53 protein-coding genes (2 of these 53 cut by a window edge) are annotated in these 57252 nt (G+C 64.2%); 20 read left to right on the top strand and 33 right to left on the bottom strand.

The window, feature by feature from the left end; translation table 11 throughout:
* The 16 genes from hisG to HD842_RS13135 form a co-directional block, all read right to left on the bottom strand.
* A protein-coding gene (gene hisG, locus HD842_RS13210; RefSeq protein ID WP_183555113.1) for an ATP phosphoribosyltransferase crosses the window boundary here: on the bottom strand, positions 1 to 621 show its 5' portion. The gene continues 54 nt to the left of window position 1, outside the view; only the first 621 of its 675 coding nucleotides appear in the window; its start codon is at positions 619 to 621; its stop codon lies beyond the left edge, outside the window.
* Between the two features lie 15 nt (positions 622 to 636).
* On the bottom strand, positions 637 to 1887 hold the full coding sequence (gene murA, locus HD842_RS13205) for a UDP-N-acetylglucosamine 1-carboxyvinyltransferase (RefSeq protein ID WP_183555111.1): 1251 nt from the start codon (positions 1885 to 1887) through the stop codon (positions 637 to 639).
* 2 nt (positions 1888 to 1889) lie between these two features.
* Complete coding sequence (locus HD842_RS13200; RefSeq protein ID WP_183555109.1) at positions 1890 to 2126, bottom strand: BolA family protein; 237 nt, start codon at positions 2124 to 2126, stop codon at positions 1890 to 1892.
* 17 nt (positions 2127 to 2143) lie between these two features.
* Positions 2144 to 2911 (bottom strand): ABC transporter permease, encoded by a 768-nt coding sequence (locus tag HD842_RS13195; RefSeq protein WP_183555107.1) that lies wholly within the window; start codon positions 2909 to 2911, stop codon positions 2144 to 2146.
* Positions 2908 to 3825, bottom strand: a complete 918-nt coding sequence (locus tag HD842_RS13190) for an ABC transporter ATP-binding protein (RefSeq protein WP_183555105.1) — start codon at positions 3823 to 3825, stop codon at positions 2908 to 2910. The genes HD842_RS13195 and HD842_RS13190 overlap by 4 nt, the downstream gene beginning before the upstream one ends.
* A gap of 200 nt (positions 3826 to 4025) precedes the next feature.
* Entirely contained in the window at positions 4026 to 4283 is a 258-nt protein-coding gene (locus HD842_RS13185) for an STAS domain-containing protein (RefSeq protein ID WP_229424746.1), read from the bottom strand.
* A 10-nt stretch (positions 4284 to 4293) separates the two neighbouring features.
* Entirely contained in the window at positions 4294 to 4950 is a 657-nt protein-coding gene (locus HD842_RS13180; protein ID WP_183555101.1) for an MlaC/ttg2D family ABC transporter substrate-binding protein, read from the bottom strand.
* A 15-nt stretch (positions 4951 to 4965) separates the two neighbouring features.
* On the bottom strand, positions 4966 to 5712 hold the full coding sequence (locus HD842_RS13175; protein ID WP_183555099.1) for an MlaA family lipoprotein: 747 nt from the start codon (positions 5710 to 5712) through the stop codon (positions 4966 to 4968).
* Positions 5709 to 6182 carry an outer membrane lipid asymmetry maintenance protein MlaD gene (gene mlaD, locus HD842_RS13170; RefSeq protein ID WP_183555097.1) on the bottom strand — a complete coding sequence of 158 codons (474 nt, stop codon included), beginning with the start codon at positions 6180 to 6182 and terminating at the stop codon, positions 5709 to 5711. The genes HD842_RS13175 and mlaD overlap by 4 nt, the downstream gene beginning before the upstream one ends.
* 24 nt (positions 6183 to 6206) lie before the next feature.
* Positions 6207 to 6989 carry a lipid asymmetry maintenance ABC transporter permease subunit MlaE gene (gene mlaE, locus HD842_RS13165; RefSeq protein ID WP_183555096.1) on the bottom strand — a complete coding sequence of 261 codons (783 nt, stop codon included), beginning with the start codon at positions 6987 to 6989 and terminating at the stop codon, positions 6207 to 6209.
* The gene (locus HD842_RS13160; protein ID WP_183555094.1) at positions 6986 to 7789 is read right to left on the bottom strand and encodes an ABC transporter ATP-binding protein; all 804 of its coding nucleotides are present in this window, start codon (positions 7787 to 7789) and stop codon (positions 6986 to 6988) included. The genes mlaE and HD842_RS13160 overlap by 4 nt, the downstream gene beginning before the upstream one ends.
* 413 nt (positions 7790 to 8202) lie before the next feature.
* Positions 8203 to 9666 (bottom strand): glutamate synthase subunit beta, encoded by a 1464-nt coding sequence (locus HD842_RS13155; RefSeq protein ID WP_183555092.1) that lies wholly within the window; start codon positions 9664 to 9666, stop codon positions 8203 to 8205.
* 89 nt (positions 9667 to 9755) lie between these two features.
* A complete protein-coding gene (locus tag HD842_RS13150) occupies positions 9756 to 14471 on the bottom strand; it encodes a glutamate synthase-related protein (protein WP_183555090.1) in 4716 nt (1571 codons plus the stop codon).
* Positions 14472 to 14722: 251 nt separating this feature from the next.
* Positions 14723 to 15433 (bottom strand): transposase, encoded by a 711-nt coding sequence (locus HD842_RS13145; protein WP_183555087.1) that lies wholly within the window; start codon positions 15431 to 15433, stop codon positions 14723 to 14725.
* 277 nt (positions 15434 to 15710) lie between these two features.
* On the bottom strand, positions 15711 to 16391 hold the full coding sequence (locus tag HD842_RS13140) for a response regulator transcription factor (protein WP_183555085.1): 681 nt from the start codon (positions 16389 to 16391) through the stop codon (positions 15711 to 15713).
* Between the two features lie 123 nt (positions 16392 to 16514).
* Complete coding sequence (locus HD842_RS13135; protein ID WP_183555082.1) at positions 16515 to 17612, bottom strand: sensor histidine kinase; 1098 nt, start codon at positions 17610 to 17612, stop codon at positions 16515 to 16517.
* 205 nt (positions 17613 to 17817) lie between these two features.
* On the opposite strand from HD842_RS13135, the gene HD842_RS13130 reads away from it, so the two are divergent.
* Positions 17818 to 18066: a DUF3297 family protein gene (locus tag HD842_RS13130; protein ID WP_183555080.1), complete on the top strand. Its 249-nt coding sequence runs from the start codon at positions 17818 to 17820 to the stop codon at positions 18064 to 18066.
* A gap of 99 nt (positions 18067 to 18165) precedes the next feature.
* Here HD842_RS13130 and HD842_RS13125 read toward each other — a convergent pair whose 3' ends face one another.
* The gene (locus HD842_RS13125; RefSeq protein ID WP_183555079.1) at positions 18166 to 21279 is read right to left on the bottom strand and encodes a DEAD/DEAH box helicase; all 3114 of its coding nucleotides are present in this window, start codon (positions 21277 to 21279) and stop codon (positions 18166 to 18168) included.
* Between the two features lie 234 nt (positions 21280 to 21513).
* Here HD842_RS13125 and HD842_RS13120 point away from each other — a divergent pair, with 234 nt between their 5' ends.
* Together HD842_RS13120 and HD842_RS13115 are read left to right on the top strand one after the other, a co-directional pair.
* The gene (locus HD842_RS13120) at positions 21514 to 23865 is read left to right on the top strand and encodes a Tex family protein (protein WP_183555078.1); all 2352 of its coding nucleotides are present in this window, start codon (positions 21514 to 21516) and stop codon (positions 23863 to 23865) included.
* Between the two features lie 10 nt (positions 23866 to 23875).
* Positions 23876 to 24325: a GNAT family N-acetyltransferase gene (locus tag HD842_RS13115; RefSeq protein ID WP_183555077.1), complete on the top strand. Its 450-nt coding sequence runs from the start codon at positions 23876 to 23878 to the stop codon at positions 24323 to 24325.
* A 10-nt stretch (positions 24326 to 24335) separates the two neighbouring features.
* On the opposite strand, the gene HD842_RS13110 is transcribed toward HD842_RS13115, so the two are convergent.
* Positions 24336 to 24620 carry a hypothetical protein gene (locus HD842_RS13110; protein WP_183555076.1) on the bottom strand — a complete coding sequence of 95 codons (285 nt, stop codon included), beginning with the start codon at positions 24618 to 24620 and terminating at the stop codon, positions 24336 to 24338.
* An 80-nt stretch (positions 24621 to 24700) separates the two neighbouring features.
* Positions 24701 to 25006, bottom strand: a complete 306-nt coding sequence (locus tag HD842_RS13105) for a hypothetical protein (RefSeq protein ID WP_183555075.1) — start codon at positions 25004 to 25006, stop codon at positions 24701 to 24703.
* 126 nt (positions 25007 to 25132) lie between these two features.
* Between HD842_RS13105 and grxD the strand changes: the two genes are divergently transcribed.
* Together grxD and HD842_RS13095 are read left to right on the top strand one after the other, a co-directional pair.
* Positions 25133 to 25447 (top strand): Grx4 family monothiol glutaredoxin, encoded by a 315-nt coding sequence (grxD, locus tag HD842_RS13100; protein ID WP_183555074.1) that lies wholly within the window; start codon positions 25133 to 25135, stop codon positions 25445 to 25447.
* A gap of 4 nt (positions 25448 to 25451) precedes the next feature.
* Entirely contained in the window at positions 25452 to 26054 is a 603-nt protein-coding gene (locus tag HD842_RS13095) for a UbiX family flavin prenyltransferase (protein WP_183555072.1), read from the top strand.
* A gap of 34 nt (positions 26055 to 26088) precedes the next feature.
* Here the strand turns inward: HD842_RS13095 and HD842_RS13090 are convergent, their stop codons facing one another.
* The 3 genes from HD842_RS13090 to HD842_RS13080 form a co-directional block, all read right to left on the bottom strand.
* Entirely contained in the window at positions 26089 to 26262 is a 174-nt protein-coding gene (locus HD842_RS13090; protein ID WP_183555071.1) for a hypothetical protein, read from the bottom strand.
* Between the two features lie 139 nt (positions 26263 to 26401).
* Positions 26402 to 26815, bottom strand: coding sequence for a hypothetical protein (locus HD842_RS13085; protein WP_183555070.1), 414 nt, complete (start codon positions 26813 to 26815; stop codon positions 26402 to 26404).
* Between the two features lie 263 nt (positions 26816 to 27078).
* Positions 27079 to 28143 (bottom strand): MBL fold metallo-hydrolase, encoded by a 1065-nt coding sequence (locus tag HD842_RS13080; protein WP_183555069.1) that lies wholly within the window; start codon positions 28141 to 28143, stop codon positions 27079 to 27081.
* A gap of 132 nt (positions 28144 to 28275) precedes the next feature.
* Here HD842_RS13080 and HD842_RS13075 point away from each other — a divergent pair, with 132 nt between their 5' ends.
* The 6 genes from HD842_RS13075 to HD842_RS13050 all read left to right on the top strand — a co-directional run bounded on the left by HD842_RS13075 (position 28276) and on the right by HD842_RS13050 (position 33697).
* Entirely contained in the window at positions 28276 to 28692 is a 417-nt protein-coding gene (locus HD842_RS13075; protein ID WP_183555068.1) for a MerR family transcriptional regulator, read from the top strand.
* Between the two features lie 136 nt (positions 28693 to 28828).
* Positions 28829 to 30013 (top strand): isovaleryl-CoA dehydrogenase, encoded by a 1185-nt coding sequence (locus tag HD842_RS13070; RefSeq protein WP_183555067.1) that lies wholly within the window; start codon positions 28829 to 28831, stop codon positions 30011 to 30013.
* Between the two features lie 26 nt (positions 30014 to 30039).
* A complete protein-coding gene (locus HD842_RS13065) occupies positions 30040 to 31239 on the top strand; it encodes an acetyl-CoA C-acyltransferase (protein ID WP_183555065.1) in 1200 nt (399 codons plus the stop codon).
* Positions 31240 to 31324: 85 nt separating this feature from the next.
* Positions 31325 to 31993 (top strand): SDR family oxidoreductase, encoded by a 669-nt coding sequence (locus HD842_RS13060; RefSeq protein WP_183555063.1) that lies wholly within the window; start codon positions 31325 to 31327, stop codon positions 31991 to 31993.
* Positions 31994 to 32012: 19 nt separating this feature from the next.
* Positions 32013 to 33140 carry an acyl-CoA dehydrogenase family protein gene (locus tag HD842_RS13055; protein WP_183555061.1) on the top strand — a complete coding sequence of 376 codons (1128 nt, stop codon included), beginning with the start codon at positions 32013 to 32015 and terminating at the stop codon, positions 33138 to 33140.
* The gene (locus tag HD842_RS13050) at positions 33137 to 33697 is read left to right on the top strand and encodes a GNAT family N-acetyltransferase (RefSeq protein WP_183555058.1); all 561 of its coding nucleotides are present in this window, start codon (positions 33137 to 33139) and stop codon (positions 33695 to 33697) included. The genes HD842_RS13055 and HD842_RS13050 overlap by 4 nt, the downstream gene beginning before the upstream one ends.
* Positions 33698 to 33772: 75 nt before the next feature.
* Here HD842_RS13050 and HD842_RS13045 read toward each other — a convergent pair whose 3' ends face one another.
* The 3 genes from HD842_RS13045 to HD842_RS13035 all read right to left on the bottom strand — a co-directional run bounded on the left by HD842_RS13045 (position 33773) and on the right by HD842_RS13035 (position 39835).
* Positions 33773 to 34822 (bottom strand): S66 peptidase family protein, encoded by a 1050-nt coding sequence (locus HD842_RS13045; RefSeq protein ID WP_183555056.1) that lies wholly within the window; start codon positions 34820 to 34822, stop codon positions 33773 to 33775.
* 166 nt (positions 34823 to 34988) lie between these two features.
* Positions 34989 to 37844, bottom strand: a complete 2856-nt coding sequence (locus tag HD842_RS13040; protein ID WP_183555054.1) for a TonB-dependent receptor domain-containing protein — start codon at positions 37842 to 37844, stop codon at positions 34989 to 34991.
* A 212-nt stretch (positions 37845 to 38056) separates the two neighbouring features.
* Positions 38057 to 39835, bottom strand: a complete 1779-nt coding sequence (locus HD842_RS13035; RefSeq protein WP_183555052.1) for an ABC transporter substrate-binding protein — start codon at positions 39833 to 39835, stop codon at positions 38057 to 38059.
* A 215-nt stretch (positions 39836 to 40050) separates the two neighbouring features.
* Between HD842_RS13035 and HD842_RS13030 the strand changes: the two genes are divergently transcribed.
* The 3 genes from HD842_RS13030 (at position 40051) to HD842_RS13020 (ending at position 44152) form a co-directional block, all read left to right on the top strand.
* On the top strand, positions 40051 to 41289 hold the full coding sequence (locus HD842_RS13030) for a nucleoside recognition domain-containing protein (protein ID WP_183555050.1): 1239 nt from the start codon (positions 40051 to 40053) through the stop codon (positions 41287 to 41289).
* Between the two features lie 10 nt (positions 41290 to 41299).
* Complete coding sequence (gene dacB, locus HD842_RS13025) at positions 41300 to 42775, top strand: D-alanyl-D-alanine carboxypeptidase/D-alanyl-D-alanine endopeptidase (protein WP_183555048.1); 1476 nt, start codon at positions 41300 to 41302, stop codon at positions 42773 to 42775.
* A 237-nt stretch (positions 42776 to 43012) separates the two neighbouring features.
* Entirely contained in the window at positions 43013 to 44152 is a 1140-nt protein-coding gene (locus HD842_RS13020; RefSeq protein WP_183555046.1) for a GGDEF domain-containing protein, read from the top strand.
* A 3-nt stretch (positions 44153 to 44155) separates the two neighbouring features.
* Here HD842_RS13020 and HD842_RS13015 read toward each other — a convergent pair whose 3' ends face one another.
* From HD842_RS13015 to HD842_RS12980, 8 genes are all read right to left on the bottom strand, one after another.
* Positions 44156 to 44767 carry a M15 family metallopeptidase gene (locus tag HD842_RS13015; RefSeq protein ID WP_183555044.1) on the bottom strand — a complete coding sequence of 204 codons (612 nt, stop codon included), beginning with the start codon at positions 44765 to 44767 and terminating at the stop codon, positions 44156 to 44158.
* A 14-nt stretch (positions 44768 to 44781) separates the two neighbouring features.
* The gene (locus HD842_RS13010; protein WP_183555042.1) at positions 44782 to 45681 is read right to left on the bottom strand and encodes a LysR family transcriptional regulator; all 900 of its coding nucleotides are present in this window, start codon (positions 45679 to 45681) and stop codon (positions 44782 to 44784) included.
* A 23-nt stretch (positions 45682 to 45704) separates the two neighbouring features.
* Positions 45705 to 46706 (bottom strand): N-acetylmuramoyl-L-alanine amidase, encoded by a 1002-nt coding sequence (locus HD842_RS13005; RefSeq protein WP_183555040.1) that lies wholly within the window; start codon positions 46704 to 46706, stop codon positions 45705 to 45707.
* Entirely contained in the window at positions 46703 to 47671 is a 969-nt protein-coding gene (locus HD842_RS13000; protein ID WP_229424744.1) for an N-acetylglucosamine kinase, read from the bottom strand. The genes HD842_RS13005 and HD842_RS13000 overlap by 4 nt, the downstream gene beginning before the upstream one ends.
* Positions 47672 to 47707: 36 nt before the next feature.
* Positions 47708 to 49297, bottom strand: a complete 1590-nt coding sequence (locus HD842_RS12995; protein WP_229424743.1) for a glycoside hydrolase family 10 protein — start codon at positions 49295 to 49297, stop codon at positions 47708 to 47710.
* 90 nt (positions 49298 to 49387) lie between these two features.
* Positions 49388 to 50653 (bottom strand): AmpG family muropeptide MFS transporter, encoded by a 1266-nt coding sequence (locus HD842_RS12990; RefSeq protein WP_183555038.1) that lies wholly within the window; start codon positions 50651 to 50653, stop codon positions 49388 to 49390.
* Positions 50654 to 50701: 48 nt separating this feature from the next.
* Positions 50702 to 51601 (bottom strand): N-acetylmuramic acid 6-phosphate etherase, encoded by a 900-nt coding sequence (gene murQ, locus HD842_RS12985; protein ID WP_267875177.1) that lies wholly within the window; start codon positions 51599 to 51601, stop codon positions 50702 to 50704.
* An 82-nt stretch (positions 51602 to 51683) separates the two neighbouring features.
* The gene (locus tag HD842_RS12980; RefSeq protein ID WP_183555034.1) at positions 51684 to 52424 is read right to left on the bottom strand and encodes a GntR family transcriptional regulator; all 741 of its coding nucleotides are present in this window, start codon (positions 52422 to 52424) and stop codon (positions 51684 to 51686) included.
* Between the two features lie 158 nt (positions 52425 to 52582).
* Here HD842_RS12980 and HD842_RS12975 point away from each other — a divergent pair, with 158 nt between their 5' ends.
* From HD842_RS12975 to HD842_RS12950, 6 genes are all read left to right on the top strand, one after another.
* Positions 52583 to 53920 (top strand): serine hydrolase domain-containing protein, encoded by a 1338-nt coding sequence (locus tag HD842_RS12975; protein ID WP_183555032.1) that lies wholly within the window; start codon positions 52583 to 52585, stop codon positions 53918 to 53920.
* 115 nt (positions 53921 to 54035) lie between these two features.
* A complete protein-coding gene (locus HD842_RS12970) occupies positions 54036 to 55271 on the top strand; it encodes a D-amino acid dehydrogenase (RefSeq protein ID WP_183555030.1) in 1236 nt (411 codons plus the stop codon).
* Positions 55272 to 55335: 64 nt separating this feature from the next.
* On the top strand, positions 55336 to 55608 hold the full coding sequence (locus tag HD842_RS12965) for a type II toxin-antitoxin system Phd/YefM family antitoxin (protein ID WP_183555028.1): 273 nt from the start codon (positions 55336 to 55338) through the stop codon (positions 55606 to 55608).
* A gap of 6 nt (positions 55609 to 55614) precedes the next feature.
* Positions 55615 to 55938, top strand: a complete 324-nt coding sequence (locus tag HD842_RS12960) for a type II toxin-antitoxin system RelE/ParE family toxin (RefSeq protein ID WP_183555026.1) — start codon at positions 55615 to 55617, stop codon at positions 55936 to 55938.
* 73 nt (positions 55939 to 56011) lie between these two features.
* Positions 56012 to 56470: a YchJ family protein gene (locus HD842_RS12955; RefSeq protein WP_183555024.1), complete on the top strand. Its 459-nt coding sequence runs from the start codon at positions 56012 to 56014 to the stop codon at positions 56468 to 56470.
* Between the two features lie 45 nt (positions 56471 to 56515).
* A protein-coding gene (locus HD842_RS12950) for a carboxyl transferase domain-containing protein (RefSeq protein ID WP_183555022.1) crosses the window boundary here: on the top strand, positions 56516 to 57252 show its 5' portion. The gene runs 871 nt beyond the window's last position; only the first 737 of its 1608 coding nucleotides appear in the window; its start codon is at positions 56516 to 56518; its stop codon lies beyond the right edge, outside the window.

Here is a 57252-nt window from a genome sequence, read left to right as displayed (position 1 = left end):
CTCGCGCTTGAGCTTGAGCGCAGCCTGGTTGACCACCAGGCGCGAGGAGATGTCCATGATTTTTTCGACTTCGACCAGGTTGTTGGCGCGCAGCGTGCCGCCGGTCGAGACCACGTCGACGATGGCGTCGGACAGGCCCACCAGCGGCGCCAGTTCCATCGAGCCATACAGCTTGATCAGGTCGACGTGCACACCCTTGCGGGCAAAGTGCTCGCGCGCCGTGTTGACGAACTTGGTCGCCACGCGCAGTCGCGCGCCCTGGCGCACGGCGCTTTCGTAGTCGAAGCCCGCGTTGACGGCGACCGACATGCGGCATTCGGCGATGCGCAGGTCGATCGGCTGGTACAACCCTTCGCCGCCATGCTCGAGCAGCACGTCCTTGCCGGCCACGCCGAAATCGGCGGCGCCGTACTGGACGTAGGTCGGCACGTCGGAGGCGCGCACGATCAGCACGCGCACGCCCGGGTCATTGGTCGGCAAGATCAGCTTGCGCGAGGTTTCCGGGTTTTCCAGCACCTCGATCCCGGCGGCCGACAGCAGCGGCAGGGTGTCTTCGAAGATGCGGCCCTTGGACAGCGCCAGGATCAGCTGGGTCTCGTCCGTATTGCTGGTAAAAGTCATGGTGATTCGATGTGATTACTTGATGCGGACGATGTCGGCGCCCACCGCCGACAGCTTCACTTCCATGCGGTCGTAGCCGCGATCGAGGTGGTAGATGCGATCGATCAGCGTCGTGCCTTCGGCGGCCATGCCGGCAATGACGAGCGAAGCCGAGGCGCGCAGGTCGGTTGCCATGACCGGTGCACCGATCAGGCGCGTGACGCCGTCGATGAACGCGGTATTGCCGTCGGTCGTGATCTGCGCGCCCAGGCGGTTCATCTCTTGCACGTGCATGAAGCGGTTTTCAAAAATCGTTTCGGTCACGCGCGAGGCGCCGCCGGCGATGGTATTGACGGCCATGAACTGCGCCTGCATGTCGGTCGGGAAGCCCGGATACTCGGTCGTGCGGAACGACACCGGCTGCGGGCGGCCGTCCATCTTGGCGCGGATGGTGTCCGCGCCGACGGTCAGCTGCAGGCCGATTTCGCGCAGTTTGTCGAGCGCGACGTCGAAGATGTCGGTGCGGGTATTGGTCAGCTGGATGTCGCCGCCGGTGGCCGCAACGGCGCACAGGAAGGTCGCCGCTTCGATGCGGTCCGAGATCACCGCGTGGCTGGCGCCGTGCAGTTCCGGCACACCCTGGATCACCAGGCGGTCGGTGCCGATGCCGTCGATCTTGGCGCCCATGGCCACCAGCAGATTGGCCAGGTCGGTCACTTCCGGCTCGCGCGCGGCGTTTTCGAGGACCGTCTCGCCGTCGGCCAGCGTTGCGGCCATGAGCAGGTTCTCGGTGCCGGTCACGGTGATCATGTCGGTGCGGATGCGCGCGCCCTTGAGCTTCGTGGCCTTGGCGTGGATGTAGCCGCCTTCGATCGTGATCTCGGCGCCCATCGCGCGCAGGCCCTGGATGTGCTGGTCGACCGGACGCGAGCCGATGGCGCAGCCACCCGGCAGCGAGACCTTGGCTTCGCCGAAGCGCGCCAGCAGAGGGCCCAGCACCAGGATCGAGGCGCGCATGGTTTTCACCAGTTCGTACGGCGCGACCAGGTTGTTGATCGCGCTGCCGTTCATGGTGACGTGTTCGTCGTCCAGATCGATTTTCAGGCCGGTGGTTTCCAGCAGCTTGAGCATCGTGCGCACGTCATGCAGGCGCGGCACGTTGGACAGGTGCAGGTCACCTGCGGTGAGCAGGCCCGCGCACAGGATGGGCAGCGCCGCATTCTTGGCGCCGGAAATCGCGATGTCACCTTGCAGGCGCTTGCCGCCAACGATCTGGAGCTTGTCCATGATTAGCCTTTGAATTCTTCAGGGGTCAGGGTTTTCATCGACAGCGCGTGGATTTCCTCGCGCATGCGGTCGCCCAGCGCGGCGTACACGATCTGGTGGCGCTGGATCGAGCGCTTGCCGACGAACGCCGGCGAGACGATCACCGCCTCGAAGTGCTGGCCGTCGCCATTGACGGTCAGGTGGGTGCATTCCAGGCCGGCGCTGAGATAGCCGTGTATCAGTTCGGGTGTGGTGGCCACGATAACTCCAAAAATTTTTAGTGGCGCAGCTTGTAGCCGCGCTTGAGCAGGTTGATCGCCATGGCCGTCAGCACCGCGAAGAACACGGACACGATGGCCAGGCTGGTCCACGGCGACACGTCGGACTGGCCGAAGAACCCGTAACGGAACCCGTCAATCATATAAAAGAACGGGTTGAAATGCGAGACGGCCAGCCAGAATGGCGGCAGTTTTTGTACCGAATAGAACACCCCGGCCAGGAACGTGGCCGGCATGATCAAAAAGTTCTGGAACGCGGCCAGCTGGTCGAATTTTTCGGCCCAGATGCCGGCGATGACGCCCATCGTGCCGAGAATCGCGGCGCCCAGGATCGCGAACACGACGATCCACACGGGCGCGACAAAGGTCAGGTGCGCAAACCAGGCGGTAATCGCGAACACGCCGGCACCGACCGCGATCCCGCGCAGCACCGCCGCGCCGACATACGCCGCCAGGATCTCGGCGTGCGACAGGGGCGCGAGCAGGATGAACACCAGGTTGCCGCTGATCTTGGACTGGATCAGCGACGAGGACGAATTGGCGAACGCGTTTTGCAGCACGCTCATCATGACCAGGCCAGGAATCAGGAATGACGTGTAGGCCACGCCCTCGAGCATCTCGACCCGGCCGTCGAGTACATGGCCGAAGATGACGAGGTACAGCATGGCGGTGACGACCGGCGCGGCGACGGTTTGCGTGGCCACCTTCCAGAAGCGCAGCGACTCTTTATAGAACAGGGTACGGAACCCGATGGAGAACAGATTCATTGCTTACCCTCTTCCATGATCTGGATGAAGATGTCTTCCAGGTCGGCCTGCTGCAGCTGCATCTCGTCGATGACGGCGCCGGCTTCGCGCAGGCGCGCCAGGATCGGTTCGACGTCGGCGTAGTCGTTCACGCGCAGCGTGTATTTGTTGTTGCCGTTATTGGGTTCGTCGTGCGACACGAGCGGACGCAGTTCAGCCGGCAGTGCGCCGGACTTCAGGTGCACGACCAGCTGGGAGCCCGAGACGCGGCGCAGCAGGGTGCTCATCGTGTCGAGCGCCACCACATTGCCCTGCTTGAGCATCGCCACGCGCTGGCACATGGCCTGCGCTTCTTCGAGATAGTGGGTGGTGAGCACCACCGTGTGGCCGCCTTCACGGTTCAGGCGCGCGATGAACTTCCACAGCGTCTGGCGCAGTTCGACGTCGACGCCGGCGGTCGGTTCATCCAGCACGATGACGGGCGGACGGTGCACGAGGGCCTGCGCCACCAGCACGCGCCGCTTCATGCCGCCCGACAGCGCGCGCATGTTCACGTCTGCCTTGTCGGTCAGATCGAGGTTGTGCATCACTTCGTCGATCCAGCCATCGTTGTTGCGGATGTCAAAGTAGCCCGATTGCAGGCGCAGTGTTTCGCGCACCGTGAAGAACGGATCGAACACCAGCTCCTGCGGCACGACGCCCAGGCGCTTGCGCGCTTCGCGAAAATCGGTCACGACGTCGTGGCCGTGGATTTTCACGCTGCCGGCGTCGGGCCGGATCAGGCCCGCGATGGTGGAAATGAGGGTGGTCTTGCCGGCGCCATTCGGGCCAAGCAGGCCAAAGAACTCGCCCTCTTCGATGGAAAGGGACACGCCCTTGAGTGCCTTGAAGCCTTTGTAGCTCTTCTCGACACGGTCAATCTGGATTGCAGTCATGCGAAATGGGAGGCGCGACGCGCGATAGTCAAAACAAAACGGAGGCCGGCTGGGGAACGCACCAGGACCGTGCAGGGAAACAGTCCATTATAGGTGAAATCGCCATGTCAAGCGGGCCAGGCGGAGAAACCCGGCGGGACGCCGTGCGGGCACCGATGGTGAAACGCGCAAAAAAAACGGGCAGCCTAAGCTGCCCGTATTCATGCTGGTGCGACCAGCGTGTCGACCCCGTACAGGGCCGCGAGCTTGCGCACGTTGTCCGGCACGTTGATGAACGTGAGCTGGTGCCCGGCGCTCAGTGCGCGGCGCTGCCAGGCCAGCAGCAGGGCCACGCCCGACGAATCGGCCGACTTCACGCCGGCCAGATCGAACACGGTCTCGCCAGCGCTGATCGCTGCCTCACCCTGCGTCAACGCCAGGCTGGCGCTGTCGAAGGTCATGGCGTCGATCGTCAGCATGGGATTTGCCTCAGCCATTCGTTGCCGGTGCAGCCAGCGGCTTGGATGCCAGTTGCGCATTGCGGTCAGCCAAGCGCTTGATCAGGCCATCGACGCCGGTCTTGCTGATTTCGCTGTTGAAGGTGCTCTTGTAGGTCTCGACCAGCCAGGCGCCCAGGATGTTCACGTCATAGATCTTCCAGCCGTTGCCGTTCTTGGCCAGGCGATAGTTCAGCGTGATCGGCTCGCCGCGCGCGACGTTGACCTGCGAGCGCACTTCGACATCGGTATCGGTGGCGGCAGCGCGCATTGGCTTGAACTCGACGGTTTCGTTCTTGATGGTCGACAGCGCACCGGAATACGTATAGACCAGCAGGTTACGGAACTCGGTGGTCAGGCGCTTTTGCTGGTCCGGCGTGGCGGTGCGCCAGTGGCGGCCAGCGGCTTGCTGCGTCATTTTTTCGGCATCGACGTACGGCAGGATCTTGGTATTGACCAGACCCATGATCTTGCTGCGATCGCCCGACTGGATGGCCTTGTCGTTCTTGACGCTGTCGATCACTTCGGCGCTGATGCGCTTGACCAGCACGTCCGGCGCTTCGGCGCTGGCGGCAGGCTGGGCGATCACGCTCGTGGAAAAGGCAGCGGTGACTGCGGCGGCGGCGATCAGGTGCATGAATGGTTTCATCGTATTCCTTTCAACTTACTTCGTTTCGGAAGGTGCTGGCTCGGCGACGTCATCAGCCTGGCGCGGCACATTGCCGTCGTAGACCTGGCTCTGGCGGCGCTGCAGATAGCCGTCGCGCAGGAATTCGTAGCGGTCCAGTGCGGCGTCTTCCATCAGGCCCGAGGCGTCGAGCAGCGTGGCGCGTTTGTCGATGATGCGAACACCGGTACCCACATTGCGCCAGTTGACCGGCGTCTTGTAGGTCCAGATGTCGCCCGCGAAATCGGCTGGCAATGCTGCGGTATCACGTACCGTAGATGGGCCCAGAAGCGGCAAGATCAAGTACGGACCGCTCGGTACGCCCCATTTGCCCAGCGTTTGACCGAAATCTTCGTTGTGCTTCTGCATGCCGGCTTCGGACGCGATGTCCAGCAGGCCGAAGATGCCGAAGGTCGAGTTGACCGCCACACGGCCGAAGTCGGTCGCGCCGGCTTCGCCCTTGCCTTGCAGGAAGTTATTGATCGAGCTCCAGGCATCCGACAGGTTGCCAAAGAAATTGTTGACGCCCGTCTGGGCGAAGCCCGGTACGACCTTTTTATAGGCGGTGGCGGTCGGCTTGAGCACGGTGCGGTCAACAGCATCGTTGAATGAGTAGACGGCGCGGTTATACCCTTCGAGCGGATCCTGTGGATTGTTCGCGGTTGTCGCGCAACCGGTCAGGACCAGGACAGCAGCGGCGGCGGCACAGAGACGCACGTGCGAAAGCATGTTGGTGTAGTTCATTGACTACCTTCCTTTCCATCAGCAGCCTTGCTGTAGATAAATTGATTGATCAAGTCTTCGAGGACTGTCGCCGACTGGGTGCGGATGATTCGATCGCCCTCGGCCAGGTTGTTCGTGTCGCCACCGGCTTCGATGCCAATGTATTGCTCGCCAAGCAGGCCTGCGGTCAGGATCTTCAACGAACTATCTTTTGGGAATTTATAGTCAGTGTCCAGATCGAGGCGCACAGATGCCTGGAAGCTCTTGTCGTCAAAGGCAATCTCGCCCACGCGGCCGACCACCACACCGGCGCTCTTGACGGGCGCCTGCGGCTTGAGGCCACCGATATTGTCGAACCGGCCGCTGACGGAATACGTCTGCCCGAACGACATGGACTTCAGATTGCCGGCCTGGAATGCCAGGAACAGCAGTGCCGCCAAGCCCAGCAGCACGAACAGGCCAACCCAGACGTCGATAGTTTTGCGATGCATTTTATTACCCTAAAACCGTGTTAGTTATTTATTGAACATCAGGGCGGTCATGACGAAGTTCAGCCCCCAGACCAGCAGCGATGCGATCACGACAGTACGCGTAGTCGCACGCGAGACGTCTTCCGGCGTCGGCTGGGCCTGGTACCCCTGGAACAGGGCAGTAAAGGTCACGGCGATGCCAAAGATAAAGCTTTTAATCACGCCGTTCAGTACGTCAGCGCGCACATCGACGCCAGATTGCATCTGGGCCCAGAAAGAACCTTCATCCACGCCGATCAATTTCACGCCGACGAGGTAGCCACCCATCACGCCAACGGCCGAAAACACCGTCGCCAGCACCGGCATGGCGATCACGCCTGCCCAGAAACGCGGCGCCAGCACCCGTTGGACCGGATTAATCGCCATCATTTCCATGGCCGACAATTGTTCGCCTGCTTTCATGAGGCCGATCTGCGCCGTCAGCGAGGTGCCGGCGCGGCCCGCAAACAGCAGCGCGGTAACGACCGGACCCAGTTCGCGCACGAGCGACAGCGCGACCACCTGGCCCAGCATCTGCTCGGCGCCGTACTGGTTCAGCGTGTAATAACCCTGCAGGCCCAGCACCATGCCGACGAACAGGCCGGACACCGCGATGATCACCAGCGAATAGTTACCGATGAAGTGAATCTGCTCGGAAATCAAACCCGGGCGGCGGAACGCACCGGGTGACACGCGCAGGATGCTGAGGAACGAGCGGATCGCGAAACCGAGACCGGCCAGGCCTTCGCGCACCGAGCAACCGATATAACCGAGGAAGCGGGCGATCATGTGCGCGCTCCCAGGCCCAGGTCGTCGGCCAGCGTCTTGCCGGGATAGTGGAACGGCACCGGACCGTCCGGCTCGGCGTTGACGAACTGGCGCACGTACGGGTCAGTCGAGACGCGCAGTTCGGTCGGCGTGCCTTCTGCGACGATCTTGCCAGCGGACATGAAATACACGTAATCGGCAATGGCGAAGCACTCTTGCACATCGTGCGAGACGAGGATCGAGGTCGAGCCGAGGGCGTCGTTCAGATTGCGGATCAGATTCGCGGTCACGCCCATCGAGATCGGGTCGAGGCCGGCGAACGGTTCGTCGTACATGATCAGTTCAGGGTCGAGCGCCACCGCGCGGGCCACGGCCACGCGGCGCGCCATGCCGCCCGAAATCTCGGCCGGCTTGAGGCGGTGCGCATTGCGCAGGCCCACGGCGTTGAGCTTCATGAGCACGAGGTCGCGGATCAGTTCTTCGGGCAGGTCGGTGTGCTCGCGCAGCGGAAACGCCACATTATCGAACACCGACAGGTCGGTAAACAGTGCGCCAAACTGGAACAGCATGCCCATGCGCCGGCGCAGGCGATACAGCCCCTGCGTATCGAGGCTGTGCACGACTTCGCCGCCAATGCGGACTTCGCCACGCTGGGGGCGAATCTGGCCACCGATGAGGCGCAACACCGTCGTCTTGCCGCAACCGGACCCACCCATGACAGCAATGAGCTTGCCACGTGGGAAATCCATGCGCAGATTCGACAGAATGGAACGCTCACCGTAAGCAAAATGCAGATCGCGGATTTCGACTAGGTTCGACACAGCATCATTTGAGGTTAGGGAATCCGGTATTGTAGTGCAGAAAGCTATTTACCCGCTTGAGGGACCCGATTTTACCCCCGGCTGGCGACGTGACATTACAACACTAATAACTGTTCAGTCAGCTATTTAAAGTTGTAAGCGATTGTTTTCATTGGATTATGCATACATGACAATATTGCGATTCCTTGTTAGGAATCAATATAATTGAAACATATTTACATAAACCGCACGATACAGCCGCGTGATAGGACGACAACGTGTCAGGCTATTTTGCATCGCAGCATCCAATTGGGGATAGCTTTACGAATTAGCAAGTGACAGTTTATAAATAGTTTGTCATGCATTTGTCGCCGGGTTGTCTGCAAGCCGGCGAACATGGCGGTCGCATTGCACGACCGCCATTGACCATACGTCTAGCGTGGCAAGACCGATGCGCCCATCAGGAACTCGTCGACGGCGCGCGCGCATTGACGGCCTTCGCGGATCGCCCACACCACCAGCGATTGGCCACGACGCATGTCGCCTGCCGTAAATACTTTCGGGTTCGACGTCTGATAGGCCAGCTCGCCCTCGGTGGTGGCGCGCGCATTGCCGCGTGGGTCTTTCTGCACGCCAAACGCGTCGAGCACTTGCTGCACGGGCGAGACAAAGCCCATCGCCAGCAGCACCAGGTCGGCTTTCAGTTCGAATTCCGAGTCTGGCACTTCCGTCATCTTGCCGTCCTTCCATTCGACGCGGCAGGCGATCAGTTTTTCCACCTTGCCGCCCTTGCCTTCCAGGCGCTTGGTCGCCACCGCCCAGTCGCGCTCGCAACCTTCTTCGTGCGACGACGAGGTGCGCAGGCGCGTCGGCCAGTAGGGCCAGACCAGCGGCTTGTTTTCGTGTTCCGGTGGTTGCGGCAGCAGTTCGAATTGCGTCACCGATGCGGCGCCGTGGCGATTCGAAGTGCCGACGCAGTCCGAGCCGGTGTCGCCGCCGCCGATGACGATCACGTGCTTGCCGGTGGCTTTCAGCTGGTCCTTCAGCTTGTCGCCGGCATTGACGCGGTTTTGCTGCGGCAGGAAGTCCATCGCAAAGTGCACGCCCTTGAGCTGGCGGCCCGGCACTGGCAGGTCACGTGGCTGCTCGGCGCCGCCGGCCATGATCACGGCGTCGAATTCTTTTTCCAGGTCTTCCGGGAAGATGGTGTCGCGCGCCATATTGCTGACGGCTGCCGGGAAGTCCTTGCCGATCAACACACCCGTGCGGAACGTGACGCCTTCGGCCTGCATCTGTTCGACGCGGCGGTCGATCAGGTCCTTTTCCATCTTGAAGTCGGGGATCCCGTAGCGCAGCAGGCCGCCCAGGCGATCGCTCTTCTCAAATACCGTCACGTCGTGGCCGACGCGCGCCAGTTGCTGGGCTGCAGCCAGGCCGGCAGGCCCGGAGCCGACGACGGCGACCTTGCGGCCCGTGCGATGTTCGGGCGGCTGCGGCACCACCCAGCCGTGCTCCCAGCCGGTGTCGATGATCTTGCGCTCGATCGACTTGATGCCGACCGGGTCGTCGTTGATCCCGAGGGTACAGGCCGACTCGCACGGCGCCGGGCAGATGCGGCCGGTGAACTCGGGGAAGTTGTTCGTCGAGTGCAGGTTTTCCAGCGCGTGGCGGTAGTTGCCATGGAAGACCAGGTCGTTCCAGTCCGGGATGATGTTGTTGACCGGGCAGCCCGTATTACAGAACGGGATGCCGCAATCCATGCAGCGCGCGCCCTGCACCTTCGCCTGCGCGTCGGTCAGCGTGATGACGAATTCCTTGTAGTTCTTCAGACGCGCGACCGGTTCGAGATGATCCTCTTCCTGCCGTTCGAATTCCATGAAGCCGGTAATTTTGCCCACAATATTCCCTTAATTTTTCGTTGCGGTGATCGACACCAGGGTCATCCCCGCTTCGGCCTCGGCGGCCCCACGGTGACCCAAGTCTGCGGTCAGACCGCAATATCAATTTTGTCGTTCGCTTCTTCCATGCTCGAGAAGTGCATCTCTTCGAGCGCGCGCTTGTAGTCGGTCGGGAACACCTTGACGAACTTGCTGCGGCTATTGGCCCAGTCGTCGAGCAGGTTGCGCGCACGCGTGCTGCCGGTGTACTTGAAGTGGCGCTCGATCAGGCGGCGCAGGATCGCTTCGTCCGACTCGCGCTCGCTGGTGCGCGACTGGCTGTGCCAGGCTGCCGGGTCGGTCTGGTCTTTCGACGCCAGCACCCGCTCGAGATTGACCATCGTCGTGTTGCAGCGCGCTTCGAATTCGCCCTTCGGGTCGTACACGAAGGCCACACCGCCCGACATGCCGGCAGCGAAGTTGCGGCCGGTATCGCCCAGCACCGCCACGGTCCCGCCGGTCATGTATTCGCAACCGTGGTCGCCGCAGCCTTCGACGACGGCCGTGGCGCCCGAGTTGCGCACCGCGAAGCGCTCGCCGGCCACGCCATTAAAGAAAGCCTCGCCCGAGATCGCGCCATACAGCACGGTGTTACCGACGATGATGTTGTCGACCGCCCAGCCACGGAACTCCGTGTTCGGCCGCACGATGATGCGCCCGCCCGACAGGCCCTTGCCGACGTAGTCGTTGCCTTCGCCGACCAGGTCCATCGTGATGCCGCCGGCCAGGAAGGCAGCAGCGGACTGGCCCGCCGTGCCTTGCAGCTGGATGTGGATCGTGTCGTCCGGCAGGCCGGCATGGCCGTAGCGCGTGGCGACTTCGCCCGACAGCATGGCGCCGACGGTGCGGTTCAGGTTCTTGACCGGCGAGATGAACGAGACGCGCTCGCCCTTTTCAAGGGCCGCCTTGGCTTGCGCGATCAGCTTGTGGTCGAGCGCTTTATCCAGGCCATGGTCCTGGCCTTCGGTGTGGAACAGGGCGCGTTGGCTCTCGACTTTCGGCTGATAGAAGATGTTCGAGAAGTCCAGGCCCTGCGCCTTCCAGTGGCCGATCGCCTTGGATTTGTCGAGCAGGTCGGCGCGGCCAATCAGTTCGTCATAGGTGCGGATGCCCAGCTGCGCCATGATCTGGCGGGCTTCTTCGGCGACGAAGAAGAAGTAGTTCACGACGTGCTCGGGTTTGCCCTGGAATTTTGCGCGCAGCACCGGGTCCTGCGTGGCCACGCCGACCGGGCAGGTATTGAGGTGGCACTTGCGCATCATGATGCAGCCTTCGACCACCAGCGGCGCGGTGGCAAAACCCACTTCGTCGGCGCCCAGCATCGCCGCGATGACGACGTCGCGGCCGGTGCGCATCTGGCCATCTGCTTGCAGACGGATGCGGCTACGCAGGCCATTCAAGACCAGCGTCTGCTGGGTCTCGGCCAGGCCCAGCTCCCACGGCGTGCCGGCGTGCTTGACCGACGACAGGGGCGATGCGCCCGTGCCGCCATCGTGGCCGGCGACAACGATGTGATCAGCCTTGGCTTTCGAAACGCCGGCAGCGACCGTGCCGATGCCCACTTCCGAAACCAGCTTGACCGAGATCGAGGCGCGCGGGTTCACGTTTTTCAGGTCGTGAATCAGCTGGGCCAGGTCTTCGATCGAATAGATGTCGTGGTGCGGCGGTGGCGAAATCAGGCCGACACCCGGCACCGAGAAACGCAAGCTGGCGATGTACTCCGACACCTTATGGCCCGGCAGCTGGCCGCCTTCGCCCGGCTTGGCGCCCTGCGCCATCTTGATCTGGATCTGATCGGCCGAGTTCAGGTATTCGGCGGTGACGCCAAAGCGGCCCGACGCTACCTGCTTGATTTTGGAGCGCAGCGAGTCGCCGTCTTCGAGCGGAATATCGACCACGACGCGGCCATCGCCCAGGCGCGAGGCCAGCGACTCGCCCTTCTTGATCGCGATGCCCTTGAATTCATTCATGTAGCGCGCCGGATCTTCGCCGCCCTCGCCCGTATTGCTCTTGCCGCCGATGCGGTTCATCGCGATGGCCAGCGTGGCGTGGGCTTCGGTGCTGATCGAGCCGAGCGACATGGCGCCGGTGGCAAAGCGCTTCACGATGTCCTTGGCCGATTCGACTTCTTCGATCGGGATCGCCTTGTCGCGGTCGATCTTGAATTCGAACAGGCCGCGCAGCGTCAGGTGACGGCGCGTCTGGTCGTTGATCAGCTGCGCGTATTCCTTATAGGTCGAGAAGTTGTTGGCGCGCGTCGCGTGCTGCAGCTTGGCGATCGTGTCCGGCGTCCACAGGTGGTCTTCGCCGCGCACGCGGAACGCGTATTCGCCACCGACGTCCAGCGCATTGGCCAGCACCGGATCGGCGCCGAAAGCCAGCGCGTGCAGGCGCAGCGCTTCTTCGGCCACTTCGAACAGGCCAATGCCTTCGATATTCGACGAGGTGCCCTTGAAGTACTTGTCGACCAGCGACTTGTTCAGGCCCACGGCCTCGAAGATCTGCGCGCCGCAGTACGACATGTAGGTGGAGATGCCCATTTTGGACATCACCTTCATCAGGCCCTTGCCGACGGCCTTGATGTAGTTGTAGCTCACCGTCTCGGCCGACAATTCTTGCGGCAGGCCATGCGCCAGTTCGGCCAGCGTTTCGAGGGCCAGGTACGGGTGCACGGCTTCGGCGCCGTAGCCGGCCAGCAGCGCAAAGTGATGGGTCTCGCGCGCCGAGCCGGTTTCGATCACGAGGCCGGCGGAGGCGCGCAGGCCGCGCGCCACCAGGTGCTGGTGCACGCTGGACGTGGCCAGCAGCGCAGGGATCGCGACCAGGTCGGGCGACATGCGGCGGTCCGACACGATCAGGATGTTGTGGCCCGACTTGACGGCATCGACTGCTTCGGCGCACAGCGAGGCCAGCGAGGCTTCGATGCCTTCCTTGCCCCAGGCGACCGGGTAGCAGATGTTCAGCTCATAGGCCTTGAACTTGCCGCCGGTGTGCTGGCCGATATTGCGCAGGCGCGCCATGTCGTCGAAGTTCAGGATCGGCTGCGCGACTTCGAGGCGCATCGGCGGGTTGACGTTGTTGGTGTCGAGGATGTTCGGCTTGGGGCCGATGAACGAGACCAGCGACATGACCATGCTTTCGCGGATCGGATCGATCGGCGGATTGGTCACCTGCGCGAACAGCTGCTTGAAGTAGTTATACAGCGGCTTGAGTTTGTTGGACGTGACGGCCAGCGGCGAATCGTTGCCCATCGAGCCGGTGGCTTCTTCGCCCAGCACGGCCATCGGCGCCATCAGGAACTTCAGGTCTTCCTGCGTGTAGCCGAACGCCTGCTGGCGGTCGAGCAGCGTGAGCGGCGGCTTTTCGCCCTGCGCATCCTTCGCGCGGCCGGCGGCCAGCTGCGACTCGGTCAGCTTGATTTCATTAAGCTTGATGCGCACCGACTTGATCCAGGCCTTGTACGGCTTGGCGTTGGCATAGGTGTCCTTCAGTTCCTTGTCGTCGATGATGCGGCCCGCTTCGAGGTCGATCAGGAACATCTTGCCCGGCTGGAGGCGCCACTTCTTGACGATACGCGATTCGGGAATTGGCAGCACGCCCGATTCGGACGCCATGACGACCAGGTCGTCCTCGGTGATGACATAGCGTGCCGGGCGCAGGCCGTTGCGGTCCAGCGTACCGCCGATGTGGCGGCCATCGGTAAAGGCCATCGCGGCCGGGCCGTCCCACGGCTCCATCATCGCGGCGTGGTATTCGTAGAAGGCGCGGCGGTTGTCGTCCATCGACGCATGGTTTTCCCAGGCTTCCGGGATCATCATCATCATCGCCTGGGCGATCGGGTAGCCGGCCATGATCAGGAGTTCAAGCGCGTTGTCGAAGCAGGCGGTATCCGACTGGCCTTCATAGATCAGCGGGAACAGCTTGTTCAAGTCGTCGCCCAGCACGGCCGACTTGAGGATGCCTTCGCGCGCACGGGTCCAGTTGAAGTTGCCCTTGACGGTATTGATCTCGCCGTTGTGGGCGATCAGGCGGTACGGGTGGGCCAGCGGCCACTCGGGGAAGGTGTTGGTCGAGAAGCGCTGGTGGACCAGGGCCAGCGCCGAGATGCAGCGCGGATCCTGCAGGTCTTTATAGAACACGCCCACCTGGTCGGCCAGCAGCAGGCCCTTGTAGACGACGGTGCGGGCCGACATCGACGGTACGAAGAACTCCTTGCCGTGCAGGAGTTTGAGAGCCTGGATCGCGTGGCCAGACGATTTGCGGATGACGTAGAGTTTGCGTTCGAGTGCATCGGTGACCATGATGTCCGGGCCGCGACCGATGAAAATCTGGCGAATCACCGGCTCCTTGGCGCGTACGAACGGCGACATCGGCATCGTCGCATCGACCGGCACGTTGCGCCAGCCGAGAACGACCTGGCCTTCGATGCGCACGGCGCGTTCGATTTCCTGCTCGCAGGCGATGCGCGACGCATGCTCTTTCGGCAGGAACACCATGCCGACGCCGTACTCGCCAGGGGGCGGCAACTCGACGCCCTGACGTGCCATCTCGTCGCGGTAGTACTGGTCCGGAATCTGGATCAGAATCCCCGCCCCGTCGCCCATCAGCGCATCGGCGCCCACAGCGCCCCGGTGGTCGAGGTTCTTCAGAATCAACAGACCCTGTTCAACAATCGAATGACTCTTGTTGCCCTTGATATGGGCGATGAAGCCAACACCGCAAGCATCGTGTTCATTGGCGGGATCATACAAACCTTGGGCAATCATGCGACATTCTCCACATCTTTACGGGATCGAATGCCGAGAATAGTGCAATGCAAAATCCCCCGTCAACCTCAATAATTAGGGTCAGAGTCGAATTGTTTGACAACTTTTTGAGAAACACGATAATTGGGGACAGAGTCAATCTTGTTTTTTGCTATGCACTGAAACCGAACCTAAATGTTTGATTTCAAATATATTTTTGCAATAAAAAACGGCACGAATAACCGTGCCGTTGTGTCGGGAATTGCCCTGTTTCAGGCTTGTGCAAACGGTGGCAAGGGTGGATTAAAAGGTCGGCCACGCTTGGCTGGCAAGATCTGGCGTTGTGTTTTTTGCTCCAGCTGGCTCTTGAACGAGTCTGACCCCAATGGCTTGTTTCGCAGAATCGAGGTGGTGATGAAATCCACCTCCTCCGATGACAAACCCTGCTGGACCATGTCGATATACGCCGCCTCGCGCTGGAATGGCGTGTTGCCCAATGCCCAGAACAGGCTGTGGTCACTGACGAGCGTATCCAGACGCGCGCCGGCGTGGTGGGCATAGCTCGACCATGGATACTCGCCCGGACCCACGGACAGTTGCGCGCGCACCGGATTGAGCTCGATGTAGCGGCTGCAGGTCATGAAATACCGGTCCGAGTCGATCAGCGAGGTGCGGAAACGCCCCTCGAACAAGCCACCGCTGCGCTCGTACTTGTGGTTAAACCATGGCACATAGAGTCGGCCAACCTTCTGCATCATCAGCGCCAGGCCCGTGGCGTCGCTCGGCGTTGCCAGCAGGTGAACATGGTTCGGCATCAAGACGTAGGCATGGATTGCCACGTCATAGAACCGCGCGCCTTCCTTGAGCCAGACGAGAAATCGCTGGTAGTCCGCCTCTTCCCTGTAAATGATCTGGCGGTTATTGCCGCGCTGGATTACGTGGTGCGGTTGCTCGGGGACTATGAGTCGAGGTTGGCGTGCCATGGCGTCGGATGTGCGTGAGGAAGCCGAATTCTACAATGGAAAATGACTCTGTCCCTAATTAAACGCAAGAGGTCGCAAAATCCGCTCGACTCTGTCCCCAATTATTCGAGAATGAGTCTAGACGCAATTTATCGCCCGACTTTTCAGCTCCAATTGTTTAACCTAGCCAATATCCCAAAGAAAATTGGCCAATAATTCGACTCTGACCCTAATTGTCTGAGTGGAAATTGGCCAATAATTCGACTCTGACCCTCATTGTGGGAGGGTAGAGGCGGGGTCAGGAGAGGGTGAAGCCGGCGGAAAGGCTGTAGCCTTCGCCGTAGGCGCTGCGCAGGGGGAGGTCCTGGCCAAGGCCGGAGCGGGCTTTCTTGCGCAGGCGGTAGACCAGCATGTCGACGCGGCGGCTGGCGTCGGGGTCGTCGCCACCCATGCCGGCGACGATGACGTGGCGCGGCACCGGGCGTGTGTTGATCGTCAGCAGGTGCAGGAAGTTGCACTCCTTTTCGGTCAGGTCGACGACCTTGCCCATCAGCTCAAGCTGGCGTGCGCTCACGCGCAGCATCCACTTGCTCGGGGCCGGCGCCGGATCCTGCGGGCGTACCCGGCGGTCCAGTGCCTCGATGTGGGCGGCCAGTTCAGGGAACTTGATTGGCTTGGTCAGGTAATGGTCGGCGCCCAGGCGCAAGCCCAGGATGCGGTGGTCGAACGCCACCCGGCCTGTGAGTACCAGTAACCCGATTTCGGGGTACAGCTGGCGCATGCGCGGGATGACATTAAAGCCATCTTCGTCCGGCAGCCCGAGGTCGAGCACCACGACCGCAGCCGGCGTGCGCGTCAGCGCCGCCCACATTTCACTGGCGGTCCGGGCGATCGTGACGTCGTGGTCCAGCTCCTTCAGGAACTCGGCCATGTCGTCGGCGTATTCGCCATTGTCTTCAACAATCAGTATCTGCGTCATGCCCTTGCCATATTAGTCACCTGCCCGTCGTTGATACCGATGGTAGCGTTATCCACGCCGAAGCGCGGTCCCGATTATCACTGCTGAGGCTACCTGAAGCAAGGAGTTATTCCTCTATAACCTCTATAAGACCAGCGCCGGCATCCAGAGCCGGAACTCGGCGCCGGCGCCCTGTTGCCCTGGTGCCAGACTCAGCACGCCACCGTGGACTTCGATGATCGAGCGCGCCATGTACAGCCCCAGACCGCTGCCCGGCAGGCCCGCGGCGTTGCGGCCACGATACCCTTTGTCGAAAACACGCGACGCATCGTCCGGTGGCACGCCTGCGCCACCGTCGAGGACAGCGATCTCGACGCCGCCACCGCTGCGCCGCACGCGCACCGTTACCTCGGCGGTAGGCGGCGAAAACGCGAGTGCATTGTCGATCATGACTTTCAGTGCCAGCCGCAAGCCTTCCGGTTCGCCGCGCAGGATCGAGGCGACATCGTCGAGCTGCAGTACGGCCGTGCGGCCGGCGGTGCGGATCTGGGCAGCACCCGTCTCGACCAGTTCCCCGACCGTGATGGTGTTGGGCTGGCGGGTGCGCCCGAGCGTGGCCATGCGATCGGGCGACAGGTATTCGTCGAGCATCCCGATCAGGCGGTCGACTGCCGCGCCGATCTTGCGATAACGGGCGCGTACCGATTCCTCGGCATGGGTGGACGTGGCTTCCAGCCGCTGGATCGCGCCATCGATCGTCGCCAGTGGCGTACGGAACTCGTGATTGAGCATGCTGGCAAAGCGTTTGTATTCGCTGTCGTGGCCGCGCCGCGCCGACAGGTCGCGCAGCAGGCCAACCAGGGCCGATCCGTCATCGGCTGGCACGATGGCCAGCGCTTCCAGCGCCAGCGGGCGGCGCTCGACATCGAACAGATCGAATTCGCGCCGGTTGCGCACCCCCGGCTTGCTGGCGGCCATCGCACGCAACCACACTGCCAGCGGCGCCAGCGGCGAGGCGCTGTCGCCATCGAGCGCGCTCTGAAGCGTCGCGGCGTCGTAGCCACTCAGGGCCGCAAATGCCGGGCTCAGATAGCGCACGGTCGCCGCCGGCAGTGCAATGGCAAAGGCCACGTCGTCGCCCAGTTCGGCGATCGTGCGCAATTGCCGCCCGGTGAGCATCTCGGCATCGCCGGCAGGGACCGGCATGGCAGACGTGGTGGCGGCAATCGGACTGGACTTCATTGGACCTCTTTCTTCACCAACAGTTACGGGCGATGTATCGACCAGCTAGTATATCGCGAGCGTCACTTGTCTGTGACATATTGCTTTGCAAAATGCAAAATATGGTTTCAGGAGGGAATGAAAGAAGGCGATTCGGCATGGAATCCACGTGGCAAACGAAACAATTGCGCCATACCGACAGGGTTTGGGCGATAATTTCACCACTATGAACGATACCGCTACCCGCCCCCCGCTCCCAGACCGGCTCTCGATCGATCCGAGCAGCCCATTTCATAACCGCGACGTCTTCCAGCACGACGTCGGCATCCGCTTCAACGACAAGGACCGTACCGACGTCGAAGAGTATTGCATCAGCGAAGGCTGGATCAAGGTCGCCGCTGGCAAGACCCTCGACCGCAAAGGCCGCCCGATGCTGATCAAGCTGAAAGGCAAAGTCGAAGCGTATTACGCGTAAACCTTTGGTCGATACAACAATGGCGGGCTCGCGAGCCCGCCATTTCTTTATATATACCAGCGCCAGCTTGCGCTGCGCTTACTAGCCCTCCCGGATCGATTACTCCGCCAGCGGCGCAAAGATCGCCTGCAGGTCTTCCTGCGTCAATGCCATCTTCTGCGACTCGCCTTCGGACAGGATCGAGTGCGCCAGCTCCGACTTCTTCTGTTGCAGCAGCTGGATCTTTTCTTCCAGCGTGCCCTTGGCAATCAGCTTGTAGACGAACACCGGCTTGTCCTGCCCGATGCGCCAGGCGCGGTCGGTCGCCTGATTCTCGGCCGCCGGATTCCACCACGGATCGTAGTGGATCACGGTATCGGCCGCCGTCAGGTTCAACCCGACGCCGCCCGCTTTCAGGCTGATCAGGAAGATCGGCACCGCGCCCTGCTGGAATGCCGCCACCTGCGCCGAGCGGTCGCGCGTCTCGCCGGTGAGCAGCGCATACGGAATCTTGCGCAGCGCGAGTTCTTCTTCGATCAGCGCCAGCATGCTGGTGAACTGCGAGAACACGAGAATCTTGCGGCCTTCGCCCAGCAGGTCTTCGACCATCTGCATCAGATCGGTCAATTTGGCCGACACTGCCGCCGTGTTCTTTTTGGACGGCATCGACTTGACCAGGCGCGGATCGCAGCACACCTGGCGCAGCTTGAGCAGCGCCTCGAGGATCACGATCTGGCTGCGCGCCACGCCCTTGCGGTCGATCTCGTCGCGCACTTTCTTGTCCATCGCCAGGCGCACCGTTTCGTACAGGTCGCGCTGCGGGCCGGACAGCTCGATGCGGCGCACCATCTCGGTCTTTTGCGGCAGCTCTTTGGCCACGTTGTCCTTCGTGCGGCGCAGCAGGAACGGCCGGATGCGGCGATTGAGCAGCGTGCGGCGCACCGGATCGTCCTGGCGCTCGATCGGATGACGGAACTGGGTATTGAAGGTCTTTTCGTCGCCCAGCAGGCCCGGAATCAGGAAGTGGAACTGCGACCACAGCTCGCCCAGGTGATTCTCGAGCGGCGTACCGGACAGGCACAGGCGGTGGCTGGCGTCGAGCGAGCCGGCCGTCTGCGCTGCCTTGGAACGGGTGTTCTTGATGTAGTGCGATTCGTCCAGGATCACCAGGTGATAGTGGTGCTTGCGCAGTTCTTCTTCATCGCGCGGCAGCAGCGCGTAGGTGGTCAGCACGATGTCGGCGCCGTCGATCTGGTCGAACGACTCCATGCGCTCCTTGCCCTGCAAGAGCAGCACTTTGAGGCTCGGGGCAAAGCGCGCGGCTTCGTCGAACCAGTTGGCCATCAGGCTCGTTGGCGCGATCACCAGCGCCGGACTGGTCAAACGGCCCGCTTCTTTTTCGACCAGGATGTGCGCCAGCGTCTGCACCGTTTTTCCCAGGCCCATATCGTCGGCCAGGATGCCGCCCAGGTCATACTCGCGCAGGAACTGCATCCACGCCAGGCCATCGAGCTGGTAGTCGCGCAAGGTGGCCTGCAGGCCGGCCGGCGCTTCGACCTTTTTCACGGCGCCGAACTGGCTCAGTTTGCGGCCGGTCTCGCGCAGGCGCTCGCCACCGGTCCATTGCAGCTCGACGCCGCGCGCCAGCTCTTCGAGCCGCGCTGCATCGAGTGTCGACAGGCGCAGGCGCGCCTTGATCTTGTCATTGAAATACAGCTCGCCCAGCGTGGCCAGGATGGGCTTGAGGCGGCCCCACGGCAGTGCCACGCGCTCGCCATCGGGCAGCACGGCCAGCATCTGGTCGGACTCGGCGTGCGCGGCCAGCACGCTCGGATCGAATTCGAGCGGCGCGCTGCGAATCAGCTGCACCAGCACCGGCAGCAGCGGCACGCGCTTCTTGGCCACCACGATGCCCAGCTCCAGCTCGAACCAGGCATTGCCTGCTTCAGCCGGTTCGTCGATGTCGGCGTACCAGTCTTCGACCGGCACTACGTCGTAGCGGTACTTGGGCGATTTTTGCAGGTGCCAGCCGGCGTCGGACAGCGCGTCGACCGACTGCTCGGCAAAGCGCAGCCAGTGCGCCTGGCTCTCGAGCTGCAGTGCGCCGGCCATCACGTTCAGCGGCGCCGTCGCCGGCTTGCGGAAACCGATCTCGCCCAATTTGTCGAGCGCGTCGCTTTCGAGCTTGGGGTCGCGTTCGATGATTTCGGTGAGGTCGCCCACCTGGCGCACGACGCGCTGCGACGGGTCGAACGAGACGCGCTGGCCGTCGTAATCAAAAGCCAGCACGGCGAAGTCCTGCCAGCGCGCGGCGCTGCCGTCGGCCAGCTGCACCGCATCGAGCAGCAGGTGGGGGATCGGTTTGACGTCATTACGCAGGCGCTGCGTGAGCGGCTGCGGCAGCGGCATCAGTTGCTGCAGGCCGTGCGCAAGCAGCAGTTGCGAGACGCGTTTCTTGTCGGTGCCGGTGAGCGTGGGCGCCTGCGCCACCAGCGCCTGCAGTTCGGCCAGCGAGATGTCGATGCCGCCGCGATTGAGTTCGAGCGGGCCGCACGACAGATTGTCGATGTACCACGGCGGATCGGTCGGCAGCATGTAGTCGATCTGGTCGGCGGCGCTGTGCGCGGCCGCGCCGCCTACAGGTTCGACCGACCAGCCGAGTTTTGCGACACGGCCTTCGTCGCGCCAGGCCAGGCTGGCCAGGCGGGTCGGGCCGCCCTGCAGCGGGTAGACCAGGCCGCCGGCCATGTCGGCCCACGAGTTCGCCCACAGCAGCTTGCCCTGTTCGAGGAGCATCTGCAGCAGGATCGCGCCGACCTTGCCTTTCGGTTCGGTGGCGCTGGTGCCTTGCGCCGACCCGCTGCGCATGGCGATGAAAAAGCGCACCAGGTCGATGTCGTCGCCTTCGAGATAAGCCGGCGGCGCCGACAGGAGCGAAAAGACTTCGCTGACGGGACTGGCCGCGGCCACGTCGCCGTTCGGCCGCAGGCGCGCCTTGCACAGGCACAGCGCGACGTGGCGCCCGCCGCTGGTGGGCGCCATCACGTAGACGAACTTGTACTGCGCGGCCTTGGGGTCGACCACTTCGTCGGTCAGCTTCGGCTGCGGATGCGCAGCTGCTTCGACCCGCTGCAACCAGCTCACGACCGGCGCCGGCAGGGCCGGTGAACGTGCGGGCGTGCGGGCTGCGGGTGCGTCGCTGGCTTTCTCGCGAAGATAATCGACTGTTGTCATTGGGTCTCGTGGCAGGGTATTAAAAACGGCAATAACGACTATTATCTCGCATACGAACACTTCCGATTTGTTCGTAATCGCACCTTGCAGACAAATGGTGCGCGCACGCAACGCGTGTGTCTTCTGCCAACCGACTGTTCTCTCATGTTCGACTGACGCTGTCAAGACTGGCGTATCGGCGCTGTTTGCGTATCATTGGCCGCTTGGTCCACGATCCCCGCTTCGCCACTGCCTATGCTGCCCTCCATCGAACAACGCCTCGCCAAAGAACTCGCCGCCAGGCCAGCCCAGGTGGCCGCCGCCATCGCCCTGCTCGACGAAGGCGCCACCGTGCCGTTCATCGCGCGCTACCGCAAGGAAGCCACCGGCGGCCTGGATGACATCCAGCTGCGCCTTCTCGAAGAACGCCTGCGCTATCTGCGCGAGCTGGAAGACCGGCGCGCGTCGATCATCGCGTCGATCACGGAGCAGAACAAGATGACGCCGGCGCTGCTGGAATCGATCGCGCTGGCCGAGGATAAAACGCGTCTCGAAGACCTGTACCTGCCCTACAAGCAGAAACGCCGCACGAAGGCGCAGATCGCGATCGAGGCGGGCCTCGCGCCGCTGGCCGAGACCCTGCTGGCCGACCCGCAGCAGGATCCCGAGGCCATCGCGAAAGACTATCTGCGCGACGCATTCACCAACGCCGACGGCGGCGCCAACCCCGGCGTGCTTGATACCAAGGCGGCGCTCGATGGCGCGCGCCAGATCCTGATGGAGCGCTTTGCCGAAGACGCCGCGCTGCTGCAGACGCTGCGCGAGTACGTGCAGGAACACGGCGTCGTCGAATCGAAGGTCGTCGCGGGTAAGCAGGACGAAGGCGAAAAATTCGCTGACTATTTCGACTACAGCGAACCACTGGCCGCAGTGCCGTCGCACCGCGCGCTGGCGCTGCTGCGTGGCCGCCGCGAAGGCATGCTGGACGTGGCGCTGCGCCTGGATTCCGAGCCCGAAAAGCCGAAGTGGGACGCACCGCTCAATCCGTGCGAAGGCCGCATCGCGGCGCGCTTCGGCATCAAGGCGCAGGGCCGCCCGGCCGACAAATGGCTGCTCGATACGGCGCGCTGGACCTGGCGCGTGAAAAGCTTCATGCACCTGGATACCGAGTTGATGGGCGCGCTGCGCGACAAGGCCGAACTCGATGCGATCGGCGTCTTCGCGCGTAACCTGAAGGCCCTGCTGCTGGCCGCGCCGGCCGGCCCGCGCGCGACGATGGGCCTGGACCCTGGCCTGCGCACCGGCGTGAAGGTCGTCGTGGTCGACGCCACCGGCAAGGTGGTCGATACCGCCACGGTCTACCCGCACCAACCGCGCAATGACTGGGCCGGCGCGCTGCATACGCTTGGCCTGCTGGCTGCGAAACACAATGTGTCGCTGGTTTCGATCGGCAATGGCACCGGCTCGCGCGAGACCGACAAGCTGGCGCAGGATCTGATCAAGCAGCAACCTGACCTGAAGCTGACGAAAATCGTCGTCTCGGAAGCCGGCGCATCGGTCTATTCGGCATCCGAATTCGCCTCGCGCGAGCTGCCCGACATGGACGTGTCGCTGCGCGGCGCCGTCTCGATTGCGCGCCGCCTGCAAGATCCGCTGGCCGAACTGGTCAAGATCGATCCGAAGTCGATCGGCGTAGGCCAGTACCAGCACGACGTGTCGCAAAGCCAGCTGGCGCGCTCGCTCGACGCTGTGGTGGAGGATTGCGTGAATGCCGTCGGCGTGGACGTGAACACCGCGTCGGCGCCGCTGCTGGCGCGCGTGTCCGGCCTGTCGTCCACGGTGGCGCAGGGCATCGTCGCGTATCGCGACACGCATGGTGCTTTTGCCTCGCGCGCGGCGCTGAAAAAAGTGCCGCGCCTGGGCGAGAAAACCTTCGAGCAGGCAGCGGGCTTTTTGCGCGTGATGAACAGCGCCAACCCGCTGGATGCATCGGCCGTGCACCCGGAATCGTACCCGCTCGTCGAAAAAATCCTGCTCGACGTCAAGCGCGACATGAAAGCCGTGATCGGCGACGGTGCACTCATTAAAAGCCTGAACCCGGCCAGGTATGCGGACGACAAGTTCGGCGTGCCGACCATCACCGATATCCTGAAAGAGCTGGAGAAACCGGGCCGCGATCCACGGCCCGAGTTCACGACGGCCACCTTCAAGGATGGCGTGGAGCAGATCTCGGACCTGCGCCCCGACATGATCCTGGAAGGCGTGGTCACCAACGTCGCCGCCTTTGGCGCGTTCGTCGACATCGGCGTACACCAGGACGGCCTGGTGCACATCTCGGCGCTGTCGAACACGTTCGTGAAAGACCCGCACACGGTGGTCAAGGCCGGCCAGGTGGTCAAGGTCAAGGTGCTGGAAGTGGACCCGAAGCGCAAGCGCATCGCGCTGACGATGCGCCTGACGGACAGCGCGCCGCAGCCGGGCGCGCAGCCGGCGCAGCGCCCCGACCGCAACGACGCCAAACGCGTGCAGCAGCACCAGCGCCAGGAACGCACGGCGGCGCCGGCCAGCGGCGCGATGGCCGATGCGTTTGCCAAGCTGCGCAAATAACAGGCAGCCGATGCTGCGCGTCGTCCACGTCGATCCGGATCACGCCGACGCGCGGCGTGTTGTAGCAGAACTCGATGCGGCGCTGTCTGCAATCACGGGCGAAAGCGGCGCGGCCTCGTTCGATCCAGAGGATTGCCGGGGCGCGGGCGCCTGCTTCGTGCTGGCCTACGACGCCGATGGCAGCGCGGTGGGCTGCGGCGCCGTGCGCGCGCTTGCGGGCGATATCGGGGAACTCAAGCGGATGTATGCGCAGCCTGGCAGCGGGGCCGGCGCGCACGTGCTGGCAGAACTCGAGCGGCACGCCGCGGCATGCGGCTACCGCCAGTTATGGCTGTCGACGCGGCGCGTGAATGCGCGCGCGGTGGCGTTCTACGAACGGCACGGTTATGTGCAGGTGGCGCCCTACGGCCGGTATGTCGGCCGCGCGGCATCGGTTTGTCTCGGGCGGCGCCTGCCCTGACGCCGTTGCTTCAGCTGTGCTTGATCAGAATGCCGATCAGGTACACGCCCAGGCAGCCAAACCCGATCAGCAGCATCTTGTGCTGCGGGATCGCCGGCGCGCCCGTCTTCTTGATGTGCAGCGCGTCGCGCACCAGCAGCAGCGCGTAGATCAGCGCGGCGAGTCCCGACAGGATGTCGCCCGGGCTCGGGCGCGTGAATCCCGTATAGATATTCAGGATGCCGGGAATGCCCAGCAGGGCGGCGATCACGAGGTTCGCGTTCGGCGATGGTACGCGGCGGCGGGGTTGCTGCATCGGGTGCTCCGGTGGATGGTGACAAACGGCGCGATCATACCGCAATGCCGGGCGCAGGCACTGACGGCGCGCGAAGGCGCTCAGGCGAACAGGGTCGTGTTGCGCAGCACGAGCTTGATCAGGAAGCACCCGGCAAAGGCGCCAAAGCAGATGAAGCCGATCAGCGTGACGCGCGGCGAGGTCAGCAGCGCCAGCCGGCCGGCGCGCCGCTGCAGCGCGCACCAGGCCAGGAACAACGCCATCATCAACGGGCCGATCTGGACGAAGACATCGACCGCGCGGCCGCTTCTCAAGGCATTGGTGCCGTCATACAGTGCTGGCAAGCCCAGCAGCGCGGCAAAAACCCACAGGGCCGCGATGGGCAAGGTAGCGAACGTGTTCTTCATCGTGTTTCCCGTCATCTTGAACCGGGGCATGATACCGCAGCGCCGTGATGGTCACCGATGCCGTCCACGTCGAATTCTTATAGAATGGCGCCATCTACCCATTCCTCTCCAAAAGGCACACATCAAATGAGCGACGTTCAAACCTGGATCAAAGACACCGTGACCTCGACCCCGGTCGTGCTGTTCATGAAAGGCACTGCCCAGTTCCCACAGTGCGGCTTTTCCGGCCGTGCCATCCAGTTGCTGAAAGCGTGCGGCGTCGACAACGTCGCCACCGTGAACGTGCTGGACGACGCTGAAGTGCGTCAAGGTATCAAGGACTACTCGAACTGGCCAACCGTGCCGCAGCTGTACGTGAACGGCGAGTTCATCGGCGGCACCGACATCATGAACGAGATGTACGAATCCGGCGAACTGCAGACCCTGCTGAAAAACGGCTGATTGCATGACTGAGCGCCCGCGCCGTATTGTTGTCGCCCTCACCGGCGCGACCGGCGCAACCTATGGCGTGCAGCTGCTCAAGCGGCTGCACGCAACGCCTGGCATCGAAAGCCACCTGATCATTTCCGACGCCGCCACGCTGACCCTGCACCAGGAACTCGGCCTGCAGCGTCGGGACGTCGAAGCGCTGGCGCACGTCGTGCACCGCAACCGCGATATTGGCGCGTCCATTGCCAGCGGGTCGTACCAGGTCGACGGCATGGTCGTCGCGCCCTGCTCGATGAAAACCCTGGCCGCCGTGGCCCACGGTTTCTCGGATAACCTCGTCACGCGCGCTGCCGACGTGATCCTCAAGGAACGCCGGCGCCTGGTACTGATGGTGCGCGAAACCCCGTTCAATCTGGCCCACTTGCGCAATATGACGTCGGTGACCGAAATGGGCGGCATCATCTTCCCGCCATTGCCGAGCTTTTACCACCGGCCTGCGTCGATCGCGGACATGGTCGAGCACACGGTGGACCGTGTCGTGGACTTGCTGGGGATAGAAAATACCCACGCCGCGCGCTGGGGCGGCATGAAAGCAGAACAGAACGACGTGGCAGGATGAACCGGCATGCCGGCTCGCGCCGGCATGGGTTGTCTCAGCGTTTGTCGTCGTAACGGTTGTCTTCAGACTTTTTCAAGTCCCGCGCTTCTTCGAGCATTCGCCGCCGGGCGTTGCGTTCTCGCATCAGTTCAGCATGACGCGCTGCCGTCATCGGCGGCACCGTCATCAAATCCTTGAGCTGGGCGGTATTGGCGTAGTTGTTTCGCATGCGTCAGCTGCTCCTGGGTGAACCTGAAACGGTGGCGGAAACTGCTACCACCTGATCAGATTATGGACCAGACCAGCCTATTTGTACTGTTCTGCACGACAAAAGTGCAAACCAGCAATAACGCTACTGCGACCGACGTTTACTTCGCGTCCGGCTTCGTGTGATTCACACGCACCAGCATGCGAATGAATTCGCGTGCCAGCTGGCGGTGGTGCTCATCGAGGCGCTGCAGGTCGGCGATCAGCTTGACGTCGGCCGATTCAAAGCGCGCGCTGGCAGCACCGGCCTCGCCGGTCGCCTGCTCGGCGCCGCCGAAACGCAACCAGTCGGCAGGCACGCCCAGCCACTGGGCGATCATGCGCAATTTTTCCTGGGTGGGAATGGCTTCACCGACCAGCCACTTGCGGGCGGCATGGACCGTGATCGGTCGACCCTCGAAACGGATATTGAATTCTCGCGCCAGACGCGTAGGGCTATCGGGCGAGTAGTGAGCGTTCTTCAGGGCATGTTGGAGGCGTTCGCTGAAGCTCTCCCGTTCATTGGTTGAATTCATTGCGGTACTTGTTATTGGACAAAGGGAGGTTCTTCCAGACGAGAAACCTCATCTTTACACTATACAACTAATAAGTAACAAAGATGTGGTTTTTTAATAGTTTTTACACGCAATTTGTGTTATTCCCAACAGCAATTCTCACAAGAACGGTTGTCATTTAAAAACGTCTGATCGGGAATGAAACAACTACGTACTATTATTTAGAACGATTCCACGGAATGCACGTGCTGTTCAATATGTATCCGATGGTGACATATTGGATGTTAGTTTCGCGTGAAAACTATCACCCCATCGGCATTTGTCACGCGGGTCAATTGACCGTCATACCAAAGCTGGTGCAGGTGTGCGAGCGCTTCGCCCAGTGCAAAACTGAGCTGGTGGGCATCGAGCGGACGCCGGAACATGATCGGCACGATCTCGGCCGCCGAACGGGGCACGGCGCAGGCAGCGAGCACCTCGGCCAGCCGGTCAACATGGTGCTCGCGCAATTGCCGGATGCGCGTGTGCAGCCCGCGAAACGGCTTGCCGTGGGACGGCAGCACCAGGACGTCGTCGGGCAGGTCGGCGAACTTGCCCAGCGAGTCCAGATACAGTTGCAATGGGTTGCCATCGGGCTCCACGGCAAACACCGAGACGTTCGTCGAGATACGCGGCAAGACCATGTCGCCGGATACCAGGATGTTCAGGTTTGCGCAGTACAACGAGGCGTGTTCGGGCGAGTGACCAAAGCCGGTGATCACGCGCCACAATTGCCCCCCAATTGTGACATCTTGCTTGTCCTGCAACCGGGTGTACGCCAGCGGCACGCTCGGCACCAGTGACGGATAGTAATTGCGACGGCTGCCCATCTGGTCCAGCATCGCCGCGTCGCGCAAGCCGTGGCGCTCGAAATGCGGGATGGCCGACGGCCCGTCCACGCCCGGCAGCGCTGCTGCCATCATGCGCATGAAACCGAATTCGCCCGTCGTGGTCCAGAACGGCGCAGCAAAGCGCTCGCACAACCAGCCCGCGAGTCCGACGTGATCGGGGTGGCAGTGGGTAGCGATGACACGTACCAGTGGCTCCCCGGCCAGCCCGTCGGCCAGCAATTGCTCCCAGGCGGTGCGGGTGGCGTCGGTCCCGGCGCCGGTGTCGATCAGGCTCCAGCCGGCGCGCAGCGCACCGCTCTGGTCGACGGCATCCTGCAGCAGCCACAGATTGACGTGGTCCAGCGCGAATGGCAGCGGCATGCGGGCCCAGCGCAGGCCTGGGACGATCTCGACCACCGCCCCCGGTACAGGGATTGTCTCGCCAAACGCATACGACAGTTGGGACTCAAGCGCATTCATGCAAATCTTCCTTTTCTGGGGGCACGGCGGGCGCGCTACAATACGACGCAACGTCAATTTACGTTAACGGAAGTTACTGCTTGTTTCGATTTTACGCGATTTTTGGTTGTTTCCCAACCGCTACAAAACCTCATGCCGACTACCTATACCATCGCCGAACTGGCGCGCGAATTCGATATTACTGCACGGGCCATCCGTTTCTATGAAGATCAGGGCCTGCTCAGCCCCAAACGCGAAGGCGTGGGCGGCCGCAACCGTGTCTACACGCCGCGCGACCGGACCCGCCTGAAACTGACCCTGCGCGGCAAGCGCCTGGGTTTGACGCTGTCCGAGATCAAGAGCATCGTCGACATGTACGAGTCGCCGAAAGACACGCAGGCCCAAATCGACCGCTTCCTTGCGGTGCTGGGCCAGCAGCGCGTGACGCTTGAACAGCAGCGCGCCGATATCGAGATGGCGCTCGAAGAAATCGTCGCCCACGAAGACGAATGCCGGCGCCTGCTCGGCGGTAATCATGGCAACGGTGAAGCCGGCCGCGACGCTGCCTGAGTCTCCAGGCACAACGGGCGCTGACAACTTGTCGGCGCTTTTTTTTGCCTGCTGTTTGACGTTTACGTTAACGTAATGCGCGAGTATGATTGTCGCCACCCCTTCTCAATTCATTACTGTTCACCGCGAGGACGACATGCTGCACCTTCCAGGCCTGACTTTTGACCATGGCGACGATATCGCCGCGCTGCGCGAAGCCGTCCAGCAATTTGCCGCCAGCGAAATTGCGCCGCGCGCGGCCGAGATCGACCGCAGCGACCAGTTCCCGATGGACTTGTGGAAAAAGATGGGCGAACTCGGCCTGCTGGGCATCACGGTGAGCGAGGAATACGGCGGCGCGAACATGGGCTACCTGGCCCACATCGTGGCGATGGAAGAAATCTCGCGCGCTTCGGCGTCGGTTGGCCTGTCGTACGGCGCCCACTCGAACCTGTGCGTGAATCAGATCAAGCGCAACGGCACCGAAGCGCAGAAGCAGCACTACCTACCCAAGCTGATCTCGGGCGAACACATCGGCGCACTGGCGATGTCCGAGCCAAACGCCGGATCGGACGTGGTCAGCATGCGCCTGCGCGCCGAACTCAAGGGCGACCGCTACGTGCTCAACGGCACCAAGATGTGGATCACCAATGGCCCCGACGCCGACACGCTGGTCGTCTACGCCAAGACCGATCCCGAGGCAGGCGCGCGCGGCATGACCGCCTTCCTGATCGAAAAAGGTTTCAAAGGGTTCTCGATCGCGCAAAAGCTCGACAAGCTCGGCATGCGCGGCTCGCACACGGGCGAACTGGTGTTCCAGGATTGCGAGGTCCCCGTCGAGAACGTGCTGGGCGGCGTCGGCAAAGGCGTCAATGTCCTGATGTCGGGCCTGGACTTCGAGCGCACCGTGCTCTCGGGCGGCCCGCTCGGGATCATGTCGGCCTGCATGGACGTGGTGGTGCCGTACATCCACGACCGCAAGCAGTTCGGCCAGGCCATCGGCGAATTCCAGCTCATGCAGGGCAAGATCGCCGACATGTACTCGACCATGATGGCGTGCCGCGCCTACGTATATGCAGTCGGCCAGGCCTGCGATCGCGCCACGGGCCCGGAGCAGATCCGCGCCCTGCGCAAGGACGCCGCCGGCGCCATCCTGTACAGCGCCGAAAAAGCCACGTGGATGGCCGGCGAAGCGATCCAGACGCTGGGCGGCAACGGCTACATCAACGAATACCCGGTCGGCCGCCTGTGGCGCGACGCCAAGCTGTACGAAATCGGCGCCGGCACCAGCGAAATCCGCCGCATGCTGATCGGCCGCGAGCTGTTCGGCGAGACCATGTAATCCCTTCAGATCCGGAGACCCACACCATGAACGATCCAGTCGTTATCGTCGGCGCCGCGCGCACCCCGATGGGCGCCTTCCAGGGCGATTTTTCCAGCAAGACCGCCAGTGACCTGGGCGCCGTCGCGATCCAGGCCGCCGTGCAGCGCGCCGGCGTCGATCCTGCCGCCGTCGAACACGTCTACTTCGGCAACTGCCTGATGGCGGGCCAGGGCCAGGCCCCGGCCCGCCAGGCGCTGATCAAGGCCGGCCTGCCGATGTCCACCGGCGCCGTAACGCTGTCCAAAATGTGTGGCTCGGCGATGCAGGCGGCGATCTTCGCGCACGACCAGCTGGTGGCCGGCAGCGCCGACGTCGTCGTCGCCGGCGGCATGGAATCGATGACCGGCGCGCCCTACCTGATCCCGAAGGCACGCGGCGGCTACCGCATCGGCCACGCGCCGATGTTCGACCACATGATGCTCGACGGCCTCGAAGACGCCTACTCGCGCAACGAGAAAACGGGTGAAGGCCGCTCGATGGGCACCTTCGCCGAAGAGTGCGTGGCCAGCTACGGCTTCACGCGCGAAGAGCAGGACAACTTCGCAATCGCCTCGGTCAAGCGCGCGCAGGCTGCCGCCACCGACGGCGGCTTCGATTGGGAAATCGCCCCCGTCACCGTCACCAGCCGCGCCGGCGAGACCGTCATCGACAAGGATGAAGGCCCGCTCAAGGCGAAGATCGACAAGATCCCGTCATTGAAACCCGCGTTCAAGAAGGATGGCACCGTCACCGCCGCCTCGTCGTCGTCGATCAACGATGGCGCCGCCGCCCTCGTGATGATGCGCGAATCGACCGCCAAAGAACTAGGCCTGACGCCGATCGCGCGCGTGCTCGGTCACGCCACGCATGCACAGGAACCGAACCTGTTTACCACCGCCCCGATCGGCGCGATGCAGAAGCTCTTCAAGAAAACCGGCTGGACGGCGGGCGACGTCGACCTGTACGAGATCAACGAAGCGTTTGCCGCAGTGCCGATGGCGGCGATGCGCGATCTGGCCATCCCGCACGAGAAGGTCAATGTGCACGGCGGCGCCTGCGCGCTGGGCCACCCGATCGGCGCGTCTGGCGCGCGCATCGTCGTCACGCTGCTCGGCGCGCTCAAGCGCACCGGCGGCAAGCGTGGTGTGGCAGCGCTGTGCATCGGCGGCGGCGAAGCCACGGCGATGGCGATCGAGCTGGTGTAAGCCCGCCCGCGATGCGCTGCAACGATAAACAAAGCATGCGACTATTGAAGGTCTTGTTCTACCAACCCTTCACAAGGAGCACAGCATGCCCACTGTATTGATCGTCGGCGCCTCGCGCGGCATTGGCCATGAAATGGCCGCCCAATATCGCCAGGACGGCTGGCGCGTCATCGCCACCGCACGCAAGCAGGAAGACTGCGATGGCCTCGTCGCGCTGGGCGCCGAAGCGCACCAGCTCGACGTGCTCGATGCCGAATCGATCGCCGCGCTGGCCTGGCGCCTGGACGACGAAAAAATCGACAGCGCCTGGCTGGTGGCCGGCGTGTATGGCCCGGCCCACGGGAGTTTCCCGACCGGCCCCGAATTCGACGCCGTCATGCACACCAATGTGCTCTCGGCGATGCGCCTGATTCCGATCGTCGCCCCGCTGCTGGCCGACTCGAAGGGCAAGCTGGCGGTGCTGTCATCGCGCATGGGCTCCATCGGCGAGCGCTCGGGCACCGACGGCACGCTGTACCGCGCCAGCAAGGCCGCGCTCAATTCGGTGCTCAAGGACGCCTCGATCACCTACGGCGCGCAAGGCGTGACCTGCATCGCCTTCCATCCGGGCTGGGTCCAGACCGATATGGGCGGTAGCGGCGCAGCGCTCACCGTGCACGACAGCGTGCGCGATCTGCGCGCCACGCTGGCCAGGGTGGACGCGGGCGCCAACGGCAGTTTCCTGAACCACGACGGCGAGCCGATCGCCTGGTAACACACAATAGCGAGACCCCATGATCCTGTCCGACGAACACCAGATGATCCGCGACGCCCTGCGCAGCTTTGCCCAGGAGCGCCTGGCCCCCAACGCTGCGCGCTGGGACCGTGAGCACCACTTCCCGCGCGAAGAGCTAGGCGAACTGGCGGCGCTGGGCGCCTTCGGCGTGGCGGTGCCGGAGCAGTATGGCGGCGCCGGCCTGGATTATGTGGCGCTCGCGCTGGTACTCGAAGAAATCGCGGCCGGCGATGGTGGCGTCTCGACCATCATCTCGGTCAACAACTGCCCCGTGTGCAGCATCGCGATGATGTATGCGAGCGAAGCGCAGAAGCAGCAGTGGCTGCGGCCCCTGGCGCAGGGCGAGCTGCTGGGCGCATTCGCGCTGACCGAGCCGCACACCGGCAGCGACGCCGCGGCGCTGCGCACGACCGCCGTGCGCGATGGCGCGCATTACGTCATCAACGGCACCAAGCAGTTCATCACCAGCGGCAAGTACGGCGACGTGGCGATCGTCATGGCCGTCACCGACAAGGCGGCCGGCAAGAAAGGCATCAGCGCGTTCTGGGTGCCGACCAACACGCCTGGTTACATCGTGGCCGGCGTCGAACACAAGATGGGCCAGCATTCGTCAGACACGGCGCAGATCGTGTTCGACAATTGCCGCGTCCCGCAGGAAAACCTGATCGGCGAAGAAGGCATGGGCTACAAGATCGCGCTGTCGGGCCTGGAGGGCGGGCGCATCGGCATCGCGTCGCAGGCAGTGGGCATGGCGCGCGCCGCGTACGAGGCCGCGCTGGCGTATGCGAAGGACCGCGAAAGCTTCGGCAAGGCGATCTTCGAGCACCAGGCGGTGCAGTTCCGCCTGGCCGAGATGGCGATGAAGATCGAGGCCGCGCGCCAGCTGATCCTGCATGCGGCGTCGATGAAGGATGCCGGCCTGCCCTGCCTGAAGGAAGCCGCAATGGCCAAGCTGTTCGCGTCCGAAATGGCCGAGCGCGTGGTGTCCGATGCGATGCAGGTGTTCGGCGGCTACGGCTACGTGGCCGACTTCCCCGTCGAACGCATCTACCGCGATGTGCGCGTGTGCCAGATCTACGAAGGCACCAGCGACATCCAGAAAATCCTGATCGCCCGCGCATTGTGAACGGACCGTTGACCCTGCAGGCGTTGGTGCCGGAACAGCTGCCGCAGCTGTTCATGTACCTCGACGACCAGCTGCAGGAAAACGGCCGCGGCGCCGTGCCGCTGTTCCAGCCCATCTCGCGCGGGCAGTCGCGCCTGCCGCCCGACAAGGCGGCGTCGTTCGCCGCCAGTTTTACCGTGCCGTTTGGCCAGCCGCGCTGGCGCCGCATGTGGCTCGCACTCGATGCCCGGGGCGCGATCGCCGGCCATGTCGACCTGCGCGCGCGGCCTGAAATTGCGGCCTACCACCGCGCACTGCTGGGCATGGGCGTGCACCGCGATCACCGCGGGGCAGGACTGGGCCGTCAGCTGGTCGAGCACGCGCTGGCGTGGGCCAGCGCTACGGCGCCACTCGAATGGGTCGATCTGGATGTCCTGTCGGGCAACCTGGCGGCGCGCCGGCTGTACGAGCGCGCCGGGTTCATCGTCACCGGCGAGGTGCATGACCTGTACCGGATCGATGGCGAGTCGCACGGCTCGGTGACGATGAGCCGGCGCCTTATGCCATACCCGAGGTAGGGTGGGCGGGTTTCCCGCCCACGCGTTCAACCCGCCTGTCACAAGCCCGCGCTAAACAGCACCACCAGAAAATTCTCAGGACACCGCCGCTTCCAGCAGCGTGATCGTCTGCGCGTGCGTATCGAGCGTGGCGCGCACGCCCATGGGCAGCGTGCACTGGTTGCGGATATGCCCAATGGAATAGCCGCTCACTGCCGGAATGACCAGCGGATGCAGGTGCAATGCCAGTGTGCGCTCGAGCGTCAGTGACACGTCCTCGTGTTCCGGTCCGCAGTTCTGGCAAATCCCCACCACCAGCGCCGCCGCACTGGCAAAGCCCCCGGCCAGATCCAGCTGCGTCATCCAGCGGTCGATCCGGTACGGCGCTTCGTTCACGTCTTCCAGGAACAGGATGCTGTTCGTGATATCGGCCGCATAGGGCGTGCCGGCCAGCGCCGCGACCATCGACAGGTTGCCGCCGATGAGCGGGCCCGTGGCCTCGCCGTGCGTGAAAGTATGGATGCCGAAGTGCGGCTCCTGCGCGGCGCGTTCGGCGTTCTCGAGCGACATCGGAATCGTGTAAGTCACCTGCGGCTCGGTCAGCACTGCCATCATGTGCTGCGTCGCATAGTGGGTCAACGTCGACGAGGCCACCGGCCCATGGAACGTCACGAGGCCCGTCTGCTTGAAGATTGCCAGGTGCAGCGCCGTGATATCGGAATACCCGATCAGCACTTTCGGATTACGGCGGATCAGCGCGTAATCCAGCCCGGACAACAGCGAGATGCAGCCCGAGCCACCGCGGATCGGCCAGATCGCCTTGACCTCGGGATCGGCGAACATCGCATGCAGGTCGGCCAGGCGCTGCTGGCTTGATCCCGCGTAGTTGCCGAACACCTCGCGCAGATAGGCGCCGGGTTTGACTTTGAAACCCAGCGCCTCGATATTGCGCACCGCCTTCTCGATGGCGGCATCGTTCGTGTACCCGCCCGGCGCGATCAGGCCGACGACGTCGCCTCGGCGCAGGCGTGGAGGTTTGATGAGCTTGTGCATGGAACGTGAAGGCACGCGCGCAGCAGCAGCGCCGGACGCGATAGTGGACATGGCAGCGGCGATGGCGCCAAAGCTGCGGCGGTTGATCTTCATGCGCAATCCAGAGTTAGCTGTAGGGTGGACGGCTACGCCGTCCACGCGGTGATCGCCAACGGTGCCGTTCACGGGCAGGATGAGATCGCCGCCAACCATCACCGCGTGGACGGCAGAGCCGTCCACCCTACCGGCCCGCGAGGCACGGGCCGTTATTGCAGGGCGATCAGAAGAACTTGTAGGTCGCCATCATCGTGAACGAACGGCCGCGCGGGTCGGCCACACGCGGCTCCCAGCTGCTGCCGGCGCCCGTGTTGCTGTCGTAGGTGATCGCGAACGGTGGATCTTCGTCCAGGATGTTCTTGATGCCGGCGGTGAGCGTCAGGTTCTTGAAGCCCGTGTAGTTCGCGGTCAGGTGGAAGATCGAGTAATCGTCTACCTTGCTGTTGTACTCGGACGGCTTGATGCGGCCGCTGGCCACACCCGGCAGCACCTGGTCGGTGTACCCGGAGCGGAAGATATTCTGCAGCATGCCGCTCCAGTTGCCGTACTTGTAGGTCACATAGGCGCTGTGCTTCCACTTCAGGCCCAGGTCGCCGGTGTACAGGAAGCGGCCGATTTCGCTCTCGCCAAATTCAGCGTTTCTGGTGGCGCGCGACTTCTTCTCGAGCAGGCGCGAACCGTCGATGCCGATGCCCCAGATCGAACCGGTGCTGAACTTGCCGGTCATGCGGGCGCCCACTTCGAGGCCGCGCGTGATGCGCTCGCCGGCATTGAGCCAGCGCTGGTCGATCTCGGTCAGGTTGCCGGCGGCGTCACGACGGAACTGGTCCTGAAACAGGCTGTAGTTCGCGATCATGGTCACCGCGTTGAACGAGTCGATCGTGTTTTCCTTGCGGATTTCCCACAGGTCGGCATTGGCCGAGAAGCCGCCGGCCGGCTCGAACACGACGCCCAGGCTGGCCTGCTTGGCCGTTTCCGGACCCAGCGTGTTCTTGCCGCCGGTGAGAATGACCGGATTGACGGCCTGGCAACCAGCGATTGCGGTGTCGACACGGCCGCTCGGGCAGGTGGCCGGATCGGCCAGGTCCTTGCCGACATACTGGCTCTCGGTCACGCCGTTGAACAGCTGGTTGAACGACGGCGCGCGGAAGCCCTCGTTGTACGAACCGCGGAACATCAGTTGCGGAATCGGCTGGTAGCGGAACGAGACCTTCGGATTGGTCGTCGCGCCAAAGCCCGTGTAATCGTCGCGGCGGATAGCGAAGGTCAGCTCCAGCGCCTGCGTGACGGGCACCAGCACCTCGGCATACACGGCCTTGATGTCGCGGCTGACCTTCGGCAGCGCATTGACGTCATCGAACGGCGCATTCAGGATCGCCGGGCGCGCGCTGACGGCGCGCAGGTCGCCGTTGAATTTGTATTCTTCGCGGCGCAGGTCGGTGCCCAGCGCCATCATCACGGCGCCGGCCGGCAGCTTGAAGATTTCACCCGACAGCGCGGCGTCGAACTGGGTCAGCGTGGTTTTACCACCGTACATGACGACGCCTGCAGCCGAGGTGGCGCGGATCGCATCGATCGCGACCTGGCTCTGGGTCTGGCCCGGCAGCAGGAACGGATTGACGATGCCCGAACCGAGCACATCGCCCAGCGCCGCCGTGTAGTTGTAGCCGGTGCCCAGCAGCGACTCCGATTCGCTGGAGGCGCGCGACAGGCCGACACGGTAATCGTAGCGGTTGCCGAACAGGGTCAGCGGCCCATCGGCGCCCACCAGCACGCGGCTGGCCTTCGTCTCGGTGGTGATCTCGCGGTTGCCGCACTCCATGCAGCGCCAGCGGTACGCAATCGGCAAGCCGTAGTTGGCCGAAATCCCCGGGAAGGTCTTGACCAGTGCGTTGTAGACGTCGTTGTAGGCCGCGCCCGTGCTTGGGTAGAACGACCTCGCGTTGAACGTTGATGCCGTTGGCGAAATCTGGTTCGGCGAGAAGCGCTTGGACACTTCGACACGCGAGGCGACGCCTTCAGCGAACAGCTCGTGCTCGCCGATGCGGAAGGTGGCGCGGCCCAGCGCATTGGTGTTCTTGACCGGCTGCTGCAGCACGGCGGCGCGGCCCGTGTCCCAGGCGCAGCCATAGGCGGCGCCCGGCGTGTCCCACAGCTTTTCGTCGTACGCGCCCATGCCGTCGATGCTGTCGCACCCGGCGCCACCCGGCAGGTCGAGGAGGCTAATGCCGTTGTAAGCAACGCTGCTGCCCGGCAGGGTCGGACCGGTGCCGGTGCGCGAGAGCAGCGTCGGCGCCAGCGTCGTGGCGAAGATATTGCCGCTCGGCGTACCGCGCGTATCGACCGACACGCCGCGGTTCGGCTGGAAGGTGTTGACGAAATCACGCTGGTTGCCGCGCAGCGCCTTGTTCTCGCTGTGGGACAGGGTCGCCAGCACGTTCCAGCCTTGCGTGTCGAGGTCGCCCCAGCCGCCAGTGAGGCTGGCGCGGCCGATTTCGCCGCCGCTTGCCTCGGCCACGTCGGTGAAGGCCTGCGCTTCCAGGCCCTTGTAGTTCTTGCGCAGGATGAAGTTGATTACGCCGCCGATGGCGTCGGTGCCGTACACGGCCGACGCGCCATCCTTGAGCACTTCGACGCGCTCGACCGCTGCCATCGGGATCGAATTCAGGTCGACCGCCGAGCCCTTCATGCCGTGCGTCGCGACGCGCCGGCCATTGAGCAGCACCAGCGTCGAATCGGAGCCCTGACCACGCAGGTTGGCGCTGGAGGCGCCGTTGTTGCCGCGCTGGGCGCCCGAGGTCACGTCGGCGTTCGAGGCCAGGTTGTCCGAGCCATTGCCGTTGATATTCAGCGTGGCGATGAGTTGCTCGGCCGTGACGATGCCCTGGTCTTCGATCTGCTTGCGCGAAATGATTTCAACCGGCAGCGCGCCCTCCTTGGCGATACGCTTGATGCTCGAGCCGGTGATCTCCACCCGCTGCATCGACGTGTCGGTTTGCGCTTGCGCCACGAGCGGCATTGCAGCGGGGGCGACCGCTCCCATCAAGGCAATCAGCTGGGCCAGTTTCTTCAATTTCACGATGTTTCTCCTTGCGTTCCGGGGCGGTCTTCGGCTGGCGCACTGTATTGGACTGCACTGCGCCGACCTGCGTGTCGCATGCCAAGTTGATTCTTGGCATTACGTTATGTTTTCAATTCAGAGTACGCTCACAATTTTGTGACAAGCCAATGAATTATCCGGAGGGGAGTATAACCAGCGGGAATATTTTCTTGCGGAAAAACTAACGGAATCTATCGCTTGCCCCTGACCAAGCGTGCCCTTTGCGCAACATCGATATCGAGGTAGCGCCAGTTCGTGAATTCGACGGGATGGCGTTTGTAGTTTTTCAACCACGGATGCCGCAAATCACCCGATAAAACATGGGTCAACGGCACCCACGGGTTGTACGCATGGAGCAGCTGGTTCATCTCGAAATAGAGTCTGTTTCGCTCTGCACCATCCTGCAGCAAGCGTGCTTTTTCATAGCGCACATTGTATTGAGGCAGGTTGAAGCGCGCGTAGTTGGCCCGCCCTGCATTGGGCCCGTACAACAGCTGATAAAAGTTGTCGCCGTCGGGGAAATCGACGATCCAGTTACTCTCGAACATCTGCACGGTTCCGAGGCGCGAGGCCTTGATGATCTCGGTTTTCTTGTCGGACTTGAACACGACGCGCACACCGATGGCATTCAGGCATTTTCGCCACAGTTCGTCGCGCAGACGCCCGCCCACGGTCGCTTCGCTGTGCATCGTCAAGGTCAGCGGCTTGCCATCGGGCGCGCGCCGAAAACCATCCGGGTCGCGCCCGTTGTAGCCATGGCGGTCCAGTAATGCATTGGCCAGCGCCGGGTCGTATGGCACCGGACTGCGGTAGCGCGGATCGTAGCCGCGCACGTTCGGCGGCAGCGGCGACTCGGCCTTGATCGCAAACCCTTTCTTCAGTAACGCAATGTCTTCGGCGCTGTTGTACGCCATCGAGATCGCACGCCGCAATGCAATGCGATCCTTGCTGTAGCCGCCCACGACCGGGTCGGTCATGTTCATCCACATATAGTAGGTCTGCAGCACCGGAAAGCGCGACAGCACGATGCCGCGCGCGGCAAGGTCAGGTTTCAAGGCGCCGTCGTGCACGACCATCTCGGTCATCGATTCGGGGATCTGTTCCAGGTAATCGTAGTCGGCATTCAGAAAGCCCAGCATGCGGCCCTGGAATTCCTCGGCGATGCGCACCTCGACCCGGTCCACGCGCGGCAGGCGCTTGCCTTCCAGTGCGGCGGCAATCGCCCGGTCCTCCGGGTCATCGCCCGGCGTGGCTGCGAACACGGCGGTGGAGTCCGGATTGGCCAGCAATACGATACGGTCGCTGCGTTTCCACTGCCCCAGCATGAACGGGCCGGTACCGATCGGGTGGTTGCCCGCCTGGCCCGGATAGGCCTCGATCACTTCACGCGCCACCACGCTGCTGGCCGCCGTCGCCAGATAAAACAGGAAATTGTTGTCGGGCGCAGTCAGCTGGATGCGCAGCGTGTAGCGGTCCGGCGCCTGCAGGCCGGCCACCGGCACATCGGGGCCGAAGCGCGCGCGCAGCGCGGCGTCGCCCGCGATCTTGCCTTCGAACATATAGGCCCAGGGCGACTTGAGCGCCGGGTCGTATAAACGCTTGAGGCTATAGACATAGTCGGCCGCCGTGACTTCGCGCTTGCGGCCCTTGAACGCGGGATCGGGCGTGAAATGGATGCCGGGGCGGATGCGGAAGGTGTAGGTCAGGCCGTCGCTGCTGACGGTCGGCATCGCCGTGGCCGTGTTGGGGCGCAGCGTGGCCGGGCGCGCCAGGTAGTCGTAGCGCAGCAGCGGATCGAACAGGTTTTCCAGCAGCGACAGCGTGGCGTTGTCGGACGCCACGGCCGGGTCGAGCCCCGTCTCGCTGGTAGAGAGGAACATGTGCAGGACCTTGTCTTGCGCCTGGACGGCCGGGCATGGCAAAAACAATGACAGCGACAGCAGCGCAGCAGCGGCGGAGCGAAATTTCATGACGGCAGATCCTTTGGAGCGTCCCATCGGGCGTGCCGTATCATAGGCGCGCTGCGCCTTGGCAAGCAACGCTCATAACTTTTGCGCATGGCGCGGCTGCATTCTTTCATCCACGCAGCTTGCCCTTGGCCCCTGGGCGCTGCACAATCGTCCGAACCCGGCGGCAACGCTTCGATCAGCACCGATCAGCACCCCTCAGCATTTACTGGTTATCGATGGCACTCAATTACATCTGGACAGGCTTCTTCCTCGTCGGCTTCCTCGCAGCAATGGCGCAGTGGCTTTTCTTAGGCGACACCGAAATCTTCAAGCGCATCATCGACGGCACCTTCGACTCGGCCAAGATGGCCGTGATGGACATCGCCCTGCCGCTGGCTGGCGTCATGACGTTCTGGCTCGGGATCATGAATGTCGGCGAGAAGGCCGGCGCCATCAACCTGTTCGCGCGCGTGATCGGCCCGTTCTTTTCGCGCATCTTCCCCGGCGTGCCACGTAACCACCCGGCCAACGGCCACATGGTGATGAACTTCTCGGCCAATATGCTGGGCCTCGATAACGCGGCCACGCCGTTTGGCCTGAAGGCCATGGAAAGCCTGCAGTCGCTCAATCCGAACAAGGACGAAGCAACCGATGCGCAGCTGATGTTTTTGGTGATCCAGACCTCGGGCCTGACGATCATTCCGCTGGCCGTGATGGCCCAGCGCGCGGTGCTGGGCGCCGCCAACCCGGCCGACATCTTCATCCCGACGCTGATCGCGACCTACACCGCCACCATCTTCAGCATCATCATGGTGGGCCTGCGCCAGCGCATCAACCTGTTCGACCCGGTGATCTTCGCCTGGATCGGCGGCACTGCAGCGCTGATCGCGTCGATGGTCCTGTCCTTCACCTACTTCCTCGACAAGACGCAGATCCAGCTGGTGTCGTCGGTCGCGGCCAACCTGGTGCTGTTCGGCGTCATCGCCGCGTTCATGACCGGGGCGCTGCTCAAGAAGGTCAATGTGTTCGAGGCCTTCATCGAAGGCGCCAAGGGCGGCGTCGAAACGTCGATCAAGATCATCCCCTACCTGGTCGGGATGATCGTGGCGATCAGCGTGGTGCGCAACTCGGGCATCCTCGGCATGGTCACGGGCGGCTTCGCGTGGGTGTTTGCCGCGCTGGGTCTGCAGACCGATTTCGTCGGCGCGCTGCCGACCGCGCTCATGAAGTCACTCTCGGGCAGCGGCGCGCGCGCCATGATGATCGATGCGATCAAGACCTATGGCGTCGACTCGTTCGTCGGCCGCCTGGCCAGCATCATGCAGGGCGCGTCGGACACCACGTTCTACATCATCGCGCTGTATTTCGGCTCGGTCGGCATCCGCAAGACGCGCTATGCCGTCAGCTATGGCCTGCTGGCCGACCTGGTCGGCATCATCGCCGCGATCTTCGTGGCCTATCTCTTCTTCGGTTAAGGATTCACGCATGTTCAAACGCGCCACCCTCGTCCTGTCGCTGCTGTGCGCCACGTCGCTCGCCCAGGCCCAGCTACCGGCGCCGGTGGCGCAGCTGATGCAGCAAGGCGGCATCGCAGCCAGCGAAGTGGGCCTGCTGGTGCTGCGCGGCGACGCGGCCGTGCTGTCGCATCAGGCGGCGCTGCCGATGCAGCCGGCGTCGACGATCAAGCTGGTGACGACGCTGATCGGCCTCGAACGGCTTGGCCCCACGTTCCGTGGCCGCACCGAACTGCGCACCGTCGGCGACATCAAGGACGGCGTGCTGCGCGGCAGCCTGTACGTCAAGGGCGGCGCCGATGCCGATTTGGCCGGCGAGCATCTCGAGGCCATGCTGCGCGCGCTGCGCTACCAGGGCATCGAGCGCATCGAGGGCGACCTGGTGCTCGATCGCAGCCTGTTCCAGCCGGCGCGCCCGGATGTCGGCCTGCCGCCGTTCGACGAGTCGCCCGATGCGTATTACAACGTGATCCCCGACGCCCTCCTCCTCAACAAGAACATGCTGCAGCTGGACATGCGCGCGACCGGCGCCACGCTGCAACTGCGCATGTACCCGGAACTCGAACGCGTGTCGGTCACCTCGGCAATGACGCTGGTCGAGCGCGATTGCGCGAAGTGGGAAGACGGCTGGCAGCTGCCCGAGACGCGGCGCGCGCCCGATGGCCGCATCGAGGTGGTCTTGCGCGGCACCTTCCCGAAGAACTGCAACCGCAGCTACAGCGTCAATGTGCTCGACCGCGACGATTACGTGGGCCGCTTCGTGCGCCGCGCCTGGACCGATCTGGGTGGCACGCTCAGTGGCCGCACGATCACCGGCGCCACGCCACTCGATGCGCGCGTGCTGGCCGCGCACGCCGCGCGCGCCTTGCCGGAACTGGTCCGCGACATCAACAAGACATCCGACAACACGCTGGCGCGCCTGCTGTTTTTGAGCCTGGGCAGCCTGCAGGGCGATCCGGTCGACGGCAGCCTGGCGCTGCCGTCTGGCGAGGTCACCACCTTCGCACGCGCCGATGCCGCGGTGCGCGACTGGCTGCGCGCGCAGCGCATCGACGACACCGGGTTCGTGATCGACAATGGCTCGGGCCTGTCGCGCATCGAGCGCATCAGCGCGCAGCAGATGGGCAGCCTGCTGCAGGCGGGCTTGCGGAGCCCATGGGCGCCCGAATTCCAGGCCAGCCTGCCGATCGGCGCGGTCGATGGCACCATGCGACGGCGCCTGGCCGGCACGCCCGCCGCCGGGCGCGCGCGCCTGAAAACGGGCACGCTGCGCAACGTCACCGCAGTGGCCGGCTACGTACCGGATGCAAATGGCAATCTGTGCGTGGTGGTGGCGATGGTCAACAGCGAACGGGCCGGGGACGGGCGCGGGCGCGCGGTGCTCGATGCACTGGTCGACTGGGTGGCGCGGTCGGGAACGACATCCGCAGTAGCGGCACAGCGTTGATATCAACTGTCACGGGATTGAACCGGGTTATCTTGCAAAATTAACAAAGTAATTAATGAACTGATACATTTTGTTAGTTTCAAGTAAGAAAACCTTGTCACAATAGTCACTCGCCCGACACCGCTACCGGTGATCGGTCCGGCCGGCGCCGATGCCGGATCATCCCGTCCTGTCCGACCATCACCGCATGCTGGATCGTGTGTCGCAGGCATTGTCACCTGCCGCACTGTTCATCGCATGCACATCCATTACCTGACCGGCGAATTCGCGCGCAGCGCCAGCGAAACTGCGTTCCTTTCCAGCCAGATCGACCGTACACGCGCCATGCTCGGCTTCACGCTGGTGTTCTGCGTCGCATTCTTCCTGTCGTTTTTTGTGACGGATATCGCGGTACTGGGCCTGGATGCGGCCGTGCGCGACACGCTGCCGGCACGGCTACTGGTCGCGGCCGTCGCCGGCACCTGGGCCTGGCTGGCCTACCGCCGCCCCCTGTCGATCCGGGCCATGCGGCTGGCGGCATCGCTGTCCGAGGGCATCGCACTGTGCTGCTTCATGGTGGTGGCGCTGGCGCGGCCGCATGAAGTGCACTGGCATGCAATGTCGATGCTGATCATGCTGGTGGTGATCTACCTGTATATCCCGAACCGCCTGGTGTATTCGACGGCGCTCGGCACCGGCGCCTCGCTGGTGTTTCTGGCGCTGGTCGCGTTCGTGCTGCCGCCACGGCCCGTGTCCGACCTGGTCACGATGGGCATGCTGCTGGTGCTGATCAACACGTTCGGCATCCTGGCGGCGCGCCGCTACAACTGGGTGGCGCGTGAGCAGTTCCGGCTGCAGGTGACACTCAAGCAGCTGGCCCAGCGCGACCAGCTCACCTGCTGCTACAACCGCCACTACCTGCACGATCATCTGCTGGAGCATGAGCTGCAAAGCGCGCGCCAGCGCCAGCATCCGGTGTCGGTCATCCTGTGCGACATCGATCACTTCAAGCGCATCAACGACACCTTCGGCCACCACGAGGGCGATGCCGTGATCCGTACCTTTGCCGGCCTGCTGCACAAGATGGTGCGCAGCGGCGTCGATGCCGTGGTGCGTTACGGCGGCGAAGAATTTTTGCTGGTCTTGCCCGGCATCGACCTGGCGCAAGGGACCAGCCTGGCCGAGAGCCTGCGCGCGGCATTCGCGGCCAATCGGGTCGCGCCGGATGCCGACGGCCCCGGGTTGCAGACCACCGCCAGCTTCGGCCTGGCCACGTACGATTTCGCCCGCGACGACGGGCGCGTCACGCTGCCCGACCTGATCCTGGCCGCCGACAAGCTGCTGTACGCAGCCAAGCACAATGGCCGCAACCGGGTCGAAGCGATCGCGATGAACTGACGGCTACAGCACGCGCTGGAACGTGCCCCGCACCAGATCGCGGTCGCCGCAGTCGAAGTGCCACCATTCGGTTTTGATGGCCAAAAAGCCCGCTGCCAGCATCGCCTCGCGCAGCAGGCGCCGGTTGGCTACCTGTGCTTCGTTGAGGCGCCCGGCCAGCACAAACCCTTCTTCAAGCGCCGGATGCGACAGCTCGGTCATGTCGTCGAAACCGGTGCCCATGTCCAGTTCATCGCCAGCCGCGTCCACCAGCGTGAGGTCCAGCGCCATGCCGTACGAATGGATCGAGCCGCGCGCCGGATCGGCCAGATACAGGCGCAGGTCGGTGCCCGCCAGCGCATCCCACAACTGCTGCTGGACGCGCTGCGGCCGCAATGCATCGAGCACCAGCACCGTCAGGTCGGGCCGGTGCGCCGCCAGCCAGGCCACCACGCGCTCGAGCGCTGCGGCTGCCTGCACATGCAGCCAGGCGCAATCGAACGGCGAATACAGATCGCGTCCGACGAAGTTGTTGGCGGTGGCGTAGCGCAGGTCGACCCGGATGCCGGCGATGCTGTCCAGGTGCCGGAATGCCGGGCTGGCGGCAATGTCTTCGCTGGCGATGAACGCGTGCATGGTGCGAAAGAATCCTAGGCTGGTTCGAGACAGGCGCGCGCGGTCGCGCCAATGCAGTTGGCCAGCTCGCGCGCGCCGTGCGACAGCGGCGCGTGGCTGGCCGTGAGCAGGTACAGGTGCACGGGAATCGACGGCGACCACTGGCGGCACTGCACCTGGTTCGCGGCCGCCGAGGCGGCCGTGAACGGATCGACCACCGCCGTGCCAGCGCCGGCTTCGACCAGCGAGCGGGCGATCTGGTACGTTTGCACCACGGTGCGAAACACCGGTTGCACGCCCTGCGCTTCGCAGGCCGCCATCACCATCTCGCCCAGTGGATCGCGATCGGCCATGCCGATCAGTTCACCCGTCAAACCGTCGGCTGCGATCGGGGTGCGGCATTCGGCGTCGCTCCAGGTGCCACGCGGCGCCATCACCGTCAACAGGCCATGCGCGATCGGCTCGGCCACGATGCCGGGGTGGCGCGGGTCCTGCAGCGACAGGCCCACATCGGCTTCGCCCAGGCGCAGTGCATTGACGATTTCGCTCGTGTGGTGCGTGGCCAGCTCGCAACGTGTTTCAGGAAACGCGCGGCGCCAGGCGGTCATCCCGGCCGGCAGCACGCTCACTGCGATGGTCGGCGTGGACACCAGGCGCACGGTTTCCACCGCGCGCCCCTTCAGGCTCGCGGCCAGGCGGCGGATGCCCTGCAGGTCGCGGTGGAGCTTTTCCGTTTCGATGAACAGGCGGTGCGCTTCCGGCTTGGGATACAGCTTGCCGCGCACGCGCTCGAACAGCGGCATGCCCAGTTGCAGCTCGGCGTGCTGCAGCACCTTGGTCACGGCCGGCTGCGAGATATGCAGCACCTGGGCGGCGCCGCTGATGGTGCCGACCTGCATGATGGCGTGGAATACTTCGATATGGCGCAGACGCATCGCTTATCCCCTAAGTGCCGCCATCATGGCGTGGTGATGACTGGCGTGGCCGGGGCCGGGGCGGTTTCCGGCGTCGGTTCGACCGGCAGCACCGGCGTCGGTTCGGGCAAGGTCGGCGTCGGCGTCGGCGTCGGGGTCGACATTGGCATCGGCGCTGGTGCTGGCGCTGGCATCGCGGTCGGTGCAACGGGCGCCACGGGCGCCAGTGCGGCCGGCACCACCGGTGGCGGCGTGTTCGCCGGCGTCGTCAGCACTTCGAGCAGCGCGGCCGTCTCGGCATCGGCAACGCCCGAGATATCGCGCGGACGGTACTTCATCTGGAACGCCGCCAGCGTGGTGCGGGTCGCTTCATCGTACGCGCCGCTCTGCACCAGGCCGAAGCCGTGCGTGGCCAGCTTGCGCTGGAACCAGGCGACGTCCGGCAGCAGGGCCTCGAAGGCCGGGCGCACGGCGGCGACGCGGTTCGCGTCCGGCCACAGTATCAGGCCTTCCTGCGCCAGGCGCTGCCACGGGAACTGCGGCCCCGGATCCTGCTTTCGGAGCGGCGCGATATCGCTGTGACCGAGGACGTTCTCGGGCGCGATGCCGTGGCGCGCGACGATGTCCTTCACCAGCGGCAACAGTGCATCCATCTGCGCCTGCGGGAACGGCGCATAGACGCGGCCTTGCGGCGTGTCCTTCCAGCCGGCGTTGACGATCTCGATGCCGATCGAGCTGTTGTTCAGTTGCGTGAAGTTCTTCCAGCTCGAATTGCCCGCATGCCAGGCGGCGCGGTTCTCGTCGACCAGGCGGTAGATCTTCGGCTGCGCTTCATCGGTCAGCAGGTAGTGCGAGCTGACCTGCTGCTGCGTCAGGATCTTGATCGAGGCGGGCGTGTTGGCCACCGTGTAGTGCAGCACCAGAAAGCGCGCGCGGCTCGACTGGCCGACTGCGTCGTAGGTAGTGTCGTACTTCGGCGTGGTCGGGGCGGTCGTGGTACAACCGGCCAGCACGGCCAGGGCGAGAGCGGCAAAGATCGATTTCATGGGGATTCCTCGTTGATGTTCTTGTGGGTTGCGCGCGCCGGTGGCGTGGAGGCCGGTTGCAATGCGAGCCGCGCGGCGCCGTGGTGGGCGCGCAGGCCGGTCTGCGTGAGCTCCAGCCCGGCCGGCAGCGCGGCGCGCATGGTCTCGATGATCAAGGGATGCAGTTCGCTCGCGCGGCCGGCCAGCACCACCGGGCGCGGGCCGAAACGGCGCGTGAGCGCCAGCGCCAGGCGCGCCAGTTCGAGGCCCGCTTCGCTCAGGATCGTAGCGGCGGCAGGATCGCGCTGTGCGCTGGCGGCAACGGCCAGCGCCAGCTTGCCGATTGCGCCGCGCTCGCCGTGATAGATGAATTGGCGCGACACATTCCAGTCGGCGCCGCCGATATGCTCGAACACGGCCTGCGCCAGCGGCGAATCGCGCCAGCAGCCGGGCTGCTCGTCTTCGTTGCGCCAGATGTGGCGCAGCGCTTCGCGCGCGATCCAGAAGCCCCCGCCGCCATCGTCGAGCAGCACGCCGCGCCCGCCGGCGCGGTGGAACACGTGGTCAGCGTCGATGAAGGCGCCGATCGAGCCGGTACCCGCGTACACGAGGTAGCCGGCGCCGGGCGCGAAATTGGCGCGGTACGCCAGTTCGATATCGTTCGACAGCGTGACGGCGCTGGGCGCGACGCCCAGCAACTGGGCCAGCCACGATTGCAGCAGTTCGTCGTCGCCGCCGAACCCCGTCAGGCCGGCCTGGATGCGCAGCGGACTGGCATGCGCGAGCACTGCCGCCGCCAGTTCTTCGAGGCTGGCGCGCACGGCTGCGCGCCCGTCGGACGTGGCCATCTGCAGCGCCGACAGGCCTGCGACCACACCGTCGGCCAGGATGGCGCCGCCGGGGGCCGCCAGCGCCCAGCGCGTCTCGGTACCGCCAGCGTCGATCCCCAGGCCAAACCCGCTCATCGTGTCCCGATCAGATGACATCACACAATCCGCCCATAAAACCTGATGCTACCTGCATTACGCTTTGCCCCATACCCGCACGCGTGCGCCCTCGTTGCCCAGGCGGTCGACGGCGCTGACCACCACGATCTCGGCCGCGCCCAGCGTCGCGTCATCCGGCACCGACCAGGCCACGCGCACGGCCGGCACCACGGCGAAACGCCATTGGCCGCCATGGCGCGACCAGACCGCGTACAACGCATTGGCCTTGCCCGCCTTGAGCGTCAGGTCGACCGAGCGCGCGCGGCGCGAGGCCCCCACCAGCGGCGTACCGGGCCGCTCGTTGCCCAGCCACGTCGTGGCCGGCACCAGCGCCTGGCCAGCGTAGCGGGTCGTGCGCAGCTGGTCGGCGATCCCTTTGCGGTTCTGCATCAGGGCCACCATGCTGAAGTGGACGTGGCCGGTGGCCAGCGGCCGCGTACGGGTCACGTCGACCTGGGCCAGCACCTCCTGCGGCTCGTAGCCCTTGGTCGCTGCGCCGATGCGGCTGGTGAACAGGCCTGGCCAGATGTGGCGGCGCTGCGGATTTTGTCTGATCCAGTAATCGAGCAGCACGTCGTAAGCCTGGCCCGGCGGCTTGATCGGCCAGTACAGCTGCGGCACAAAGTAATCGACCCAGCCTTTCTCGAGCCACAGCTCGGCGTCGGCATACAGCTTGTCGTACTGCGAGAAGCCGTTGATGCCGGGCGGGCGGCGGTCCGGACGGCCCAGGCCGAACGGGCTGATGCCGAAACGCACCCAGCTCTTTTCGGCGTGGATGCCCTTGTACATGGCTTCGATCAGGCGGTTGACGTTGTCGCGGCGCCAGTTGGCGCGATCGAGCTGGCCGCCACCGGCCAGGTAGCGGTGCCAGGCCGGATCGTCCGGGAAGTCCAGTTCGCGCGTGCCGGGGCGCCCGTCCAGGGCCGCGGCGTTGCCGGCCACCTGCGGCGCGGCGTCGATCGGGTACGGATAAAAATAATCGTCGATGTGCACGCCGTCGATGTCGTAGCGGCGCACGACGTCGAGGATCACGTCGAGCGTCTGCTTGACGGCGGCCGGCTCGCCCGGGTCCATCCACATGAATTTGCCGTAGCGTTTGACGACGGCCGGATTGGTGTTGGTGATGTGGTTCGGCGCCGACTGGCCGCGCGAAGCGTCCATCCGCGCGCGGTAGGGATTGAACCAGGCGTGCAACTCGATGCCGCGCGCATGCGCTTCGGTGATCCAGTACGCGAGCGGATCGTAGAACGGCTGCGGCGCCTTGCCCTGGATGCCGCTCAGGTATTCGGTCCACGGCTCGAGGTTCGACGGATAGATGGTGTCGGCGGCCGGGCGCACCTGCAGCACGATCGCGTTCAGGTTCATGGCCTGGGCGCGGTCGAGGATGGCGAGCACTTCCTGCTGCTGCTTGGCGGCGCTCAGGTTCGGTCGGCTGGGCCAGTCGATATTGGCGACGGTGGACACCCAGGCGGCGCGAAACTCGCGCGGCGCGGCCGGCGGCTCATTGCCACCGATGAAAGTTGCGGCGCCCGGTTTGGTGGGCTTGGTGCCGCAGGCCGCCAGGCCCAGGGCGACGGCGCTGGCCATGCCGAGCGTGAAAGTGCGTTTGTTCAGGTTGGGAAGCAAAAAAAGAACTCCTTGATGTTGCTGTACCGGAGGTTGACGCTCCGCGCCGGCGCCACGTCGGGCGCGGCAGCGCGGGCGTCAGCCGTCCGCTTATTTTTTTCCGAATTCCGGATCGATCTTGACGAGCGCCGCCACGATGAAGGCGGGAATGGTCGCAAGACAGGTCCAGATGAAGAAGTGCTGGTAGCCGAGGTATTCCTGCAGGTCGCCGCTCCACATGCCGGGCACCATCATCCCGAGTGCCATCAGGCCGGTGCAGATCGCGTAATGCGCGGTCTTGTTCGGGCCATCGGCCACCATGATCATGTACATCATCATCGCGGTAAAGCCGAAACCGTAGCCGAACTGCTCGAGCGCGAGGAAGGCCGAGACAATCATCAGATCGGTCGGCTGGGTTTGCGACAGGTAGACGAAGACCAGGTCGGGCATGTGGATTGCGAACACCATGACCCACAGGCAGCGCTTGAGGCCCACGCGCGAAATCAGCCAGCCGCCGGCCAGACCACCGAGCGTCAGCGCGATGATGCCGACCGTGCCATAGGCGATGCCGTATTCAGAGGTGGTCAATCCCAGGCCGCCGGCGCTGATGGGGTCCTTCAAAAATGGCGCGACGAGTTTCAGGAGCTGCGCTTCACCGAGGCGGAACGTGAGGATGAACGCAACGATCATCCAGATGTCGCGCTTCTTGAAAAACGCGACGAAGGTGCCGACGAAGTCGCGCAGCGGGTTGTCGCTCTTGGCGACGGCGTGGTCGTCGGGCGGCACGGGCAGCGCCCACTGGTGCCACGCAAAGGCAGCGAAGAACAGGCCGGCCAGCACGTAGAACACGATCGACCAGGCCTGGCGCACATCGCCCAGGCTCACGGCCAGGTAACCGGCCAGCACCACGAGCGGGCCCTGTCCGAACAGCGTGGCCAGGCGGTAGAAGGTGCTGCGCACGCCGACGAACGCCGCCTGCTGCTTCTGGCGCAGACCGAGCATGTAGAAGCCGTCCGCCGAGATGTCGTGGGTGGCCGAGCTGAACGCCATGATCCACAGGACGGCCAGGCTGACGACGAAGAAGGTGGGCAGGTGCAGCACGGTGCCCACCGCAATGAGCGAAGCGCCAACGGCCAATTGCAGCAGCACGGTCCAGCGGCGCTTGGTGCCGAACATGTCGACGATCGGGGACCACAGCGGCTTGATCACCCAAGGCAGGTACAGCAGACTCGTATAGAAGGCGATGTCGGAGTTCGAAATCCCCATGTCCTTGTACATGATGACCGACAGGCTCATCACGACGACATACGGAATCGCCTGGGCAAAGTACAGGGACGGCACCCACAGCCACGGGCTGTTCGCTTGCGGTTTTTGCATGACTCTTTCGTGCGCCGTGCAGGCCGGTGCTGCTGAAAGGGCGCGTGCTTACGCGAGCGCCTGGCGCACGCTGCCGTGCGCCGCTTCCAGCAGCGCTTGCGCCTGCTCGACACTGGTTTGTTTGGACAAGGCCACGATCGCGGTCTTGACGTGGAAGCCGCATTGTTCCAGCACCGCCTGCGCGGCCGCCTCGTCGGCGCCGGTGGCAAAGCTCGTCAGGCGGATCGCACGTCGTACCAGTTTGGCATTGGTGGCCTTCAAGTCTACCATCAGGTTGCCGTAAACCTTGTTCAAACGCACCATCAGGGCACTGGAAAAGGTGTTCAGCGCGATCTTTTGCGAGGTGCCCGCTTTCAGGCGCGTGCTGCCCGAAATGACTTCGGCGCCCGTGTCGAGCGTGATCCCGATCTCGGCCTGCGTGGCCACCGGTGCATCCGGATTGTTGGCAAAGCCTACCGTCAGCGCGCCCGCAGCGCGCGCAGCGCGGAGCGCCCCCAGCACGTACGGCGTGGCGCCCGACGCCGCCAGCGCCAGCACGACGTCATTCGGGCCCACGTTCACCCCCGCGATATCCGCCGCGCCCTGCTCCAGGTCGTCTTCGGCGCCTTCGACTGCAGCGAACATCGCGCCGTGGCCGCCGGCCAGCAGCGCCAGCGCGCGTTCGGCGGGCCAGGAAAAGGTGGGATACAGCTCGACGCTGTCGAGCACGCCGAGGCGACCCGAGGTGCCGGCGCCGACATAGACCAGGCGCCCCCCCGCTTCCATGCGCGGCACTGCGGCAGACACGGCGGCGGCGATGCGCGGCCCGGCCTTGCGTACGGCGTCCACCGCATGGAACTGGTCATCGACGAGGGCATTGACCAGTTCCGTCGTCGGATACTGGTCGAGCGCGGTGTGCGCCAGGGAGGGGGTTTCGGTATTGAGCATCGCTGTCTCGCACCTGCACAGTTTGGTTAAAACCAGTGTAATACCACTTTGACAAGCGCTTCCATGAAAGGATCAGGCGCCGTCATGCCGCCAGGTTATGCATTCAGGCTTGCCGGCGCAACTCGGCCACGAAATCGTAATGGTCGCTGCGGCAGTAAGAATGGGTCAATTCAACCGGCTGGCCCGATTCGAGATACCCCACGCGGGTAATGAACAGCACCGCGCGGCCTTCGGGTACTTCGAGCCGCGTGGCCAGTTCGAGGTCGGCGTTCATCGCGCGGATGTGCTGCAGCGCGCGCACCGGCAGGTGACCGGACTTGGACAGGTGCGCATACAGCGACGCGGCCACCAGCTCGGGGCGCGGCAGCACGGCGGCCGGAATCACGCTTACCTCGTAGGCCATGACGATGTCGTCGGCAAAGCGCAGGCGCTCGAGGCGCGCCACGCGCGCACCGGGCGACAGGCCGAGCGAGAGCTGCTCGTCGGCGTCGGCCAGCATCGTGTCGCGCCGCAGCCATTGCGAGCGCGGGGTATAGCCGCGCTGCTGCAGTTGCTCGGAAAAGCTCGACAGCGTCGACAGCGGCTGCTCGATGCGCGGCGCGATGTAGTTGCCCGAGCCGCGCCGGCGCACCACCAGGCCTTGGTCGACCAGCTGGTCGATCGCCTTGCGCGCCGTGACGCGCGAGACGTCGAGCTGCTCGGACAGCATGCGCTCGGACGGCAGCGCCTGGTCAGCCTGATAACGGCCATCGCGCACGTCCTGCGCCAGCTTGCGCGCAAGCTGCTTATAGAGCGGCGAATTGTCGTCGTGGTCGACCTGGAATCCGGGGCTGGGGCTGTTCATGGCGTCGTGGCGAAGGGGGCTGGCATACCATCGAAGCATACCACTTGCGACCAATGCAAAACGGTTATGCCCTGCGCACGGGTATTCATTGGTCAAGGGTTTCGCGCAGTCCGTATGCTGGACCGATAGTCACAATCACGCAACGCCAAGGGACGAACATGAATCACGGCAGGCGCACCCTGCTCGGCATGGCCATGCTGGGGACGATGGGACCATTATTTGCAGCGATGCCAACAGGCGGTGGCGCGGGCGATGCGGGGGGCGCACCCCAGCGCCAGCTCGACGCCGAACTGGCGGCCATCGCCGACGATCCGGCCTGCCCGCTGGCCAGCCTGTCGGTGCTGGCGCTGCGCGCCGGGCAGCCGGTGTACGAAGGCGCATTCGGGCGGCGCACGATCGGTAACGGCGTGTTCCCCGACCGCCCGGCCACGCCGGCGACGCTGTACCGGATCGCGTCGATCTCGAAACTCGTTACCACGCTCGGGCTGATGCGGCTGCTGGAAGCCGGCCGCGTGGACCTGGACGCCGACGTCTCGGGCTACCTCGGCTTCACGCTGCGTAATCCCCATTTCCCGGCCCAGGCCATCACGCTGCGCCACCTGCTCGTGCACACGTCGTCGCTGCGGGATGATGCCGGCTACTTCTGGCCGGCCACGACGGCGCTGAAGGCCGTCGTCACGCCGGCGGCGCAGCCGATGTGGTCAAGCCTGACCGGGCCGGGCGCCTATTACACCTACTGCAACCTGGGGTTCGGCATCATCGGCACGATCATGGAGCGCGTCACCGGCGAACGGTTCGACCTGCTGATGACGCGCCTGGTGCTGCAGCCGCTCGGGCTGCAGGCCGGCTACAACCCGGCCGGATTGCCAAAGGCCGCGCAGGACCAGATCGCGACCATCTACCGCAAGCGCGTCGTCGATAGCGAGGTCTGGGCGCCGAACGGGCCGTGGATTGCCCAGGTCGACGACGTCGGCGCGCGGCCACCGGTGCCGCCCCCTGGCCTGGACGGCTACGTCCCGGGCACCAACGCGACGCCCTTCAGCCCGACCGGCGGCTTGCGCATCGCCGCGCGCGACCTGGGCGTCATCATGCGCATGCTGATGGCGGGCGGCGTGCATGGCGGGCAGCGCCTGCTGCAGAGCGCGACGCTCGAGCGCATGTTCAAGCGCCACTGGTCGTACGACGGCGTGGGCGGCAATGGCAATCCGCTGGGCAGCATCCTCAGTCCGCGCGGATTCGGCAACGCGCACTATCCGGACCGCCCCAGCCTGCGCCTGGCGCCGGGCTTCGATGCGGTGGGCCACCTGGGCGACGCCTATGGTCTGCGCTCCGTGTTCGCCATGGACCGCGCACGCGGCCACGGCGTGATCGTGCTGGCCGGCGGCACGGGAACCGACCCGGCCGCCACACCGGGCCGCGAGACGGCACTGGCGCGCTATGAAGAGCGCATCGTGGCCGCCTTGCACCGCCGCGCGATCCTCGGCCTGGCCGATTGACCGGCATGCGGGCGCGTACATATATCGCGGTTATGAGCGCGCGCGCTAGATTCATTGGCAGTGCGTGCCTGCTGCCCCTAAGCTCCCTGTCCCCACCCGAAAAAAAGAGTCTGGCATGCAGCACATAATCGTCATTGGCGGCGGCGTCGTCGGCCTGGCCTCCGCCTGGTGGCTGCTCGAGGCGGGCCACGAGGTCACGCTGCTCGAGCGCGCGCCGGACGTGGGCAGTGGCGCCAGCTACGGCAATGGCGGGCAGCTCAGCTACCGGTACGTGGCGCCGCTGGCCGACGCCGGCATCCCGCTCAAGGCCTTCAAATGGCTGTTCCAGACCGACGGCCCGCTGCGCTTCCGGCCCGAGGCAGACCTGCGCCAGTACCGCTGGCTGGCCAGCTTCCTGGCCCACTGCCGCGCCGACGTCAACCGCCGCACCACGGCCAAGCTGCTCGAGCTGGGCGAGCTATCGCGCCGGGCGATGGCTTCGCTCTCCCTGGTCGTGCCGCCAGAGCGCTTTGGCTGGCGCGACGCCGGCAAGCTGGTGGTGTTTCGCACGCGCGCCGCGTTCGATGTCGCCGCGTCCAAACCCGGCGCGGGCCAGATCTGGTCGCCCGAAGAATGCACGGCGCACGAACCCGCGCTGGGCGCGGCCCAGCACCTGCTGGCCGGCGGCATCTACAACCCGGGCGAAGCCGTGGCCGACTGCCACGCCTTCTGCGTGGCGCTGGCCGAACGGCTGGGCGAGCATCCGCGCTTTCGCGGGGTCGTCAACAGCACCGCGCTGGGGCTGCGTGCAGAGCGGGGCCGCATCACCGGCATCGACACCGTCGGTGGCCTGGTCACGGCCGACGCGTATGTGCTGGCCGCCGGCATCCAGAGCCGCACGCTGGCCGACACGGTCGGCATCTACCTGCCGCTGTATCCGCTCAAGGGCTACAGCCTGAGCGCGCCGATCCGCCAGGACGACATCGCGCCCGAGATCAGCGTGACCGACTTCGAGCGCAAGGTGCTGTATGCGCGCATCGGCGACCGGCTGCGCGTGGCGGCGATGGTCGACATGGTGGGCGAGGATGTCTCGCTCGATGCCAAACGCGTCGCGGGCCTGACGCGCCTGGTGCGCGAGACGATGCCGCGCGCGGCGGATTATTCGCAAGTGTCGGCCTGGGCGGGCCTGCGGCCAGCGACGCCGGGCAGCGCGCCGATCATCGGGGCCACGCGCTATGACAATCTGTGGCTCAACGTCGGGCACGGGCCACTGGGCTTCACCTTTGCCTGCGGCAGCGCGGCCGTGCTGGCGGATCTGGTGCAGGGGAAGGCGCCGCCGTTCGCGCTCGATGGCTTGACGCTGCGCGGCTAGCACTATATTTAGTACCTAATTTAGATTTGCAGTGCTATGATCAAGATCGACCAGTGGAGGCTCCATGAACTTTTCCAATATCCAACCCATCAGTTATTTGAAAACGAATACCAGCGATGTGGTCAAGTTGGTTCAGGAAACCCATGATCCCGTGGCCATTACTGTCAATGGCCGGGTGCAGGCGATCGTCCAGGATCCGGTGAGCTATCAGAAGACGCAGGATCAATTGACGATGCTACGGCTGCTTGCCCATGGCAGGAAGCAAATTGAAGACGGCAAGGTCACCGGTCATGATGATTTTTTTGCGCAGCTGGATGCACAAGACAACGCGCCCTGACAAATCATGAAGATCATCTGGACCGAATCTGCCCAGGACGACCTGCTCACGATCCGCCAATACCTGAAGCAGTCCGAATCACCGGACTACGCCAGAAAGGTGACGCAGCAAATCCGCGATGAAGTGGCATCCCTGATGCAATGGCCCAATAAAGGGACGCTCGTAGGCGAGCTGGAAGAGCTCAACCTCCCCCGATACCGTCAGCTTCTGGCCGGTCAACACCGCATCATTGTTGAGTGTGGCGATCGTGAATGCTTTTATATTTACATCGTTTGCCATACGAGCCGCGATCTGGCAGCACTCTTACGTCGACGAATCCTGTCGAGTTAACCGGCTGGTCTTGCGAGGCCTTCGCGAAGCACTCATCTGACCATCGTTGGGGAAATCGCGGATAATTGCCGCCATGCCTCCCCGCCCCACCTCCCCCTGCCCCTGCGGCGGCCCCTCGTTCGACAGCTGCTGCGGCCCGTTCCTGGCCGGCGCGGCCTTGCCGCCCACGGCCGAACAGCTGATGCGCTCGCGCTATACCGCCTTCACGCTGGGCAACGAGGCCTACCTGCGCGCCACCTGGCACCCGAGCACACGGCCGCAAGAGCCGATCATCGACAACGAGCCCGTCCGCTGGCTAGGTCTGGAGATAAAAACTGCTTTACGTTTACGTCAACGTAAAGCAGAATTGCCGGACGTTCCAGGCGACCACGACCACCCGCGCGACGAAGACCACGTCGAATTCGTCGCCCGCTTCAAGGTGGGCGGGCGCGCGCACCGTCTCCACGAGCGCAGCCGTTTCGTGCGCGAAGCCGGCCCCGATGGCGCGCCACGCTGGTTTTACCTGGACGGCAGTTTCCCCGACAAGAAGTAAAGCGCTGCCAGACACCCAGGGCGGCGACAGACCAGAGGACGGCACATGCCCCAGATCGAAAGCAAACTGAACCCGCGCAGCGAGGATTTCAAGGCCAATGCCACCGCCATGCAGGCCGTGGTGGACGACTTGCGCGCGCGCGTGGCGCAACTGGCGCAGGGCGGCGGCGCCGAAGCCAGTGCGCGTCACCTCGCGCGCGGCAAGCTGCTGCCGCGCGAGCGTGTCGAACATCTGCTCGATCCGGGTACGCCCTTCCTCGAATTCTCGCAACTGGCCGCGTACGAGATGTATGACGGCGCCGCGCCCAGCGCCGGCATCATCACCGGCATCGGCAGGGTAAGCGGCCACGAATGCGTGATCGTCTGCAATGACGCCACCGTCAAGGGCGGCACCTATTACCCGATGACGGTCAAGAAGCACCTGCGCGCGCAGGAGATCGCCGAGCAGAACAACCTGCCCTGCATCTATCTGGTCGACTCGGGCGGCGCCAACCTGCCGAACCAGGACGACGTGTTCCCCGACCGCGACCACTTCGGCCGCATCTTCTATAACCAGGCGAACCTGTCGGCCAAAAGTGTCCCGCAGATCGCCGTCGTGATGGGCTCATGCACCGCGGGCGGCGCGTACGTGCCGGCGATGAGCGACGAGTCGATCATCGTCAAGGACCAGGGCACGATTTTCCTGGGTGGCCCGCCGCTCGTGAAAGCGGCAACCGGTGAAGTTGTCAGCGCCGAAGACCTGGGCGGCGGCGACGTGCACACGCGCCTGTCGGGCGTGGCCGA

Origin of the sequence: Massilia aurea, assembly GCF_014200505.1 — a bacterium.
Classification (GTDB): Bacteria; Pseudomonadota; Gammaproteobacteria; order Burkholderiales; family Burkholderiaceae_D; genus Telluria; species Telluria aurea_B.
This window is presented reverse-complemented; position numbering and strand designations above follow the sequence as displayed.

What these genes read in the sequence shown, in the direction of transcription:
- HD842_RS13015 (WP_183555044.1), bottom strand. Translation starts at nt 44,767, where the DNA reads ATGCACGCGTTCATCGCCAGCGAAGACATTGCCGCCAGCCCGGCATTC.
- HD842_RS13075 (WP_183555068.1), top strand. Translation starts at nt 28,276, where the DNA reads ATGCCGACTACCTATACCATCGCCGAACTGGCGCGCGAATTCGATATT.
- dacB (WP_183555048.1), top strand. Translation starts at nt 41,300, where the DNA reads ATGTTCAAACGCGCCACCCTCGTCCTGTCGCTGCTGTGCGCCACGTCG.
- HD842_RS13135 (WP_183555082.1), bottom strand. Translation starts at nt 17,612, where the DNA reads ATGAAGTCCAGTCCGATTGCCGCCACCACGTCTGCCATGCCGGTCCCT.
- HD842_RS13105 (WP_183555075.1), bottom strand. Translation starts at nt 25,006, where the DNA reads ATGAAGAACACGTTCGCTACCTTGCCCATCGCGGCCCTGTGGGTTTTT.
- HD842_RS13150 (WP_183555090.1), bottom strand. Translation starts at nt 14,471, where the DNA reads ATGATTGCCCAAGGTTTGTATGATCCCGCCAATGAACACGATGCTTGC.
- murA (WP_183555111.1), bottom strand. Translation starts at nt 1,887, where the DNA reads ATGGACAAGCTCCAGATCGTTGGCGGCAAGCGCCTGCAAGGTGACATC.
- HD842_RS13140 (WP_183555085.1), bottom strand. Translation starts at nt 16,391, where the DNA reads ATGACGCAGATACTGATTGTTGAAGACAATGGCGAATACGCCGACGAC.
- mlaE (WP_183555096.1), bottom strand. Translation starts at nt 6,989, where the DNA reads ATGATCGCCCGCTTCCTCGGTTATATCGGTTGCTCGGTGCGCGAAGGC.
- HD842_RS13145 (WP_183555087.1), bottom strand. Translation starts at nt 15,433, where the DNA reads ATGGCACGCCAACCTCGACTCATAGTCCCCGAGCAACCGCACCACGTA.
- HD842_RS13035 (WP_183555052.1), bottom strand. Translation starts at nt 39,835, where the DNA reads ATGAAATTTCGCTCCGCCGCTGCTGCGCTGCTGTCGCTGTCATTGTTT.
- HD842_RS13125 (WP_183555079.1), bottom strand. Translation starts at nt 21,279, where the DNA reads ATGACAACAGTCGATTATCTTCGCGAGAAAGCCAGCGACGCACCCGCA.
- HD842_RS13190 (WP_183555105.1), bottom strand. Translation starts at nt 3,825, where the DNA reads ATGACTGCAATCCAGATTGACCGTGTCGAGAAGAGCTACAAAGGCTTC.
- HD842_RS12955 (WP_183555024.1), top strand. Translation starts at nt 56,012, where the DNA reads ATGCCTCCCCGCCCCACCTCCCCCTGCCCCTGCGGCGGCCCCTCGTTC.
- HD842_RS13000 (WP_229424744.1), bottom strand. Translation starts at nt 47,671, where the DNA reads ATGTCATCTGATCGGGACACGATGAGCGGGTTTGGCCTGGGGATCGAC.
- HD842_RS12980 (WP_183555034.1), bottom strand. Translation starts at nt 52,424, where the DNA reads ATGAACAGCCCCAGCCCCGGATTCCAGGTCGACCACGACGACAATTCG.
- HD842_RS13115 (WP_183555077.1), top strand. Translation starts at nt 23,876, where the DNA reads ATGCTGCGCGTCGTCCACGTCGATCCGGATCACGCCGACGCGCGGCGT.
- HD842_RS13195 (WP_183555107.1), bottom strand. Translation starts at nt 2,911, where the DNA reads ATGAATCTGTTCTCCATCGGGTTCCGTACCCTGTTCTATAAAGAGTCG.
- HD842_RS13060 (WP_183555063.1), top strand. Translation starts at nt 31,325, where the DNA reads ATGCCCACTGTATTGATCGTCGGCGCCTCGCGCGGCATTGGCCATGAA.
- HD842_RS12965 (WP_183555028.1), top strand. Translation starts at nt 55,336, where the DNA reads ATGAACTTTTCCAATATCCAACCCATCAGTTATTTGAAAACGAATACC.
- HD842_RS13070 (WP_183555067.1), top strand. Translation starts at nt 28,829, where the DNA reads ATGCTGCACCTTCCAGGCCTGACTTTTGACCATGGCGACGATATCGCC.
- HD842_RS13065 (WP_183555065.1), top strand. Translation starts at nt 30,040, where the DNA reads ATGAACGATCCAGTCGTTATCGTCGGCGCCGCGCGCACCCCGATGGGC.
- HD842_RS13090 (WP_183555071.1), bottom strand. Translation starts at nt 26,262, where the DNA reads ATGCGAAACAACTACGCCAATACCGCCCAGCTCAAGGATTTGATGACG.
- HD842_RS13030 (WP_183555050.1), top strand. Translation starts at nt 40,051, where the DNA reads ATGGCACTCAATTACATCTGGACAGGCTTCTTCCTCGTCGGCTTCCTC.
- HD842_RS13120 (WP_183555078.1), top strand. Translation starts at nt 21,514, where the DNA reads ATGCTGCCCTCCATCGAACAACGCCTCGCCAAAGAACTCGCCGCCAGG.
- grxD (WP_183555074.1), top strand. Translation starts at nt 25,133, where the DNA reads ATGAGCGACGTTCAAACCTGGATCAAAGACACCGTGACCTCGACCCCG.
- HD842_RS13085 (WP_183555070.1), bottom strand. Translation starts at nt 26,815, where the DNA reads ATGAATTCAACCAATGAACGGGAGAGCTTCAGCGAACGCCTCCAACAT.
- HD842_RS13130 (WP_183555080.1), top strand. Translation starts at nt 17,818, where the DNA reads ATGAACGATACCGCTACCCGCCCCCCGCTCCCAGACCGGCTCTCGATC.
- HD842_RS13020 (WP_183555046.1), top strand. Translation starts at nt 43,013, where the DNA reads ATGCACATCCATTACCTGACCGGCGAATTCGCGCGCAGCGCCAGCGAA.
- HD842_RS13175 (WP_183555099.1), bottom strand. Translation starts at nt 5,712, where the DNA reads ATGAACTACACCAACATGCTTTCGCACGTGCGTCTCTGTGCCGCCGCC.
- HD842_RS13055 (WP_183555061.1), top strand. Translation starts at nt 32,013, where the DNA reads ATGATCCTGTCCGACGAACACCAGATGATCCGCGACGCCCTGCGCAGC.
- HD842_RS13095 (WP_183555072.1), top strand. Translation starts at nt 25,452, where the DNA reads ATGACTGAGCGCCCGCGCCGTATTGTTGTCGCCCTCACCGGCGCGACC.
- HD842_RS13010 (WP_183555042.1), bottom strand. Translation starts at nt 45,681, where the DNA reads ATGCGTCTGCGCCATATCGAAGTATTCCACGCCATCATGCAGGTCGGC.
- HD842_RS12970 (WP_183555030.1), top strand. Translation starts at nt 54,036, where the DNA reads ATGCAGCACATAATCGTCATTGGCGGCGGCGTCGTCGGCCTGGCCTCC.
- HD842_RS12990 (WP_183555038.1), bottom strand. Translation starts at nt 50,653, where the DNA reads ATGCAAAAACCGCAAGCGAACAGCCCGTGGCTGTGGGTGCCGTCCCTG.
- HD842_RS13005 (WP_183555040.1), bottom strand. Translation starts at nt 46,706, where the DNA reads ATGAAATCGATCTTTGCCGCTCTCGCCCTGGCCGTGCTGGCCGGTTGT.
- HD842_RS13110 (WP_183555076.1), bottom strand. Translation starts at nt 24,620, where the DNA reads ATGCAGCAACCCCGCCGCCGCGTACCATCGCCGAACGCGAACCTCGTG.
- mlaD (WP_183555097.1), bottom strand. Translation starts at nt 6,182, where the DNA reads ATGCATCGCAAAACTATCGACGTCTGGGTTGGCCTGTTCGTGCTGCTG.
- HD842_RS13045 (WP_183555056.1), bottom strand. Translation starts at nt 34,822, where the DNA reads ATGAAGATCAACCGCCGCAGCTTTGGCGCCATCGCCGCTGCCATGTCC.
- HD842_RS12960 (WP_183555026.1), top strand. Translation starts at nt 55,615, where the DNA reads ATGAAGATCATCTGGACCGAATCTGCCCAGGACGACCTGCTCACGATC.
- HD842_RS12975 (WP_183555032.1), top strand. Translation starts at nt 52,583, where the DNA reads ATGAATCACGGCAGGCGCACCCTGCTCGGCATGGCCATGCTGGGGACG.
- HD842_RS13180 (WP_183555101.1), bottom strand. Translation starts at nt 4,950, where the DNA reads ATGAAACCATTCATGCACCTGATCGCCGCCGCCGCAGTCACCGCTGCC.
- HD842_RS13080 (WP_183555069.1), bottom strand. Translation starts at nt 28,143, where the DNA reads ATGAATGCGCTTGAGTCCCAACTGTCGTATGCGTTTGGCGAGACAATC.
- HD842_RS13185 (WP_229424746.1), bottom strand. Translation starts at nt 4,283, where the DNA reads ATGCTGACGATCGACGCCATGACCTTCGACAGCGCCAGCCTGGCGTTG.